At 69.8% G+C, this 57,671-nt stretch carries 45 protein-coding genes (2 of these 45 only partly in view); 22 read left to right on the top strand and 23 right to left on the bottom strand.

The window, feature by feature from the left end:
* From ACZ4Z2_RS10720 to ACZ4Z2_RS10700, 5 genes are all read right to left on the bottom strand, one after another.
* Positions 1-3,678, bottom strand: the 5' portion of a protein-coding gene (locus tag ACZ4Z2_RS10720) for a polymorphic toxin-type HINT domain-containing protein (RefSeq protein ID WP_468074456.1). It extends 3,165 nt beyond the left edge of the window; the window shows 3,678 of its 6,843 coding nt (coding positions 1-3,678); it begins with the start codon at positions 3,676-3,678; its stop codon lies off the left edge, out of view.
* Positions 3,679-3,704: 26 nt separating this feature from the next.
* Entirely contained in the window at positions 3,705-4,313 is a 609-nt protein-coding gene (locus tag ACZ4Z2_RS10715; RefSeq protein WP_468074454.1) for a hypothetical protein, read from the bottom strand.
* A 275-nt stretch (positions 4,314-4,588) separates the two neighbouring features.
* Positions 4,589-4,960: a hypothetical protein gene (locus ACZ4Z2_RS10710; protein ID WP_468074452.1), complete on the bottom strand. Its 372-nt coding sequence runs from the start codon at positions 4,958-4,960 to the stop codon at positions 4,589-4,591.
* Positions 4,957-11,808 (bottom strand): polymorphic toxin-type HINT domain-containing protein, encoded by a 6,852-nt coding sequence (locus ACZ4Z2_RS10705; protein ID WP_468074450.1) that lies wholly within the window; start codon positions 11,806-11,808, stop codon positions 4,957-4,959. The genes ACZ4Z2_RS10710 and ACZ4Z2_RS10705 overlap by 4 nt, the downstream gene beginning before the upstream one ends.
* A 130-nt stretch (positions 11,809-11,938) precedes the next feature.
* Positions 11,939-16,312 (bottom strand): LamG domain-containing protein, encoded by a 4,374-nt coding sequence (locus ACZ4Z2_RS10700; protein ID WP_468074448.1) that lies wholly within the window; start codon positions 16,310-16,312, stop codon positions 11,939-11,941.
* A 389-nt stretch (positions 16,313-16,701) separates the two neighbouring features.
* Here ACZ4Z2_RS10700 and ACZ4Z2_RS10695 point away from each other — a divergent pair, with 389 nt between their 5' ends.
* From ACZ4Z2_RS10695 to ACZ4Z2_RS10685, 3 genes are all read left to right on the top strand, one after another.
* Positions 16,702-17,337, top strand: coding sequence for a CPCC family cysteine-rich protein (locus tag ACZ4Z2_RS10695; RefSeq protein WP_468074446.1), 636 nt, complete (start codon positions 16,702-16,704; stop codon positions 17,335-17,337).
* Between the two features lie 195 nt (positions 17,338-17,532).
* Positions 17,533-17,802, top strand: coding sequence for a type II toxin-antitoxin system Phd/YefM family antitoxin (locus ACZ4Z2_RS10690; RefSeq protein ID WP_100828042.1), 270 nt, complete (start codon positions 17,533-17,535; stop codon positions 17,800-17,802).
* On the top strand, positions 17,795-18,058 hold the full coding sequence (locus tag ACZ4Z2_RS10685; RefSeq protein ID WP_468074444.1) for a type II toxin-antitoxin system RelE family toxin: 264 nt from the start codon (positions 17,795-17,797) through the stop codon (positions 18,056-18,058). Before ACZ4Z2_RS10690 ends, ACZ4Z2_RS10685 begins: the two co-directional genes overlap by 8 nt.
* Before the next feature lie 134 nt (positions 18,059-18,192).
* Here the strand turns inward: ACZ4Z2_RS10685 and ychF are convergent, their stop codons facing one another.
* Positions 18,193-19,281: a redox-regulated ATPase YchF gene (gene ychF / locus ACZ4Z2_RS10680; protein ID WP_468074442.1), complete on the bottom strand. Its 1,089-nt coding sequence runs from the start codon at positions 19,279-19,281 to the stop codon at positions 18,193-18,195.
* 384 nt (positions 19,282-19,665) lie between these two features.
* Between ychF and ACZ4Z2_RS10675 the strand changes: the two genes are divergently transcribed.
* Entirely contained in the window at positions 19,666-20,340 is a 675-nt protein-coding gene (locus tag ACZ4Z2_RS10675; protein ID WP_468074440.1) for a DUF6542 domain-containing protein, read from the top strand.
* 122 nt (positions 20,341-20,462) lie between these two features.
* On the opposite strand, the gene ppgK is transcribed toward ACZ4Z2_RS10675, so the two are convergent.
* Together ppgK and ACZ4Z2_RS10665 are read right to left on the bottom strand one after the other, a co-directional pair.
* A complete protein-coding gene (gene ppgK / locus ACZ4Z2_RS10670; protein ID WP_468074438.1) occupies positions 20,463-21,209 on the bottom strand; it encodes a polyphosphate--glucose phosphotransferase in 747 nt (248 codons plus the stop codon).
* Positions 21,210-21,351: 142 nt separating this feature from the next.
* Positions 21,352-22,362: a 4-hydroxy-3-methylbut-2-enyl diphosphate reductase gene (locus ACZ4Z2_RS10665; RefSeq protein WP_107463321.1), complete on the bottom strand. Its 1,011-nt coding sequence runs from the start codon at positions 22,360-22,362 to the stop codon at positions 21,352-21,354.
* A 332-nt stretch (positions 22,363-22,694) separates the two neighbouring features.
* Here ACZ4Z2_RS10665 and xseA point away from each other — a divergent pair, with 332 nt between their 5' ends.
* The 3 genes from xseA to ACZ4Z2_RS10650 all read left to right on the top strand — a co-directional run bounded on the left by xseA (position 22,695) and on the right by ACZ4Z2_RS10650 (position 24,948).
* The gene (gene xseA, locus ACZ4Z2_RS10660) at positions 22,695-23,933 is read left to right on the top strand and encodes an exodeoxyribonuclease VII large subunit (protein ID WP_468074436.1); all 1,239 of its coding nucleotides are present in this window, start codon (positions 22,695-22,697) and stop codon (positions 23,931-23,933) included.
* 10 nt (positions 23,934-23,943) lie between these two features.
* On the top strand, positions 23,944-24,237 hold the full coding sequence (locus ACZ4Z2_RS10655; RefSeq protein ID WP_468074434.1) for an exodeoxyribonuclease VII small subunit: 294 nt from the start codon (positions 23,944-23,946) through the stop codon (positions 24,235-24,237).
* Positions 24,238-24,357: 120 nt separating this feature from the next.
* Positions 24,358-24,948, top strand: a complete 591-nt coding sequence (locus ACZ4Z2_RS10650; protein WP_468074432.1) for a malonic semialdehyde reductase — start codon at positions 24,358-24,360, stop codon at positions 24,946-24,948.
* A 76-nt stretch (positions 24,949-25,024) separates the two neighbouring features.
* Here the strand turns inward: ACZ4Z2_RS10650 and ACZ4Z2_RS10645 are convergent, their stop codons facing one another.
* Positions 25,025-25,543 (bottom strand): DUF4245 domain-containing protein, encoded by a 519-nt coding sequence (locus tag ACZ4Z2_RS10645; protein ID WP_468074430.1) that lies wholly within the window; start codon positions 25,541-25,543, stop codon positions 25,025-25,027.
* Positions 25,544-25,668: 125 nt separating this feature from the next.
* Between ACZ4Z2_RS10645 and glpX the strand changes: the two genes are divergently transcribed.
* Positions 25,669-26,703 (top strand): class II fructose-bisphosphatase, encoded by a 1,035-nt coding sequence (gene glpX / locus ACZ4Z2_RS10640; RefSeq protein ID WP_099967290.1) that lies wholly within the window; start codon positions 25,669-25,671, stop codon positions 26,701-26,703.
* Positions 26,704-26,821: 118 nt separating this feature from the next.
* On the opposite strand, the gene ACZ4Z2_RS10635 is transcribed toward glpX, so the two are convergent.
* Together ACZ4Z2_RS10635 and ACZ4Z2_RS10630 are read right to left on the bottom strand one after the other, a co-directional pair.
* On the bottom strand, positions 26,822-27,199 hold the full coding sequence (locus ACZ4Z2_RS10635; RefSeq protein WP_468074428.1) for a WhiB family transcriptional regulator: 378 nt from the start codon (positions 27,197-27,199) through the stop codon (positions 26,822-26,824).
* Between the two features lie 173 nt (positions 27,200-27,372).
* A complete protein-coding gene (locus tag ACZ4Z2_RS10630; protein WP_468074426.1) occupies positions 27,373-28,077 on the bottom strand; it encodes a DUF1707 SHOCT-like domain-containing protein in 705 nt (234 codons plus the stop codon).
* Positions 28,078-28,282: 205 nt separating this feature from the next.
* On the opposite strand from ACZ4Z2_RS10630, the gene ACZ4Z2_RS10625 reads away from it, so the two are divergent.
* Entirely contained in the window at positions 28,283-29,950 is a 1,668-nt protein-coding gene (locus tag ACZ4Z2_RS10625; RefSeq protein ID WP_468074424.1) for a fumarate hydratase, read from the top strand.
* Between the two features lie 82 nt (positions 29,951-30,032).
* Here ACZ4Z2_RS10625 and ACZ4Z2_RS10620 read toward each other — a convergent pair whose 3' ends face one another.
* Positions 30,033-30,770: a hypothetical protein gene (locus tag ACZ4Z2_RS10620; protein WP_468074418.1), complete on the bottom strand. Its 738-nt coding sequence runs from the start codon at positions 30,768-30,770 to the stop codon at positions 30,033-30,035.
* A gap of 146 nt (positions 30,771-30,916) precedes the next feature.
* Between ACZ4Z2_RS10620 and ACZ4Z2_RS10615 the strand changes: the two genes are divergently transcribed.
* The 3 genes from ACZ4Z2_RS10615 to ACZ4Z2_RS10605 all read left to right on the top strand — a co-directional run bounded on the left by ACZ4Z2_RS10615 (position 30,917) and on the right by ACZ4Z2_RS10605 (position 35,582).
* Positions 30,917-32,302 carry a class II fumarate hydratase gene (locus ACZ4Z2_RS10615; RefSeq protein ID WP_468074413.1) on the top strand — a complete coding sequence of 462 codons (1,386 nt, stop codon included), beginning with the start codon at positions 30,917-30,919 and terminating at the stop codon, positions 32,300-32,302.
* A 114-nt stretch (positions 32,303-32,416) separates the two neighbouring features.
* Positions 32,417-33,109: a cytidylyl-2-hydroxypropylphosphonate hydrolase gene (fomD, locus tag ACZ4Z2_RS10610; protein ID WP_468074411.1), complete on the top strand. Its 693-nt coding sequence runs from the start codon at positions 32,417-32,419 to the stop codon at positions 33,107-33,109.
* Positions 33,110-33,455: 346 nt separating this feature from the next.
* Entirely contained in the window at positions 33,456-35,582 is a 2,127-nt protein-coding gene (locus ACZ4Z2_RS10605) for a SpoIIE family protein phosphatase (RefSeq protein ID WP_468074409.1), read from the top strand.
* Between the two features lie 148 nt (positions 35,583-35,730).
* Here the strand turns inward: ACZ4Z2_RS10605 and ACZ4Z2_RS10600 are convergent, their stop codons facing one another.
* On the bottom strand, positions 35,731-38,103 hold the full coding sequence (locus ACZ4Z2_RS10600) for a transglycosylase domain-containing protein (RefSeq protein WP_468074407.1): 2,373 nt from the start codon (positions 38,101-38,103) through the stop codon (positions 35,731-35,733).
* Positions 38,104-38,436: 333 nt separating this feature from the next.
* Here ACZ4Z2_RS10600 and ACZ4Z2_RS10595 point away from each other — a divergent pair, with 333 nt between their 5' ends.
* Genes ACZ4Z2_RS10595 through ACZ4Z2_RS10585 form a run of 3 tightly spaced genes read left to right on the top strand, consistent with a single transcriptional unit; the run spans position 38,437 to position 41,998 of the window.
* Positions 38,437-38,961, top strand: coding sequence for a PadR family transcriptional regulator (locus tag ACZ4Z2_RS10595; RefSeq protein WP_468074405.1), 525 nt, complete (start codon positions 38,437-38,439; stop codon positions 38,959-38,961).
* Positions 38,958-39,650: an ABC transporter ATP-binding protein gene (locus tag ACZ4Z2_RS10590; RefSeq protein ID WP_468074403.1), complete on the top strand. Its 693-nt coding sequence runs from the start codon at positions 38,958-38,960 to the stop codon at positions 39,648-39,650. Before ACZ4Z2_RS10595 ends, ACZ4Z2_RS10590 begins: the two co-directional genes overlap by 4 nt.
* Positions 39,647-41,998 (top strand): ABC transporter permease, encoded by a 2,352-nt coding sequence (locus ACZ4Z2_RS10585; protein ID WP_468074401.1) that lies wholly within the window; start codon positions 39,647-39,649, stop codon positions 41,996-41,998. The genes ACZ4Z2_RS10590 and ACZ4Z2_RS10585 overlap by 4 nt, the downstream gene beginning before the upstream one ends.
* 38 nt (positions 41,999-42,036) lie before the next feature.
* Here ACZ4Z2_RS10585 and ACZ4Z2_RS10580 read toward each other — a convergent pair whose 3' ends face one another.
* Complete coding sequence (locus ACZ4Z2_RS10580) at positions 42,037-42,972, bottom strand: LysR substrate-binding domain-containing protein (protein WP_468074399.1); 936 nt, start codon at positions 42,970-42,972, stop codon at positions 42,037-42,039.
* Positions 42,973-43,147: 175 nt separating this feature from the next.
* Here ACZ4Z2_RS10580 and ACZ4Z2_RS10575 point away from each other — a divergent pair, with 175 nt between their 5' ends.
* From ACZ4Z2_RS10575 to ACZ4Z2_RS10545, 7 genes are all read left to right on the top strand, one after another.
* On the top strand, positions 43,148-43,702 hold the full coding sequence (locus ACZ4Z2_RS10575) for a peroxiredoxin (RefSeq protein ID WP_468074397.1): 555 nt from the start codon (positions 43,148-43,150) through the stop codon (positions 43,700-43,702).
* 7 nt (positions 43,703-43,709) lie between these two features.
* Complete coding sequence (locus ACZ4Z2_RS10570; protein ID WP_468074395.1) at positions 43,710-44,243, top strand: alkyl hydroperoxide reductase; 534 nt, start codon at positions 43,710-43,712, stop codon at positions 44,241-44,243.
* 172 nt (positions 44,244-44,415) lie between these two features.
* Complete coding sequence (locus ACZ4Z2_RS10565; RefSeq protein ID WP_468074393.1) at positions 44,416-45,195, top strand: class I SAM-dependent methyltransferase; 780 nt, start codon at positions 44,416-44,418, stop codon at positions 45,193-45,195.
* A gap of 756 nt (positions 45,196-45,951) precedes the next feature.
* Positions 45,952-46,725 carry an isoprenyl transferase gene (locus ACZ4Z2_RS10560; RefSeq protein ID WP_099967277.1) on the top strand — a complete coding sequence of 258 codons (774 nt, stop codon included), beginning with the start codon at positions 45,952-45,954 and terminating at the stop codon, positions 46,723-46,725.
* Positions 46,726-47,062: 337 nt separating this feature from the next.
* Complete coding sequence (locus ACZ4Z2_RS10555) at positions 47,063-48,388, top strand: PhoH family protein (RefSeq protein WP_468074391.1); 1,326 nt, start codon at positions 47,063-47,065, stop codon at positions 48,386-48,388.
* Between the two features lie 427 nt (positions 48,389-48,815).
* Complete coding sequence (locus tag ACZ4Z2_RS10550; RefSeq protein ID WP_468074389.1) at positions 48,816-49,526, top strand: cell envelope integrity TolA family protein; 711 nt, start codon at positions 48,816-48,818, stop codon at positions 49,524-49,526.
* A 186-nt stretch (positions 49,527-49,712) separates the two neighbouring features.
* Positions 49,713-51,221, top strand: coding sequence for an AI-2E family transporter (locus tag ACZ4Z2_RS10545; protein ID WP_468074693.1), 1,509 nt, complete (start codon positions 49,713-49,715; stop codon positions 51,219-51,221).
* Here ACZ4Z2_RS10545 and ACZ4Z2_RS10540 read toward each other — a convergent pair.
* The 9 genes from ACZ4Z2_RS10540 to ACZ4Z2_RS10500 all read right to left on the bottom strand — a co-directional run.
* Positions 51,218-51,784: a dihydrofolate reductase family protein gene (locus tag ACZ4Z2_RS10540; RefSeq protein WP_468074387.1), complete on the bottom strand. Its 567-nt coding sequence runs from the start codon at positions 51,782-51,784 to the stop codon at positions 51,218-51,220. The two genes, ACZ4Z2_RS10545 and ACZ4Z2_RS10540, sit on opposite strands and share 4 nt — an antisense overlap.
* Positions 51,785-52,018: 234 nt before the next feature.
* Positions 52,019-52,648, bottom strand: a complete 630-nt coding sequence (locus ACZ4Z2_RS10535; protein ID WP_468074385.1) for an OmpA family protein — start codon at positions 52,646-52,648, stop codon at positions 52,019-52,021.
* 2 nt (positions 52,649-52,650) lie between these two features.
* Positions 52,651-53,244, bottom strand: a complete 594-nt coding sequence (locus ACZ4Z2_RS10530) for a hypothetical protein (RefSeq protein WP_468074383.1) — start codon at positions 53,242-53,244, stop codon at positions 52,651-52,653.
* A 15-nt stretch (positions 53,245-53,259) separates the two neighbouring features.
* Complete coding sequence (locus ACZ4Z2_RS10525) at positions 53,260-53,805, bottom strand: pilus assembly protein TadG-related protein (protein WP_468074691.1); 546 nt, start codon at positions 53,803-53,805, stop codon at positions 53,260-53,262.
* 68 nt (positions 53,806-53,873) lie between these two features.
* A complete protein-coding gene (locus tag ACZ4Z2_RS10520) occupies positions 53,874-54,083 on the bottom strand; it encodes a hypothetical protein (RefSeq protein WP_468074381.1) in 210 nt (69 codons plus the stop codon).
* Between the two features lie 105 nt (positions 54,084-54,188).
* Positions 54,189-54,995 (bottom strand): response regulator, encoded by an 807-nt coding sequence (locus tag ACZ4Z2_RS10515; RefSeq protein WP_468074379.1) that lies wholly within the window; start codon positions 54,993-54,995, stop codon positions 54,189-54,191.
* The gene (locus ACZ4Z2_RS10510; RefSeq protein WP_468074377.1) at positions 54,988-56,547 is read right to left on the bottom strand and encodes a sensor histidine kinase; all 1,560 of its coding nucleotides are present in this window, start codon (positions 56,545-56,547) and stop codon (positions 54,988-54,990) included. The genes ACZ4Z2_RS10515 and ACZ4Z2_RS10510 overlap by 8 nt, the downstream gene beginning before the upstream one ends.
* Positions 56,547-57,449, bottom strand: coding sequence for a DUF5936 domain-containing protein (locus ACZ4Z2_RS10505; RefSeq protein WP_468074375.1), 903 nt, complete (start codon positions 57,447-57,449; stop codon positions 56,547-56,549). The genes ACZ4Z2_RS10510 and ACZ4Z2_RS10505 overlap by 1 nt, the downstream gene beginning before the upstream one ends.
* A gap of 20 nt (positions 57,450-57,469) precedes the next feature.
* Positions 57,470-57,671 carry the end of a type II secretion system F family protein gene (locus tag ACZ4Z2_RS10500; RefSeq protein ID WP_468074373.1) on the bottom strand. 746 nt of this gene lie beyond the right edge of the window, so 202 of the gene's 948 nt are visible here — the last part of the coding sequence; its start codon lies beyond the right edge, outside the window — the gene reads right to left on this strand; its stop codon occupies positions 57,470-57,472.

The raw sequence follows: 57,671 nt of genomic DNA, 5'->3' as shown, positions 1-57,671 counted from the left end.
GCCGTCACCGTTGCCGGCGATCGCCTTCACCTCGGTCACCCGGCCGAGGCCGTCGTAGGTGTACCGGTTCTGGGTCTCCACGCTCAGCGCGTCGGCGGGCTTGAAGAGCGTCGTCGACGGCGCGGCGGTGATGTAGTAGGTGGCGAACTCCTTTGCCTTCAGGCCGCGTTCGTCATAGAAGGTGTCCGCGAGGAGTGTTCCGCCGTCCGGGCCGGGGGCCTGCGTCTGACGGGGGCGGAGGAAACCGTCGTACAGGGCGTACGAGGTGTCCTGCGCACCCGAGTTGCCGATGGTCTTCGTCCCCACCGCGACCGGCTTGCCGTCGGTGATGGTGTAGGTGAACTCGCTGCTCGGGGTCTGGCCCGTCGTCCGGTCCGGCAGCCACACCTTGGTGACACGACCCAGCGCGTCGTACGCGTAGGTGGTGACCTTGCTGTTGGTGTCGGTCTCGGTGAGCGGCAGCCCGCGCAGCGCCTCGTAGGTCGTGGTCGAGGTCTGGGCGGTGGTGCTGTCCCCGGCCGTGGCCGGCGGGGTGGTCACCGTGCTGCTCGTCGTGAAGCCCGTGGTGGGCGTGTACGCGGTGGTGGTGGTCCGGCCGCCGCTGCGGGCGGTGCGGGTGAGCACGCCGGAGGAGGTGACCGTGACGTCGGCGGTGAGGTCGGTGGTGGTCAGCGCCCGGCCGTAGCCGTCGAAGGTGGAGCTGGACTCCAGGTAGACCGCGGTGGTGCCGTTGTACGTCTTGAGCTTCGCCACCCTGGTGGCGTCGCCCTTGGTCGCGGCGGCGCCGTAGGCCCCGCCGTCGTAGGCGGTGCGGATGTCGGAGATGACGTCGGCGGGACGGCTGGGGGTGACGTCGCACGCCTTGGCGACGGTCTCGACCCGGGCCGGGGTGGCCAGCGGCACGCTGCCGGCGACGTAGGTGGTGCGGGTGCACTGGTTGTCGGCGGCGGTCGTCGTGTCGCCCAGGTCCTCGCTCTGCACGACCAGACCCGTGGCGGGGTCATGGGTGTCCGAACCCGAGGTGGTCCGCCACTTGGTGCCCGCGCCGTCGTCCAGCGAGGTCCAGGACTTTGTGGAGGCGGTGCCGGTGAAGTTGGCGGTGACGGTGCCCCAGTCGCGGACCTTCTTCGCGGTCTCCTTGTACCAGGGTCGGTTCACCGTCTTCCCCAGGACCTTGCCGCCCGGCCCGGAGTAGGTGACGGTCTTGTACGCGAACCCGGCCTGCGACTCGTGGTCGGTGATCGGGTCGCCCTCGCCGTCGCCCAGGGTGACGCTGACGGACTTGGTGCCGCCCGAGGGGTCCTTGCGGTCGCCGTCCATGCCGCGCAGGAAGTACGAGTCGGTCTGCGTCCTCATGGCCGTGGCGCCGCCCTGGCCTCCCGTGCGCACCCGTACGTGGCCGTAACCGCGCCACTGCGACCAGGTCCGCAGCTTCGCCTTGGACATGCCGTCGTCATCGTCGTAGTGCCAGGCGGCGCCGTCCAGGTAGTCGTACTGGGTGACCTGGTCGGGCGAGCCGCCGGTACGGTCGGTCGCGGTGACCGAGTGGACGACGTACTTGTTGAACCACTGCAGCTCGGGGTCGTCGCTCGAACTGCCGCCGATGTACTGCGGGAAGCAGCGGGTGGTGTTGGTCTGCGGAGTCGGCAGCGCGTCGAAGTCGCAGACGGGGGCCGAGTAGTTGACGTCGATCTGGCCGCCGGAGTCGTCGGCGATCGTGGACAGCCGGGACTTGATGTACGGGGCGTAGCCGTCACCGGTCCTGTCGAGCCGGTTGGCGAGCTGCTTGTAGGCGAAGGTCGTCTTCGGCAGGGTGATCGAGGACGTGCCGTCATGACCGGTGCGCTGCACGGAGTCGAGCAGCAGCTGGTAGTCGGTGTCGGCCATGCCCCAGCGGTGCGTCAGCTTCCACGAGTCGACGTTCTTGTAGCCGCTGCCGTCGTACACCTCGGTGGCGACCTCGGTGAGGCGCTTGCGGGTGAAGAACGCCGGGGAGTACCGGCCGTTGTCGCAGTCGGTGCCCGCCTCGCAGTTCAGGTCCCACGGTGTGTCGTACCAGTACTGGGAGCCCGTGGAGATGGACGAGCAGGTGGTGGAGCCGTCGGCGATGCACCGCTCACTGCTGGTCAGGTCGACCTTGGCCAGCGCCTTCGCGCTGTACATGGCGGAGGACTTCAGCCCGTACTCGACGCGGTCCAGGGTGCCGCCGCGTACGTACGGGGTGTCGTCGGCGGCCTTGAGGTTGCGGCCGTAGGAGTTGGTCTCCTTGTCGTAGTAGTACGCGACCGCGTTGCCGCGCCGGTCCACGACGTAGTCCAGGTTCCAGCGCCAGCCCTGCTGGCACCAGGACGCCGCGAACGTGGAGGCGTTGCAGGGCTCGTCGGCGTTGTTGCCGAAGACCGGCACCGTCCACGTCGAGTCCGTGGTCTCCTTGCCGTCGGCCCAGCCGGGCAGCCGGTTGTAGCCGAAGTAGTACCGGGTGCCGTCGGGGGTGGTGACGCGCCAGTACTCGTCGTTGCGGGCTCCGTTGGACCGCACGTTGTCGCTGGAGCCGTAGAGCCGGTCGACCTTCGTGCCGTCGTCGTTCTGCAGCTTCCAGGAGTTGGTGCCGTTCGGCACCAGCTCACCGCCGGAGCCGTTCAGCGACAGGGTGGCGTTGTCGTACGCCCAGCACAGGTCGCCCGGCTCCTTCCCGTCGGCGTTCTTCGCCCCGTCCTTCTCACAGCTCTTGTAGCTGCGCTCGATGAAACCGGGCGCCAGGTCGAAGCCGTCGCCGACCCAGGACGCCTGGTTGTTGCTGTTGCCGGTCCGGCCGTCGACACCGCCGGACGAGTACGACAACCCGACCTGCGGCGTCAGCCCGCCGGGCACCTTGGGCACCCCCATGTCGTACGCCCAGGCGAACGAGCCGCTGCTCAGGTCCGTGTTCCAGGTCGAGGAGGCCGACAGGGAGGTGGCCTTGTAGTCACCCTTGTCGCTGCTCGCCGAGGTGGTGGCCGCCAGCACGGTCGCCGAGCCGGAGCTGAGGGCGACCGACTTCGCGGTCAGCGTCTGCTTGTCGGCGTTGTTGACGGTCTCCACGGGCCGCGCGGTACGGCACTGCTTCTTCCGCGGTGTCGTCAGGGCGCAGGCGGGCAGCTGGACGAAGGTGAGGCGGGAGGCGTAGTTGCCGCCGTAGAGGCCGGCGAAGGAGGAGTAGTCGAGGGCGGCGCGGACCTCTCCCCCACGTGTCCCACCGTTCTGACGGGGTGCCAGGGTGACGACGGGGCCGTCCACGCCGGTCTCGCGCGCGGCCTTCCTGGACAGGACACGGACGGTGTAGCTGCCGTCCGCGGCGTCCTTGGCCCTGGTGCCGCGGGTGTCCAGGGTCAGAGGGGTGCCCTTGACGCGGGTGGTGTCCTCGCCCAGGGTCACCGTCGCCGCGGTGGCCTTCGGCCAGGCGGTGGCCGGGGCCTCGGCGGGGGTGCGGGGACCCTTCATGACCTTGCGCGGCACCGCCTTGCCCGCCGGGCCGCCGGCGACCGGCTTCTCCGCCTTCGGCAGCGCGGGCTTGTGCCATGCCTGGGCCACGGCGGGAGCACCCGCCGCCTGTATGAGGGTGCCGGTCAGCACGGCGGCGGTGGCCAGGGCCACCTGGCGCCATGGCCTGCCTGTTCTCCTGCGTTGCCTTGCCTGCATCGCTCTTGTTTCCTCCCGTTTATTGGTCACTTCTGGGCACCGAACTGACGGATTTTTTCCACTTGCGCGGTGACCAGCTCATCCGGAATATCGGCGGACTTCTTCCCCTCCGCTTTGCCCGGTCTGGTGAATTTATGGAACATCGCGACCGTAGTGCCTTCCCGTAGCACTACCACCGTGTGGGGAACCTGGATGTTGAAACCGTCCGGAGACGACACGACTTCGACCAAGCGCAACGAGACGGAACGGTCCCCGTATCCAGGGTCGGGCCGCACGTCGACATCCTCGAACGACCTCTCGCCTTCCTTGAAGTCGGTACATTCATCAGCCGCAGTTCTGAATTCCTGCACCACCGCTTTAGCGTCGCCGACCTTGTGCGATGCGAGAGTCATGACCGCACCGCCGCCCGCTCCCTTTCGACTGAACATCCGCTGGATCCGCGCATGAGCCGCGTAGGCGCTGGTACTCCGCCCCAGAGTCAGGGCAATCGCACTGCACTCGACGGGCTCTGCTCTTCTCTCGGAAGGGAGCGCACTCATCGGCACCCTGCCGAACCACTCGAACCCATCACCCTCACCCAACGCCACCCGATGCAGATCCGCCTCGGTCCACGGTGAGCGGGGCGTGCTGTTCACCGAGGACTTCTCGCCCTCGGAAGTCCCACTTGTCTTCCCGGTGCCCTCCCCGCACGCGCTGACAAGAATTGCGACAGTCGCCGCGGTCACCGTGCACATGATTCCTGATCTACGCAAAATCTTTCCTTGGTCCGAAGTTGGATCCTGAGTGCGTGAGCGAACCGGAGAAGGGGCCCTGGCAAGCGCGGGGACCAGCAGTCGGCGATGTCTGTCCTGCCGACTGCCGGTCCCTGTGGCTGTTCTATCCCTATCAGCGAGAAGAACCACCGCGTTCCTCAGTCATGGAGCTGAATAGACTGGTCGGAAGCGGTGACGGAAATTCGCCCGAAGTCGCCTGTCATGACATACAGGTTCCCTTCCACCTCAAGGGAGTCGATGGTCCCGTAGTCCAGCTCTCCAGTCGCGTCCTTTGCCGGCGGAGTCCCTTGCTCTGTCCAGTGCAGTTCCACTACCTGCGCGAACCGCAGAGTTCCTCGCTGGTAGCAGTGTCGTTCGCCAGGTGACGCGGGCTTGTGCTGCGGATGGTCGGCATGCAGGGCCAGATCCATCGTCAGGGTCAGGGCTCCTGGGCGTGCTTGGATGTCGAGCACATAACTCTCCTCCAAGTGGTAAACGGCCAGCCGGCTTACTTCCCTGTAGTCCTTCATGGCAGGTCCCATTCGATGGGCGTGTGGTTTCCGGGGCTCTTTCGCGTGACGGGATTTCCGAACGAGTCGATGCGCTCTCCGTCGGCGTTCCTCATCTCGACGTGCGGGTCACTGCTTCCTGGCGCTCTGCCAGTGCCCTTCTTGATGGTGAGCCGAAGGACGCCGTTCGCGTCACGGAACTTGATGGGGCCATTCGCCGTCTGACTGCGGACCCAACCGTTCGCATGCCCGAACTCCTCCAGTTGGGATGCCTTGGCGGCGCCATTTCTGGTGAGCTGCCCCATGGCGAAGTCCGCGTCATAAACGACACAGCCCGTGTTGTGGACGAGTACGGGTGTCTCACCGGCCAGCACATAGTACGTATGCAGGCCCGCCACCGTGAGGTTGTACGTCCGGGCCCGCTTCGTGAAGGAGCGGTTGGCCGTCACGATGACCGTGTCGCCGGTGTCGGTGAGCAGGGTCATGCCCGCGGTGAGGTCGCCCGCCTCGATCCAGTCCCGCTCGGACGGGGACCAGAACGGGTGTTCGTGGGTCGCCGTCAGCTTCTCGACGCCGTCCCCGGTGGCGATGGACAGCTCGTTGAAGTGCTTGTCGTCCTCGGTGACGATGAGGCGGGTCACCTTCCGGGGGCCGGACTCGCCGGTCTTGGGATCGGTGGCCATGACCTCGTCGCCGAGCTTGATGTCCTCGATGTCCTTGGTGGTGCCGTCGGCCATGAGGACGTCGGTGCCGGCCAGGAAGCACTTGCAGCCGCCCAGCGACCTGGTGACCCTTCCGCCCTTGCCGCCACCGAACGCCAGGGCGATCAGGCCCTCGATGACCTTGCCGCGCTCCCACGCCTCCGCGTCGTCGACGCACTTGGAGGCGTTGTCGAGGCAGTAGGTCGCGGCGATCCGCTTGGCCTTGGTGTAGTCGGCGTCGGTGAGCTTGCGGCCGCCACGGGTGGCCTGTGTCAGGAAGTTGTTGGCCTTGAGGCATGCCAGCCGGCCGAAGCAGGCCTGGCCGACGCTGCCATCGTTCTCGATGACCGGGGTGTTCCAGTAGTCACCGTCCGGTGCGCGGCCACTCGGCGAGTTCTCCTGGAACCACGCGTCGAGTTGATCCTGGTTCGTCGAAGCCGGCGCGTGCTGCGAGATCCACACGCTGTCGTTGTTGCTGCTCTTCTTCGAGGTGCTCTTCGGGGTGGTCTTGGACGCGCCCTCGTACCCGTCGGCCGTCGGCCAGCCCTTGCCGTCGTTGCAGCTGTCGCACCACAGGCCGGTCGGGTCGGAGAACGTCACCGGGTTGTTGTTGCTGTAGGTGTAGCCGTGCATCTGCTGCGCGTCGGTCAGGTCCATCACCGGGTCGACGCTGATGAAACGGCCGATCGACGGGTCGTACTCACGGGCACCGATGTGCGTGAGCCCGGTGACCTTGGTGTCGTCGGTGCCCCCGACGAAGCCCTTGGTGCCGGGCCAGTTCGCGGGCTGGGTGCCGCGGGGCCCGCCGAACGGCAGGGTGCGGCGCTGGGTGAGCTGCTGAGTGGCCGTGTCGACGGCCAGCTGGGACGTGCCGTGGTGGTCGGCCAGGGTGATCGAGACGCTGCCGTCGTCCTTCTGGACGCCCTGGTGGCCGCCGCCGAGGTCGAGGTAGCGGGTGGCCTTGGCGGTGGTGGAGCCCTTGGCCAGGGTGATCTCGGTCGCGCCGAGGTAGAGCGTGGTCTCGGTGGGGGTGCGGCCGATCAGACGGCTGCCGTCGGTGTCGTAGAGGTACTCCGTGACCTTGGCGCTGCCGCCCTCGACCGGTTCGGACACCTTGGAGAGGTGGCCTTCCGCGTCCCAGGTGAGGGTCTGGGTGTCACCGCTCAGGGTGCGTGTCCTGGTGTTGCCGGTCTCGTCGTAGCCGTAGCTCTCCTCCGCCGTGCCCGTCGCGTCGGTCGTGACGACCGAGGTCAGGGTGTGCGGCTGCGGGGTGCCCGCGTCCGGGTAGTCGTACGCGCGCTTGGTGTCCTTGGCCGGGTCGCCGGCGGGGTCGTGGATCGTCTCGTTCTGGCGGTTGCCCACCTTGTCGTAGGTGTAGGAGTGCCAGTACGGGGCCGGGCCGCCGAGGACACCCGCGCTGGGCGCGGTCGCGCAGCCGGTGGCGGACTGCGTCCACGCCTCGGTCATGCGGCGCAGGTAGTCGTAGGTGAAGCACTGGGTGTCGGTGCCGGAGCGGGAGACGTCCGACACGGACAGCACGTTGCCGGCCTCGTCGTAGCGGAAGGTGTTGTGCTGGTCGACGCCCGCGACGTCCTCGCGGTCCACCCGGGAGGTGGCCAGCCGCTGGGTGCCCCACTCGTAGGTGTTGGTCGCCCAGGTCTTCTTGCCCCCGCTGTTGGACAGTTCGTACTGCAGTGGCTTGCCCGTGAGGCTGTAGCTCGCGGTGGACTTCAGCCCCTGGCTGCTCGAGACGCCTGTCGGTCGCAGGGTCGCGTCCTCATAGGTGTAGGCCACCGTCGCCGCCGGCAGGGAGCCTGCCTTCGGGTAGCCGACGCCCTGGACCGTGCCCGATTCGTTGTACGTGGTCGCCGAGAGGTAGGTGCCCTGGAGGGCGCCCTCGGAGGACGGGATGGTGACGGAGGTGCGCAGCGGGCGGTACAGGCGGTCGTAGGCCACGACCTTGGAGCTGTAGGCGTTGCCTCCGCTGTAGCGGATGGACTCCGCGAGCTGCCCCTTGGCGCCGCTGACCGTGTCGTACACCCACTTGGCGCGCAGCGCGCCACCGGAGGAGCCCTCACGGATCTCGGTGCGGCGGCCGAGGTTGTCGTAGCCGTACCAGAGGACGGGGGACTCGGCGTCGGGACGGGCGTCGTCGGTCGTAATGAGCCGGCCCCGGTCGTCGTACGCGTTGAAGGTGGTGCCCTTGTCCGGGTCGACGGCCTTGGTCTGCCGGCCCAGCAGGTCGTACTGGTACTCCCAGGCGTTGCCCGCCGGGTCGGTGACCTTCTCCAGCTTGCCGCCCGCCGTGTAGTCGTACTTGGTGGTGTCGTACGCGGCGGTGGCGCTGCGGGCGTGGTGCCGGCGCAACTCCGTCAGTTGACCGCGGACGTCGGTGAGCTTGGTCGTGGCGATGCCTCCCACGGGCGGGACGACCGTGGTGCGGTCACCGCCGTAGAGGGTCTTCGTGACGCCGAGGACCGCTCCGCCGTCGCCGTTCCCGGCGAGCTGCCGCATCTCGGTCTGCCGTCCCAGACCGTCGTAGGAGTACCGGTTCTGCGTCTCGACGCTCAGCGCGTTCTCGGGCTTGAACAGGGTGGTGGACGGGGCGACGCTCGCGTAGTAGCTCGCGAACTCCTTCGAGACCAGACCGCGTTCGTCGTAGAAGGTGTCGGCCAGCAGGCTCCCGCCGTCCGGGCCGGGTTCCTGGGTCTGGCGTTGGCGCAGGAAGCCGTCGTACAGGACGTAGGAGGTGCGCTGCGCTCCGCCGTTGCCGAGCGTCCTGGTGCCGACCGCGGCCGGCTTGCCGTCGGCGATGGTGTACGTGAACTCGAAGGACGGGGTCTGGCCAGTGGTCCGGTCGGCCAGCCACACCTTGGACGAACGCCCCAGCGCGTCGTAGGTGAGGTTGGTGACCTTGGTGTTGGGGTCGGTCTGGGTCAGTGGCTGACCACGGAGGATGTCGTACGTGGTCGTCGAGGAGTGCGCCGTGGTCGCGTCACCCGCCGTGGCCGGCGGCGAGGTCACCTTCGTGCTGGTGGCGAACCCGGTGGCCGGCGAGTAGGCGGTGGTGGTCGTACGGCCGTCGCCGCGTGCCGTCCGGGTCAGTACCCCGGCGGCGGTGACCTTCACGTCGGCGGTCAGGTCGGTGCTCTGCAGGGGGCGGCCGTAGGAGTCGAAGGTGGCTCCGGCCTCCAGGTAGACCGCGGTGGTGCCGTCGTACTTCTTCAGCGTCGCGGTCGCGGTCAGATCGCCCTTCGTGGGCGCCGCGCCGTAGCCGCCGCCGTCATAGGCGGAGCGCACGTCGGAGATCACGTCCGCGGGACGGCTGGGGGTCGTCCCGCAGGACTTGGCGACCGTCTCCACGCGGGAGGCGTAGGTGAGGAGGTTGTCCGTGGTGTTGGTGGCGTAGGTGGTGCGGGTGCACTTGTTGTCGGTGGACTTGGCGTTGTCGCCCAGGTCGTCGACCTGGGTGACACGTCCGGCCACGGTGTCGTGCGTGTTGGCGAGCGAGGTGATCCGCCAGTCGGCACCTGCTCCGTCGTCCAGCGACGTCCAGGACTTGGTGTGCTCGGTGCCGGTGAGATTGGCCGTCACCGTGCCCCAGTCACGGGTCTTCTTCGCCGTCTCGTGGTGCCAGGGGCGGTTGACCGTCTTGGCCAGGACCTTGCCGCCCGGCCCCGAGAAGGCCACGGTCTTGTAGGCGAAGCCGGCCGCCGACTCGTGGTCGGTGATCGGGTCACCCTCGCCGTCGCCGAGGGAGACGCTCACGGACCTGGTGCCGCCGGAGCCGTCCTTGCGGTCGCCGTCCATACCGCGCAGGAAGTAGGTGTCCTCCTGCGTCCTCATGGCGGAGGCGCCGCCCTGGCCGCCGGTCTGCACGCGGACGTGCCCGTAACCGCGCCACTGCGACCAGGTCTTGTGCTTTTCCTTGGTCAGCCCGTCGTCATCGTCGAAGTGCCAGGCCGCGCCGTCCTTGTAGTCGTACGTGATGACCTGGTCGGGGGAGCCGCCCGTGCGGTCCGTCGCCGTGACCGAGTCGACGACGTACTTGTTGAACCACTGCAGTTCGGGATCGGCGGTGGAACTGCCGCCGATGTACTGCGGGAAGCAGCGGGTGGTGTTGGTCTGCGGGGTCGGCAGCGCGTCGAAGTCGCAGACGGGGGCCGAGTAGTTCACGTCGGTCTGGCCGCCGGAGTCGTCGGCGATCGTGGACAGCCGGGACTTGATGAAGGGGGCGTAGCCGTCGCCGGTCCTGTCGAGGCGGTTGGCGAGCTGCTTGTAGGCGAAGGTCGTCTTCGGCAGCGTGATCGCCGGGGTGGCGGTGTGACCCGTGCGCTGGACGGAGTCGAGCAGCAGCTGGTAGTCGGTGTCGGCCATGCCCCAGCGGTGGGTCAGCTTCCAGGAGTCGACGTCCTTGTAGGCGCTGCCGTCGTAGACCTGGGTGGCGACCTGCGTGAGCCGCTTGCGGGTGAAGTACACCGGCGAGAAACGGCCCTTGTCACAGTCCGTGCCCGCGTCGCAGTTCAGGTCCCAGGGGGTGTCGTACCAGTAGGCGGCGTCGTTGGCGATGGAGTCGCAGTCGGTCTGAGCGTCCGGGATGCAGCGCTCGCTGTTGGTGAAGTCGGCCTTGGCCAGCGCCTTCGCCGAGTACATGGCGTTGGACTTCAGTCCGTACTCGATGCGGTCGAGCGTGCCGCCACGGACGTAGCGGGTGTCGTCGGCTGCCTTCAGGTTACGGCCGTAGGAGTTGGTCTCCTTGTCGTAGTAGTAGGCGATGGCGTTGCCGCGCGCGTCGACGACGTAGTCGAGGTTCCAGCGCCAGCCCTGCTGGCACCATGACGCGGCGAACGTGGAGGCGTGGCAGGGCTCGTCGGCGTTGTTGCCGAAGACCGGCACCGTCCACGTGGAGTCGGTGGTCTCCTTGCCGTCCGCCCACCCCGGCAGACGGTTGTAGCCGAAGTAGTAGCGGGTGCCGTCCGGGGCGGTGACGCGCCAGTACTCGTCGTTGCGGGCTCCGTTGGACCGCACGTTGTCGCTGGAGCCGTAGATTCGGGCGACCCTCGTGCCGTCGTCCTTCTTCAGCTTCCAGGAGTTGGTGCCGTTCGGCACCAGCTCACCGGCCTTGCCGTTGAAGTTGAGGAAGGCGTTGTCGTAGGCCCAGCACAGATCGCCCGGCTTGCCGCCGTCGGCGTTCTCCACGCCCTCGTCGTCGCACTGCTTGTAGCGGCGCTCGATGTAGCCGGGCCACAGGTCGAAGCCGTCGCCGAGCCATGACGCCTGGTTGTTGGTGTTCCCGGTGCGCCCGTCGACGGAGGCGGAGGAGTACGTCATCCCGACGTTGGGCTTCAGGCCGCCGGGCACTTCGGGGACGGCCATCTCGTAGGACCAGGTGAAGTCACCGGTGTTGAGATTGGTGTTCCAGGCCGCGGAGGGGGAGAGCGGGCTGGCCTTGTAGTCGCTGCCGACGCTCTTGGTGTCCGCCACGGCGGCGAAGACGGTGGGGGCGCCGGAGCCGAGCGTGACCGACTTCGCGGTCAGCGTCTGCTTCTCGGTGTCGTTGACGGTCGTCATCGGCCGCGTGGTACGGCACTGCTTCTTCCGCGGTGTCGTCAGGGCGCAGGCGGGCAGTTCGACGAGGGTCAGGCGGGAGGCGTAGCCGCCGCCGTAGAGGCCGGCGAAGGAGGAGTAGTCGAGCCCGGCACGGACCTTGCCCGCGCGCCGGCTGCCGCCTTCACCGGGCGTCAGGGTGAAGACGGGGCCGTCCACGCCGGTCTCCCGCGCGGCCTTCCTGGACAGGACACTGACGGTGTAGCTGCCGTCCGCGGCGTCCTTGGCCCTGGTGCCGCGGGTGTCCAGGGTCAGAGGGGTGCCCTTGACGCGGGTGGTGTCCTCGCCCAGGGTCACCGTCGCGGCGGTGGCCTTCGGCCAGGCGGTGGCCGGGGCCTCGGCAGGCGTGCGGGGACCCTTCATCACCTTGCGCGGCACCGCCTTGCCCGCCGGGCCGCCGACGACCGGCTTCTCCGCCTTCGGCAGCGCGGGCTTGTGCCATGCCTGGGCCACGGCGGGAGCACCCGCCGCCTGTACGAGGGTGCCGGTCAGCACGGCGGCCGTGGCCAGGGCCACCTGCCGCCACGGCCTGCCTGTTCTCCTGCGTGGTCTGCTTGTCATGCGCGTCTGTTTCTCCCGTTGGGTGCTCCGCGGGCAGGACGGGGCCATGCGGGGCGGAGCGAGAAAAGTAGAGGGAGGAACGGGGCCGGCCGTGTGCGACGGCGGGCCCCGTTCCTGATGACCGAGCCGGTCAGTCGCCGCTGGGAACGGTGGTCTCCACACCCGGCATGCCGACGGCGAGGTGATCGATCTGGGTCTCGGTCAGCGCGCCCTGGAAGACCCAGACGTCGGAGAGCGAGCCGGGGAAGTACTGACCCGACGTGGTGCCCGTGGTGTCCCGGCCGAGCTGCAGCGTCCTGGACGCCTTGTACGTCAGTACGTCGTCGGCCCACGAGACGACGTCGGCGCAGCCGGCGTCGTCCTGCACCCCGTCGTCGTCGGCGTCGGCGCAGGCGGTCTCCTGGAGCTCGCCGTTGACATAGAGGCGCACCTCCTTGGAGAACCCGTCGTAGACCAGGGCCAGGTGGTTCCAGTCGGTGGGACTGTAGAACATGCCGTTGCCGACGTCGGAGACCGCGGCGGTGTCGCTGTCGGTCTCGGCCGTGGCGATCCGCCAACGGCCGGGATCGGTCGTCGGGTTGGCGCTGGGCTCATAGCGCACGGCGAACGCGCTCTTCTTGGCCCCTGGAGCGCTGACCACGGTGACGGGGCCGGTCGGCGTCGCCGCCGCCTGGACGTAGGCGCTGACGGTGAAGCTGGCACCGGTGTCGACCGGGACGACGGGCACCGCGGCGTAGTCGTTGGTGCCGTCGAGGGTGACGGCGCCGTCGACCCAGCCCGAGCCCGTCTGGGCACCGTTGTAGAGGGTCATGGCGTTGCCGGAGGCCGAGGCGTCCGGCGACGTCAGCGGCGTACCGGCGGCCGTCTCGAACTTCCAGCGGCCCTTGACCACCGCGCGCTGCTTGAACAGCTGCTGCACCTCACCGGCGGACACCGGACGGTCGAAGAGCCGTACGTCGTCGATCTGGCCGGGGAAGAACGAGGTGGGCGTGCGCTCGAACGCGCTGGCACCGATCTGCACCGAGCCCCCGGCGTACCAGGTGGTGGTCGTGGCGGTGGTGCCGGCCAGGGTGCCGTTGACGTACAGCGAGAGCTTGTCGGCCACGGTGTCCTGGACACCGACCAGGTGCGTCCACTCACCGCCGTGCGCGGTCGTGCCGGTGGGCTGCATCGCCCTCACCACCGTGGAGTCGGCGGTGTCGGCGCTGTGCTGGTTGAACACCCAGCGGTCGTAGGAGTTGGAGTAGTAGAGCTCCGGACCCGTCACCGTGGCGCCGATCTGCGAGGCGACCGTGGCGGCGTGGTTCGGCTTCGTCTTCGGCAGCTTCACCCAGGCAGAGATGGCGTAGCTGTACGACGTGTTGATGTGCGGGCCGCTGGTGATCGCGTAGTCGTCCGTGCCGTCCAGGGTGAGCGCGTTGCCGTCCACTCCTGCCCCGCCGGCGGTCGCCCCGCCCTTGAGGACCGCGGGGTTCACATCGGCACGGCCGCTGAGCACGGTGGCGTCGGCGGCGTCGTCCATGGTGAAGACCGCTCGGGCCGGGCGGCCCGCGCCGATCGAGTTCGTGCTGTAGAGGGTCGACACCTCGGCCGCCGACAGCGGCTTCTCGTAGGTCCTCAGTTCGTCGATGGAACCGGGGAAGAACGAGGTCGCCGCGCCGTTGAGGAAGCTGCCGCCGATCATCATTCCGCGGCGCGCGTTCCATCCGGTGCTGTAGGGGGTGCTCCCGGCCAGCGTTCCGTTGACGAACAGCCTCAGCTGCTGATCACCGGCTGCGTACACACCGACCAGGTGCGTCCACTCCCCCACCTTGGCGCCGCCCGCGGCGGGCTGCATGGCCCGGACGGGAGTGGCGCTGGTGCTGTCGGAGCTGTACTGGTTGAACACCCAGCGGTCGTACCCCTTGGAGTAGTACAGCTCGAAGCCCGGCGCGTTGTTGCCCCGCTGGGAGGCGACGACCGCTCCGCTGGACGGCAGCGACGACAGCTTCACCCACGCCGACACCGAGAAGCTGACATCGGTGTTGATGGTGGCGATGTCGGTGGCGGCGTAGTCGTCGACACCGTCGAACTGCACCGCCTTGCCGATCTTGCCGTCCACGTTCCGAGTCGGGCTGCCGAACAGCGTCGCGGGCTGCTCGGGCGCGCTGCCCGCCGCCTGGGTGGCACCGGCCGCCTCGTCCATGGACCAGTTGGCGCGCTCCAGCTGTCCCGCCTTGACGCGGAACTGGTAGGTGCGGATCTCGGAGCCGTTGCCGGCGGCGTCGAAGGATCGCGCGGTAAAGGTGTTCAGGCCGGGCTTGAGCGGCAGCACCGGGACGGTCCTGGCCGCGCCGCCCGAGGTGGTGACGGTGTTCGCGGAGACCGGGTCGCCGTTGATGCCGTACCAGTACTTCGTCACGTCGGAGACGGCGCCGGTGATCACGAAGTTGCCGTACTGGCCCACTCCGTCGTGCCAGGGGTCCTCGGGGTCCTCCGGGTTGGAGGCCGGGTAGATGGCGGAGGAGATGCCCGGCGCCTTCGGCACGCTGGTGTCGTACACGAAGTAGCAGGAGGTCGCGTCACCCGTGTACGACCAGGGCGAGTACTGGGCGCCGTCGTAGGACTGGACGTACCAGTTCACCGTCTTGTTGGCGGGGATCGATGTCGGCAGGTTGATCACGAAGTCCGAGCCGGACTTCTTCGCCTTCGTCAGCCCCGACCGCCAGCGGGTGATCGCGCCCTTGCCGTCCCCGGTGTCCCAGCTCGCCCGGAACTCCACCTTGATGTCGTCCCCGTCGGGGTCGGTGATGTCGTTCGCCCGGATCGTGCCCAGGGTGCGCACGCGCGGCGCGTTCTCGGGCTTCTTGCAGGTACCGCCGTACTCCATGACCAGCTGCGACATCTTCACCTGCGGCGGCGGCCGGTTGTACTGCACCCGCAGGAAGGCGTCGTCCGAGAACCGCTTCCAGCCGTAGGCGTCGGACTCGCTCGCCGCCTTCATGCCGAAGGTCATCGTCGACCACTTCTTGTCCGCCGCCAGCTGGATCGCGGACTTCACGTTGAACTCGGCGTCCTTCGCGGCACAGCCCGTGAACCCGTAGGCGAAGGACTCCGTCTTGAGGTGGTCGATCCAGAAGCCGGACGCGTTCTGGGAGTTCCAGGTCGTCGACGAGGAGATGTCCTTGGTGCGCCACAGCTCCACGCTCCGGTCGGAGCAGGACGCCGACCAGGTGTTGCGGACCACGAACTCCGCCTCCAGCACGCTCCGGCCCGCGAACTTCGAGGTCGGGATGCGGTAGAAGAGCCGCTTGGTGTCGTGCGGGGCGCAGTAGGCCCAGTTGCAGTATCCGAGGCCGGCGTCCGACTCGCCGTTGAACTTCCACTGCGGCGACGACGCCCAGTACTTGGAGGCCATCGTCCACGCGGTGGCCTTCGGGGAGTAGAACTGGGGGTCGATGAAGACGGGGTACACCGTGTCCTTGCCGCGGAGCACGTCCCGGTCGGGGGTCAGCACCAGGGCGTCCTGCGCGGTGGGCACGTCCACACCGACGGCGGCCACGTTCGCGGACTCGGCGGCAACGGCCTCCGGGGCGTCCCCGCCGTCGTCGGTGGCGACGGCGGTCGCGGGGCCGGTCGTGGTGGCCGTCGTGGTGGCCGCGACCGTGGACCGCGGCCCGGAGAAGGACGACACCTTCGAGGCGCCCCGGTCGGCGGAGCGCGTCGCGGGCTGCTCCCCGGCGTCGGGGGCCTTGCTACCGGACGACTTGTCGGCGGGTGCCTTGTCGCTGGAGTCCCACATCACCGGGCGAGGGGCCTCGAAGACCGCGCTTCCGGCCCCCTCGTCGATCGCGGCCAGGCCGCCGTTCTTGGTCTCCTCGACCCGCATGCCGTCGGCGTCGAGCTTGAGGCGGAGTTCGTTCAGGTCGCTGTTGGCGGCGGCCTCGGCCGACTTGACGACGAGAAGCTGGGTGAAACCGTCCTGCTGGGCCGTCATCCGCAGATCGACGTCGGGCAGCACGTCCGGATAGGTGACGGTGTTGCCGCTCAGCTCCGGGGCGGGCAGCTTCTCCGGCCAGGTCAACGCCAGTTCGCGGCCGTTCTTCGTCATCCGTACCAGCGGGTCGGAGCCACCGCCCGAGAACGTCAGCCCGACGGTGGTGGCCTTGGGCGCGACCGTTCCGTCCGTGCCGCGCGTCAGAGTGGTGTCGATGTCCCGCCACTCGCCGTCGACTCGCGTCCGCACGGGACGCAGATGTTCGCGGGCCTCCAGGTTGCCCTCGGGCGTCGCGAACACCTCGCTGCTCTCACCGCGCAGTGAGACGATCTCCACCGGCTTACCGGTACGCGCGGCCTTGGCCAGCGCCTTGGTGTCCTCGCCCGCCGCGGCCTCGTCGGCAGCACCGCCCGTGTCGGCGGCCTTGACCCCCTTGCCGGCCTTGCCCCCCTTGCCGGCCTTGCCCCCCTTGCCGGCCTTCGTGGCGTCGACGGCCGAGGCGCCGGTGCGCCCGTCGGCCACTGCCATGGCATCACCGACTGTGCTCGCCACCAGCGTCAAGGCTGCGGCGAGCACCACGCCGGCTGTGCGCAGCCGACGTCTTCCCCCGTACGTATTCATATGTGAGTTCCCCCGCCAAGCGGTGTTGAGCCGCGACTGGTCATGTGCGGACGATCGATCAGATCGCAACATACGAGCAGCGGCAGCCCACTTACCAGGGACTCACACGGGGGCAAATCCCACGAGTGGACCTAATCATCTGAAGGCGCAGAGTGAAGAACTTCACGTTTACTTCGCAACCTGTCCGCTATTGATCAGTTTTCTCCCTATCGCGCTCAAGACTCGCCCAACTCCTGCCCAGCTGATGGCCGCTGACTCCACATCAGCAGAAACCGAACCCGTGCTGCGGGCACCGCGTGCTCGACGAGATGCCCGGCTCCCACGAGATCTGTCCCGTCTGCTTCTGGGAGGACGACGGAGTCCAGTTCCGCTGGCCGACCATGGCCAGCGGGGCGAACAAGGTCTCCCTGATCGAGGCCCAGCGCAACCACCAGGACTTCGGCGCCTGCGACCAGCACGGCCGGCGGTACGTCCGCCCGCCGGCCGAGGACGAGCCGCTCGACCCCGCCTGGCGCCCCATCGACCTGACACGCGACCCCATCGAGGACTGGTCAGCCGAGAACCGCGCCCCGTGGCCCGCCGACCGCTCGGTGCTCTGCTGGTGGCTGCCCCACCTTCTGGCGCCGGGACCACCCATGACGACCCACGTCGAGAGACTCGTCCAGCAGCTCGACGACTCGGCCGACCCGTCGTACGAAGCCCGCACGGAACAAGGTGACCGATGCCGCCCCGGCACCCTAGGAAGTCGGCTACGGCCATGCGGTCGAGAGCTGCGTGACGAGGCTGTACGGCAGCCGCCCGCACGCGCCGACGCCGAGACCCTCACCGCCCACCTCGACCGGGAAGCCGACCTGTGGGTCAAGGCGAGTTCGCCGACGTTGGACCCGTACAGCCATGACGCTGAACATCTACACCCATACGAAGCGGCGTAGCCGCCGCCCCCCCGGCGCGCTGAACCAAAGTCAGCACACTGCGGACTCCGCGCGGGCCGCAAAAGGCCGCTCAACCCGCTCCGTCGCAGTTCAGGCGGCGTTTAGCCGGACGTATCGGACGCGCGACCGTGGCGAGGCGGCTCGCCCCGTCACCAATCGTTGTGTACACATCGGACACTCGGTACCCTTGGGCGCATGACGCAGCCACTGCCCATAGAGTCCATCCGCGATGTCCGTGCGCATCTGGCCGAGGTCGTGGAGCGAGCCGATCGGGACGACGTGCCCACCGTCATCACTCGCCGCGGCAAGCAGGTCGCCGCTGTCGTGTCCATCGAGGTGCTGCGCAAGTACCAGGAGTGGGAAGAGCGCGAGATCAACCGGATCATCGACGAGCGCATGGCCAACCCAGCACCCGGCATCCCGATCGAGGACATCATGAGGGAGACGCTGGCGCGCAGTGAGTGAGTACCGCACCGTCTTTCGACCAGAGGCTCAGGCCGAGCTCCGCAAGGTCCCGCGAGACATGGCCCTCCGCATTCTGGCCAAGCTGACCGAGTTGGAGACCGACCCGCTGGGGTTCAACACCACAGCCCTCGTCTCCCAGCCCGACCGCCGCCGCCTACGGGTCGGCGACTACCGCGTGATCTACTCGCTCGACAATGGCGAGCTGGTGGTGTGGGTGGTACACGTCGGGCATCGCTCCACCGTCTACGGCGCCTGAACACTCCTGATGCCAGGTCAGAATATCCAGCACCGATCCAGCACGGAATCGGCGAAGGGGTCGGACTCTCAACAGCCCGACCCCTTCTGACCTGCATGTTTGCCACGTCAGCGACGTGGTGTTACTTCATTCGCTCAGACGTTGAAGCGGAACTCCACCACGTCCCCGTCCTGCATCACGTAGTCCTTGCCCTCCATGCGGGCCTTGCCCTTGGCGCGGGCCTCGGCGACCGAGCCCGTTTCGACGAGGTCCTCGAAGGAGATGACCTCGGCCTTGATGAAGCCCTTCTGGAAGTCCGTGTGGATGACGCCGGCGGCCTCGGGGGCGGTGGCGCCCTTCTTGATCGTCCAGGCGCGGGACTCCTTGGGGCCGGCCGTCAGATAGGTCTGCAGGCCGAGGGTGTCGAAGCCGACGCGGGCGAGGGTGGCGAGGCCGGGCTCGTCGGCGCCGACGGACTGGAGGAGTTCGAGGGCGTCCTCCTCGTCCAGCTCGGCGAGGTCCGCCTCCAGCTTGGCGTTGAGGAAGATCGCCTCGGCGGGGGCGACCAGTGCGCGCTGCTCGTTCTTGAAGTCCTCGTCGACCAGCTCCTCCTCGTCGACGTTGAAGACGTAGAGGAAGGGCTTGGTGGTGAGCAGGTGCAGGTCGTGCAGCAGCTCGTTGCGCTCGCTGCCCTGGACGATGCCGTGCGCGAAGAGGGTGTCGCCCTTCTCCAGGATCTCCTTCGCCTCCTCGACGGCCTTGACCTTCGGCGCGATGTCCTTCTTGATGCGCGACTCCTTCTGGAGGCGCGGCAGGACCTTCTCGATGGTCTGGAGGTCGGCGAGAATCAGCTCGGTGTTGATCGTCTCGATGTCGTCCTTGGGCGAGACCTTGCCGTCGACGTGGACGACGTTCTCGTCCTTGAAGGCACGGATGACCTGGCAGATCGCGTCGGACTCACGGATGTTCGCCAGGAACTTGTTGCCGAGGCCCTCGCCCTCGCTGGCGCCGCGCACGATGCCCGCGATGTCGACGAAGTCGACGGTCGCCGGGAGGACGCGCTGCGACCCGAAGATCTCCGCCAGCTTCGTCAGGCGCTCGTCCGGGACGCCGACGACACCGACGTTCGGCTCGATCGTGGCGAACGGGTAGTTGGCCGCCAGCACGTCGTTCTTGGTCAGGGCGTTGAACAGGGTCGACTTGCCGACGTTGGGCAGACCGACGATTCCGATCGTGAGCGACACGTTTGCGACTTCCCGTACGTAGGAGGGCCAGGCGGCCGGTGGCCTGGGGCGGCGGGGCCTGGGGGTGCGGTCCCGCGGATCGCGCCCCAGGGGCCAGAGGGCTGGCCGGTCCCCCAGTTTACGGCGTGCCCGCGCCCCGCCCGGCGACGTATCGAACGCTTGGCCAAGGTCCCCTCGACGGCGTGTCTGTGAACCCATTCGGCACATTAACCGACCTAGGTTGGTCGAGTGGAGCAGCACAGGACGCATCCCCCTCGGACCGGACCGCAGCGTGGCACTCCCCTTCCGCCACAGATGGCCAGAGGCGGCCGGGAGCGCGGCGGCGCGGGGGCGGCGCGTCGTGCCCCGGTCGCGCGCGGGCCCGTCCCCGCCCCGGTCCGAGCCGTGCGACGCGTCGCCCGCGCCGTGCGCCGGATGCCGAACCCCCGGCTCACCGGGCTGGGCGGCGGACTGTTCTGCGCGGTGTCGATGTTCGCGCTCGCCTGTCTCGACCGACTGCTGTTCAGCGCGTCGCTCACCCTGTACGGGGTGCTGTTCCTGCCGGTCAGCGCCTTGACCGCGGTGTGGGTGCGGCGGGGTGACCTCGCGAGCGGGCCGGTGGTCGTGCCCATCGGCTTCGCTGCCGGGCTGCCGCCGATCGCCGGGGGCGACGGCGGACCCGCCGGGTATCTGATGGGCCTGGTCACCGCCCTCGCGATGGCGGCGGGCTGGCTCTACGGCGGCACGCTCGTCGCCGGCCTCATCGTGACCGTGCGCAAGCTGCGGCTGATGGCCCGGCGGGCGGCCGAGCGGGACGGGGACATGGCCCGGGAGCGGAGCAGAGGGCGGGGGGAAGGCAGGGAGGCCGAGGCGTCCCGAGGAGCGGCGGTGCCCGAAGGAGCTGCTGTGCCTCGGGGAGCGGCGCCGTACCGAGAAGCGGAGGCGTCCCGAGGGCACGGTCGGTCCGGGACAGCCGGTGCCGGCGATCGGCCTCGCCCCTCGTACGACCACGCCCCGGACCGATCCAGGTCCCCGAGGCCACCGGCCCAGCCCCGCCGCACGGCGCCCCGCGGCTCCTGAGGCCCCGACCCACCCTCTCGGACGGGACCACGCCCCCACCGGTCGAGCCCTCTCCGATGGCACCCGCCGAAGCGAGCCCTCCGTCGAGCCCTGCCTCGGGCCTCCCAAAGGGCCCCGCCCCGTCAGCCGGCCTTCGCCGCCCGCATCGCCGCGCCCACGATGCCCGCGTTGTTCTGGAGCTGGGCCGGGACGATCTCGGCCTGGATGCCCTCGATCAGGTGTAGGAACTTGTGGGACTTGCGGCTGACGCCGCCGCCGATGATGAAGAGCTCCGGGGAGAACAGCATCTCCACATGCGCGAGGTACTTGGTGACGCGCTTGGCCCAGTGCTCCCAGGTCAGATCGTGGTCCTCCTTCGCCTTCGTGGAGGCGCGGGTCTCCGCGTCGTGGCCGCCCAGCTCCAGGTGGCCCAGCTCAGTGTTGGGGACGAGGACGCCGTCGCAGAAGACGGCGCTGCCGATGCCCGTACCGAAGGTCAGCATGATGACGGTGCCCTGACGGTCGCGCCCGGCGCCGAACTGCACCTCGGCGACGCCCGCCGCGTCCGCGTCGTTCACCACGGTGACCGGCAGGCCGCCGAGCCGGTCGCCGAGCAGGGCCCGCGCGTCGACGTCGATCCAGCCCTTGTCCACATTGGCCGCCGTACGGATCATGGCGCCGCCCGTGACCACGCCGGGGAAGGTGATGCCGACCGGGCCGGTCCAGCCGAAGTGGTCGACGACCTCCTTCACCCCGTCGGCCACCGCGTCGGGCGTCGCCGGGTGCGGGGTCAGCACCTTGTACCGCTCGTCCGCCAGGTCGCCCAGGTCCAGGTCCACGGGAGCGCCCTTGATCCCGGATCCACCGATGTCCACGCCGAAGATGTGCATGGCCCTACGTTACGTCGTACGACTGACAGTCACGGCCGGGGGCCACCAGGCCGCCCCTCGGCCCCGGAACCCTCACCTCCTCGTACGCGTACGGCCCCGGAACCTTCACGTTCCGGGGCCGTACGCGCGGGACGAAGGGGGCTCAGGCGCCGGCGGCACCCTGTCCGGTGCGCTCGGCGACCAGGGCGGCCGCCTCCTCACGCAGGTCGCGGCGCAGTTCCTTCGGCAGCGAGAACGTGATCGACTCCTCGGCGGCCTTGACCAGCTCGACATCCTCGTAGCCCCGCTGGGAGAGCCACTCCAGGACCTCCTCGACGAGGACCTCCGGCACGGAGGCGCCCGAGGTGACGCCGACGGTCTCCACGCCCTCCAGCCAGGCCTCGTCGATCTCGCTCGCGAAGTCCACGAGGTACGCCTCGCGGGAGCCGGCGAGCTTGGCGACCTCGACGAGCCGCTTGGAGTTGGAGGAGTTGCGGGAGCCGACGACGATGACCAGTTCCGCCTCCGCGCCCATCTGCTTCACGGCGAGCTGACGGTTCTGCGTGGCGTAGCAGATGTCGTCGCTCGGCGGGGAGACGAGCAGCGGGAACTTCTCCTTGAGGGCGCCGACGGTCTCCATCGTCTCGTCGACGGACAGCGTGGTCTGGGACAGCCAGACGACCTTCGACGGGTCGCGGACCTCGACCTTCTCGACGTCACCGGGGCCGTCGACGAGCTGGATGTGGTCCGGGGCCTCGCCGGAGGTGCCGATGACCTCCTCGTGGCCCTCGTGGCCGATCAGCAGGATGTCGAAGTCCTCGCCCGCGTACCGGATCGCTTCCTTGTGGACCTTGGTGACCAGGGGGCAGGTCGCGTCGATGGTGGCGAGCCTGCCGCGCTGCGCCTCCTCGTGGACCGTGGGGGCCACGCCGTGCGCCGAGAACATCACGATGTTGCCCTCGGGGACCTCTTCGGTCTGCTCGACGAAGATGGCGCCCTTCTTCTCCAGGGTCTGCACGACGTACTTGTTGTGGACGATCTCGTGGCGGACGTAGATCGGGGCCCCGTACTGCTCAAGGGCCTTCTCCACGGCGATCACGGCACGGTCGACACCCGCGCAGTAGCCGCGCGGAGCGGCGAGGAGGACACGGCGGCGGCCAGGCGAAGCGGTCATGCACCCATCGTAGGGGGTCCCCTGCGGAGGGCTCCGCCGTGGAGCGGGGGAGAGCTCGGGGGTGCGTGTTCGTGGGTGCGTGCGCGTGGTGTGTGGTTTCTCGCGCAGTTCCCCGCGCCCCTGAAGGCCCGGGCCTGCGGCCCGGCCTTCAGCGGGATGGCGCCGTCGAAAAGCACGGGCGCAGCCCCGGGCGCCTTTCAGGGGCGCGGGGAACTGCGCGAACAACCCCCGCGCACCCGCACCCGCCAAGAACCACGCACCCGCACCCGCCAAGAACCACCCGCACCCCCGAGCCATAAGGCGCTGTCGGCACCCCCCGTTACGCTCCCCACATGGCTCTCCACACATCCGCCGACGCCCCCCTCCCCGTCGGCGAGGTCTCCCGGCTCATCGGCGGCTGGATCGACCGGCTCGGCACCGTGTGGGTCGAGGGGCAGATCACGCAGTTGTCGCGGCGTCCGGGCGCCGGCGTCGTCTTCCTCACGCTCCGGGACCCGTCGCACGACATCTCCGTGAGCGTCACCTGCTACCGGCAGGTGTTCGACGCGATCGCGGACGTCGTCAGCGAGGGCGCCCGGGTCGTCGTGCACGCGAAGCCCGAGTGGTACGCGCCGCGCGGGCAGCTGTCGCTGCGGGCCACCGAGATAAAGCCGGTCGGGGTGGGCGAGTTGCTCGCCCGGCTGGAGCAGCTGAAGAAGTCGCTGGCTGCGGAGGGGCTGTTCGCGCCGGAGCGGAAGAAGGCGCTGCCGTTCCTGCCGCAGCTGATCGGGCTGGTGTGCGGCCGGGCCTCCGCGGCCGAGCGGGACGTCCTGGAGAACGCCCGGCACCGCTGGCCGGCTGTCCGCTTCGAGGTGCGCAACGTCGCCGTGCAGGGTGTGCACGCCGTACCGCAGGTGGTGCAGGCGGTGAAGGAGCTGGACGCGATGGAGGGCGTGGACGTCATCGTCGTGGCCCGCGGCGGCGGCAGCGTGGAGGACCTGCTGCCGTTCTCCGACGAGCAGCTCGTCCGGGCGGTCGCGTCCTGTCGTACGCCGGTGGTGTCGGCGATCGGGCACGAGCCGGACACCCCGCTGCTGGACTATGTCGCGGACCTGCGGGCGTCCACGCCGACCGACGCGGCCAAGAAGGTCGTGCCGGACGTCGGCGAGGAGTACGAGCGGGTGCGGTGGCTGCGGGACCGGGCGCGGCGGTGCGTGGAGGCGTTGGTGGAGCGGGAGGAGCGGGGGCTCGCGCATGCCTTGGCGCGTCCCTCGATAGAGGATCCGCACCGCATGATCGACGAGCGGGCCGACCAGGTGGCGTCGCTGCTCGACCGGGGGCGGCGCTGCCTGGGCCACCATCTGGACCGGGCCGTCTCGGAGCTGACGCACACGCACGCGCGCGTGGTGGCGCTCTCCCCCGCCGCGACCCTGAAGCGGGGGTACGCGGTGCTCCAGCGGGCGGACGGGCACGTGGTGCGGGCGCCCGAGGAGGTCACGGCCGAGGAGCCGTTGCGCGCGCGGGTGGCGGAGGGCGAGTTCGCCGTCCGGGTCGAGGGCACTGTCGAGGGCACTGTCGGAGGGGACGCATAAGGTGGGCCGCATGACCAGCAACGTGAGCGAGGCCGAGGAGACGACCGTGGCGGGCGGGGCGGCCGGAGCGTCCGAGGCCGACCGTGCCCTCGGCTACGAGCAGGCGCGTGACGAGCTGATCGAGGTCGTCCGGCGGCTGGAGGCGGGCGGTACGACGCTGGAGGAGTCCCTCGCCCTGTGGGAGCGCGGGGAGGAACTGGCGAAGGTGTGCCGCCGCTGGCTGGACGGCGCCCGTGCCCGGCTGGACGCGGCCCTCGCGGAGGAAGAGGAGTCGGGCACCTCCGGCGACGACGGCCGGGGCTGACACCGCCCTTGTGACCTGGTTCTTGTGAAGCGGATCACTCAGGGGCTCTTTTTGGTTGAACCTTGAACTTCCATTGCGTACCTTCGAGGTCGTCAGCGCACGTCCTACGAAGGTTGTTCCATGTCTCTCGTTCTCGACCCCGCCGCCCAGGACCTGCTCTTCCGTGAGGCGCACACCGCCAACGCGTTCACCGACGAGCCGGTCACCGAGGAGCAGGTGCAGGCGATCTACGACCTGGTCAAGTACGGCCCCACCGCCTTCAACCAGACCCCGCTGCGCATCGTCCTGGTCCGCTCCGCCGAGGCCCGCGAGCGTCTGGTGGCGCACATGGCCGAGGGCAACCAGGCCAAGACCGCCGCCGCCCCGCTGGTCGCGATTCTCGCCGCGGACAACGAGTTCCACGAGGAGCTGCCGACCCTGTTCCCGGCGTTCCCGCAGGCCAAGGACCTCTTCTTCGCCGAGCGCCCGGCCCGTGAGGCCGCCGCCGGACTGAACGCCGCCCTGCAGGCCGCGTACTTCATCATCGGCGTCCGCGCCGCGGGGCTCGCCGCCGGCCCGATGACCGGCTTCGACGCCGCCGGCGTCCAGAAGGAGTTCCTGGACGACGACCACACCCCGCTGATGGTCGTCAACATCGGCAAGCCGGGCGAGGGCGCCTCCTACCCGCGCTCCCCGCGCCTTGCCTACGACGACGTCATCACGACCGTCTGAGTCCTCGGGCACGACACGGAGAGGGCCCCCGGCGCGACTGCCGGGGGCCCTCTTCGTGTGCCTGTGCGCAGGCGCGTCACTCCGTCCGCAGGGCCCGTGCCATCTTCGTCAGCTCCTCGAACGACGCGCTGCCCGCGACGACGGTGGTCGACCCCTCGCTCCGCAGGACGAGGGCGTCGTAGCGGTCGCCCTCGTAGCGGGTCCAGGTCTCGCCGCCGATCTCCTGGGTGGCGCCGGTCTTCTTCGCGTCCTGGGTGGCGTCCGGGATGAACCGGGACGGCTTCCCGGCGGACTGCTCGACGGCCACGTACTGGCCGTCGGGAGCGTGGAACCCGAGGTGCCAGTGGTCGGAGTCGGCGCCGCTGAAGCGGACGGAGGTCGCCTTCCAGGTCTCGGGCAGGCCTACGGGCGCGGCCACCGGGTAGGAGGCGGCGCGGCGTGCCGTGAGCAGCTCGACGCGGTAGTCGACACGCTTGAGCTCCTGCTCGGTCTCGTCGTGCGGGATGAAGAGATAGATGACCCAGGCCGCGAGCACGATGAGCCCCAGGGAGAGGACCATATCGCGAACGGTCTGCTTGCCTTTCGTACCTGCCACGTCCTCATCGTCGCAGGTGCACCGGTCCGCTCATCCGTGGGGTCCCCTGCTCAATTTGTCAGCCTGACGATAGAGTCGGCCCGAACCCTCATCCGGCCGTCGTCGTATCAGAAAGGTGCGCTCCGATGACCGAGAACCATCATTTGCCGTCCGAGCTCGAAGTCCCCTCCGAGGCTCCCGACCGGAACCTCGCCCTGGAGCTCGTACGGGTGACCGAGGCGGCCGCGATGGCCGCGGGCCGCTGGGTCGGCCGCGGGGACAAGAACGGCGCGGACGGCGCCGCCGTACGCGCCATGCGGACCCTCGTCTCCACCGTCTCGATGAACGGCGTCGTCGTCATCGGTGAGGGCGAGAAGGACGAGGCCCCGATGCTCTTCAACGGGGAGCGCGTCGGTGACGGGACCGGCCCGGAGTGCGACATCGCCGTGGACCCGATCGACGGCACCACGCTGACGGCCAAGGGCATGACCAACGCGATCGCCGTGCTCGCGGCGGCCGACCGGGGCACGATGTTCGACCCGTCGGCCGTCTTCTACATGGACAAGCTCGTGACCGGCCCCGAGGCCGCCGACTTCGTCGACATCAACGCGCCGATCTCGGTGAACATCCGCCGGGTGGCCAAGGCGAAGCGGTCCACGCCCGAGGACGTCACGGTCGTCATCCTCGACCGGCCGCGGCACGAGGGCATCATCAACGAGATCCGGGAGACCGGGGCGCGCATCAAGCTGATCTCGGACGGTGATGTCGCGGGCTCGATCCTGGCGCTGCGGGAGGGCACCGGGGTCGACATGCTGCTCGGCATCGGCGGAACGCCCGAGGGCATCATCTCGGCCTGCGCGGTGAAGTGCCTCGGCGGCACGATCCAGGGCAAGTTGTGGCCGAAGGACGACGAGGAGCGGCAGCGCGCGATCGACGCGGGGCACGACCTCGACCGGGTGCTGACGACGGACGACCTGGTGTCCGGGGAGAACGTGTTCTTCGTCGCCACGGGGATCACCGACGGCGAGCTGCTGCGGGGCGTGCGGTACCGGTCGGAGACCGCGACGACCGACTCGATCGTGATGCGGTCGAAGTCGGGGACGGTGCGGCGGATCGACTCGGTGCACCGGCTGAGCAAGCTGCGCGCGTACAGCTCCATCGACTTCGAGAAGGCGAAGTAGCCCCGCCGGTCGGAGGGTCGGGAGGTGAGGCGCCCTCGCTCGAAGCGCCCACCCCCGGCGGCACTGCGAAGGCGCCCTCTTGTGCGGAAGAGGGCGCCTTTCGCGCGTGTGGGGGGGGCTAGCCGGCCGCCGCTATCGTCCCCGCTGCCCGGGCCGCCTTCTTCAACTCCAGGTCCCGGCGGCGCCTTCGGGCGAGCACCACGCGGCGTTCCGCCGCGGTGAGGCCGCCCCAGACGCCGTACGGCTCCGGTTGCAGGAGTGCGTGTTCCCGGCACTCGACCATGACGGGACAGCGGGCGCAGACGCGCTTGGCGGCCTCCTCGCGGGAGAGCCGGGCCGCGGTGGGTTCCTTGGAGGGGGCGAAGAACAGCCCGGCCTCGTCACGCCGGCACACGGCCTCCGTATGCCACGGGGCGTCCTGATCCCTGTCTCGCACAGGCACCCGCTGGGGCGGAACGGCAGCGACCTGCAGGGACGAATGCGGCGGTTGCAGCACGGTCTACTCCTGACGACGGCTTCGCGAGCGAGAGACGATGCAGCAAGCCCTACCCGCTGTGCGCGGGCCTATGCACTGAGTCCCCAACCGCCGGACTTCCGGACCTCACCAAGCGGTCACAAGCGGACCGGACACCTTCGGGAACGCTCCGGGAGCGATCCACTTCACAAGCGTCAACGGTCCAGGTGTTTGCGCAAACTGCCGTCGACCTTGCGGGCGACATGATCGGTGACGCGGCCGAGGAGGTCGGCGATCATCTTGCCGCGCCTGGGCCTGGCCTCGACGCTGCCGAGCACGGCGAAGCCGTCCACGTAGACCACGGGCGCGTCCGGTTCGCCGGAGTCCAGGTTGTCGACCTCGAAGGAGCCGAGGACACCGCCGCCGCTGCCGCGCAGGGAGACGTTCTCCGGGACGCGGATCTCCACGCTGCCGAAGAGGGAGACGGCCCTGATCATCACCTGGCGGTGCTCGAAGAGGGCCTCGCTGAGGTCTATCTCCACGCTGCCGAACACGGCGTACGCGTGGATGCGGCGGCCCGCTCGCCAGCGGCCCTTGCGGACCGAGGAGCTGAAGACCGCCAGCAGACGCTCGTCCGCGTCGACGGGGATGGCGCCCGGGGTGGGGCGGTTGGGCACGGAGGACGGCGGCGCGTACGCCGACGGCTTGTGCGCGGCGGGCAGGTCCCGGATGAACACGTCCAGTTCGCCGACCGTCTTGGCGGCCAGCACGCCCTCGACCCGCTCGGCGTGCTCCTCGGCGGTCAGGCGCCCCTCGGCGAGGGCGTCCCGAAGGATGTCGGTGATGCGGTCACGGTCGGCGTCCGAGGCACGCAACTCGGCGGCGGCGACGCGCGCCCCGGTCTGCTTCTGAAGGTCCACGGCAGCAGCGTACCCACACACGATAGATCGCGATAGACCCCGTCGGGGTGGAACTGAGCCTTACCTCACAAGCCCGCCGCCGACGGCAGGTCCTACGCTGGTGGGCGCCGCCGATGGAGGCCGGCCGCCGGTGTGCCACAGGCTTGGGCGCCCCGGAGGCGAGCCGCGCCTGAGAGTCAGCCTGTCTAGTGAGGAATGGGCACCGATGCCTGAGTTCGAGTACACCGATCTGCTCCCCATGGGAGAGGACACCACTCCGTACCGGCTGGTGACCTCCGAGGGTGTCTCCACCTTCGAGGCCGACGGACGCACCTTCCTCAAGGTGGAGCCGGAGGCCCTGCGCAAGCTGGCCGCCGAGGCCATCCACGACATCCAGCACTATCTGCGCCCGGCCCACCTGGCGCAGCTGCGCCGGATCATCGACGACCCGGAGGCGTCGAGCAACGACAAGTTCGTCGCGCTGGACCTGCTGAAGAACGCGAACATCGCGGCGGCGGGCGTCCTGCCGATGTGCCAGGACACCGGCACGGCGATCGTCATGGGCAAGCGCGGGCAGAACGTCCTCACCGAGGGCGGCGACGAGAAGGCGCTGTCCCAGGGCATCTACGACGCGTACACCAAGCTGAACCTGCGCTACTCGCAGATGGCTCCCCTCACCATGTGGGAGGAGAAGAACACCGGCTCCAACCTCCCGGCCCAGATCGAGCTGTACGCGACGGACGGCGGCGCGTACAAGTTCCTGTTCATGGCCAAGGGCGGCGGCTCCGCCAACAAGTCGTTCCTCTACCAGGAGACGAAGGCCGTCCTGAACGAGGCCTCCATGATGAAGTTCCTGGAGGAGAAGATCCGTTCGCTGGGCACGGCCGCCTGCCCGCCGTACCACCTCGCGATCGTCGTGGGCGGCACGTCCGCCGAGTACGCGCTGAAGACCGCCAAGTACGCCTCCGCGCACTACCTGGACGAGATCCCCGCCGAGGGGTCGCCGCTCGGCCACGGCTTCCGCGACAAGGAGCTGGAGGAGAAGGTCTTCGAGCTGACGCAGAGGATCGGCATCGGCGCGCAGTTCGGCGGCAAGTACTTCTGCCACGACGTGCGCGTGGTGCGCCTGCCCCGGCACGGCGCGTCCTGCCCCGTCGCGATCGCCGTGTCCTGCTCCGCCGACCGCCAGGCGGTTGCGAAGATCACCGCCGAGGGCGTCTTCCTGGAGCAGCTGGAGACGGACCCGGCGCGGTTCCTGCCGGAAACCACCGACGAGCACCTCGACGAGGCCGGCGACGTGGTGAAGATCGACCTCAACCAGCCGATGGAGTCGATCCTCGCCGAGCTGACCAAGTACCCGGTGAAGACCCGGCTGTCGCTGTCCGGTCCGCTGGTCGTGGCCCGCGACATCGCGCACGCCAAGATCAAGGAGCGGCTGGACGCGGGCGAGGAGATGCCGCAGTACCTGAAGGACCACCCGGTGTACTACGCGGGCCCGGCGAAGACGCCCGAGGGGTACGCCTCCGGTTCCTTCGGCCCGACGACGGCCGGCCGCATGGACTCCTACGTGGAGCAGTTCCAGGCGGCGGGCGGTTCCAAGGTGATGCTGGCGAAGGGCAACCGCTCCCAGCAGGTCACCGACGCCTGCGGCACGCACGGCGGCTTCTACCTGGGCTCCATCGGCGGCCCGGCCGCCCGTCTCGCCCAGGACTGCATCAAGAAGGTCGAGGTCGTCGAGTACGAGGAACTCGGCATGGAGGCCGTCTGGAAGATCGAGGTCGAGGACTTCCCGGCGTTCATCGTCGTCGACGACAAGGGCAACGACTTCTTCAAGGACCCGGCGCCCGCCCCGACGTTCACCACCATCCCGGTCCGCGGTCCGGGCCTGGCCTAGGCCGGACAGCCCCGCGCCCCCGGAAGGCGAAGCCTCCGGGGGCGCGGGCATATCCGTACGAGCGTGGTCGCCCGGCGGGCCGTCAGGCCAGCTTGGCGATCTGCGCGTCGGCGATCTCGGCCGGGAAGTCGAAGTCCTTGCCCGTGGCGAGGGATCCGATGTTCAGCGCGGTGAAGTAGGCCACCGTGGCGCCCTTGCGGACCACGACGACCTTCATCGGGACCTTGGCCTCCTCGGCCTCGGAGACGATGTCGAGGGCCACCGCCTCGTCGGCGCCACCGGGGGCCTCGGTCTTCGTGACCTTGGTGACCTGCTGGTCCGTGCCGTCGGCGGTGACCTTGAAGCCCTTGGCGCAGGCGTCCGCCGACTTGGTCAGGGAGTCCAGCGCGGCCTCGGCGCCGTCGCCCTCGTAGGAGGACAGACGGATCAGGGTGCGGGTGACGTCGAGGCTCTTGGGGTCCGCGGCGTTCGGCACGCTCGCCGTCTCGCGCTGGACGGTGGCGGCGGGCCGGTCGACGACCGAGCCGATCGCCGCGTACGACAGCGGCGCGCACGCCTCGTCCTCGGCCTTGATGTCCTTCTGCTCGACGGTGACCGTGGGGGCGGTGACCTTGTGGCCCTTGACGTCACCGTCCTTCAGCACGACCTTCTCCAGGTCCGCGGCGGACAGGGCGGGCGCCTTCTTCTCCCCCGCGGAGCCCGAGCCGCCCTTGCCCGACTCGTTCCCGGTCCCGCCGGAGTCCGAGCAGCCGGCCAGCAGGGTCAGCGACAGGACGGCGACGCCGGCCGCGCAGGCCCGGCGTATGACAGCGCTTCTCAATGCACGTTCTTTCGTCGGAGTTCGTTCGACCGTTGGGTCAACGGGGCGACGCTACTGCACACCACCGACGAGGGCCCGCGTAATTCCCCGTCACTCGTCCGAGGGAAGCCGGGAACATCGTGACGGGCCCGGACGCTGTACCGGTCATGAGTGACTACCGCGTCGAACACGACTCCATGGGCGAGGTCCGGGTCCCCGCGGACGCCAAGTGGCGTGCGCAGACACAGCGGGCGGTGGAGAACTTCCCGATCTCGGGGCAGCGCATCGAGCGCGCCCACATCGAGGCGCTGGCACGGATCAAGGGCGCCGCGGCGAAGGTCAACGCCGAGCTGGGAGTGCTCGACAAGGACATCGCGCAGGCCGTCCAGGACGCGGCGGCGGAGGTCGCGGAGGGCCGTTGGGACGAGCACTTCCCGGTGGACGTGTTCCAGACCGGCTCCGGCACCTCGTCGAACATGAACACCAACGAGGTCATCGCCACCCTGGCGACCGAGCGCCTGGGCCGGCCCGTCCACCCCAACGACCACGTCAACGCCTCCCAGTCGTCCAACGACGTGTTCCCCTCCTCCCTCCACATCGCCGCCACCGCCGCCGTCACCCACGATCTGATCCCGGCGCTCGACCACCTCGCGGCGGCGCTCTCCCGCAAGGCGGAGGAGTTCGCGGACGTCGTGAAGTCCGGCCGTACACATCTGATGGACGCCACCCCGGTCACACTCGGCCAGGAGTTCGGCGGATACGCGGCCCAGGTCCGTCACGGCGTGGAGCGGTTGCGGGCGTCGCTGCCCCGCCTCGCCGAACTGCCCCTCGGCGGTACGGCCGTGGGGACCGGCATCAACACCCCGCCCGGGTTCTCCGCCGCCGTGATCGCCGAAATCGCGGCGGTCACCGGGCTGCCGCTGACCGAGGCGCGGGACCACTTCGAGGCGCAGGGCGCGCGGGACGGCGTCGTCGAGACCTCCGGACAGCTCCGTACGATCGCCGTGTCCCTCACCAAGATCGCCAACGATCTGCGGTGGATGGCGTCCGGGCCGCGCACCGGGCTCGCGGAGATCTCCCTGCCGGACCTCCAGCCAGGCTCCTCGATCATGCCCGGCAAGGTCAACCCGGTGATCCCGGAGGCCGTCCTCATGGTCGCCGCCCAGGTCACGGGGAACGACACGACGGTCGCCGTCGCGGGCGCCTCCGGCAACTTCGAACTGAACGTCATGCTTCCGGTCATCGCGAAGAACGTGCTGGAGTCGATCCGGTTGCTGGCGAACGTCTCCCGACTGCTCGCCGACCGGACGGTGGACGGGATCGTCGCCCATCGCGAGCGCGCCCGGGAGTACGCCGAGTCGTCACCGTCGGTGGTCACCCCGCTCAACAAGTACATCGGGTACGAGGAGGCGGCGAAGGTCGCCAAGAGGTCGCTGGCCGAGCGGAAGACGATCCGCGAGGTCGTCCTGGAGAGCGGCTACGTGGACCGCGGCGATCTGACGCTGGAGCAACTCGACGAGGCGCTCGATGTCCTGAGGATGACACGGCCGTGACCGGGTGGCGCGCGGCGGCCGTCCCGGATGACACCCGGGTAACCGATTCCCGCGCAGGCGTGAACCATCACCGGTACCGCGGCGTCATATGCGCATGACACCTAATATCTGTCCATGGCGGATGGTGGAGCGGTGAGACGAGTGGAAGCGGGCAACCCGACGGCGTTCTGGGAGCCGGGGGACCACATCCTGTGGCGCTACCGGGAGAACGCGGGCGAGCGCTTCCACATCGCGCGCCCCGTCACCGTGGTCCGTGACGACGAGGAACTGCTGGCCGTGTGGATGGCACCCGGCACCGAGTGCGTCAAGCCCGTCCTCGCCGACGGAACCCCCCTGCACGCGGAGCCGCTCGCCACCCGCTACAAGAAGCCCCGCGAGGTCCAGCGCGACCGGTGGTTCGGCACGGGCGTGCTGAAGCTGGCCCGGCCGGGCGAGCCGTGGTCGGTGTGGCTGTTCTGGGAGCCGGGTTGGCTTTTCAAGAACTGGTACGTCAACCTGGAGACGCCACTGGCCCGTTGGGACGGCGGTGTGGACTCCGTGGACCACTTCCTGGACATCTGTGTGTATCCGGACCGGTCCTGGGACTGGCGCGACGAGGACGAGTTCGCGCAGGCCCAGCAGGACGGACTGATGGACGGTCACGCGGCGGAACGGGTGCGGGAGGCGGGTCGGTCGGCGGTCGAGACGATCCGCTCCTGGGGCCCGCCGTTCTCGGACGGTTGGCAGCACTGGCGCCCGAATCCCGCATGGGGAGTACCGTCTCTCCCTGACGACTGGGACCGTACGCCTGCGCACTTGTCCTCATGAGACCCTTGATGCGCCCCCGGTCCACAACCGTAGGATCGTCCTCCGCGAGGATTCACCGGGGCAACTCCCGCAGTTCGCGCAGTGCTTGACCATACGTCACCGAGGGGCGGCAGGACGTGATCAAGGGGTACGAGGGCCACACCGGCAGAATCCGGAGAAGGCCAGACGGACGGTCAGTACTGTCGTTCCGCGGGTCCGCCGGTACCGTGTGCGGCACAGGAACTGCCTCTGACCACGCGGGAAATCCGTTCCTGGGGCACATGAACCGGGTATCGGCCTTTCTGCGGGACGAAGTATCGGGTTTGCTGCGGGACGAACTGCGCGTAGCTCGCGCAGTCCCGGACGGATGGATTCGACACGCGTGACGGAGCACCCCACCTCCCACGAGCGCCCTCAGAGCGGCGCCGGCCCCGCGGATGCCCGCGGGGCGGTCCTGCGTACCCAGGAGCCGCTGCGCGCGGCGCCCGCCGCGGCCTTACCCGCTCAGGCGCGCATGGGTGACGCGCAGGCCCGCAAGGGCGACGCCGCCGAGCCGGACACGGCGACCCCGTGCCCGACGAGCGACGAGGCCCCTTCGGAGCACGCCCAGCCGGCGCTCTCCGAGCACTCCCAGCCCGCGGCCACCGAGCCCGACCCGCACCGCCCGCGCCCGGCCCCGGAGACCATTCCGGCGCAGCCCGGCGGCGAGACGGAGCGGTCCGCCGGCGCGGTCGGCGGCCTGGAGCGGCGCAGCGGGCAGGGTGTCCCGCCGGGCGCCCCCATGCCGATGCGGCGGGACGGCGACCGGCTGCGGTTCGTCGGCGCCGCGACGCGGCGGATCGCCCGCGGTATCGACCTGGACGAGATCGTCATGGGTCTGTGCCGGGCGACCGTGCCGACGTTCTCCGACGCGATCCTCGTCTATCTGCGCGAGCCGCTGCCCGTCGGCGACGAACGGCCCACCGGGCCCATGGTGCTGCGGCTGCGCCGTACCGACCGGATCCCCGAGGAGCGGGACACCGAGGGCGGCTTCATGCCCGCGCTCCAGCCCGAGCCCGTCGATCTGGCGGTCGTCACCGCCGAGCAGTGCGAGGTGCGGCCCGGAGGGGCGCTCGCCGAGGTGCTGCGCGGGGTGCGGCCGGTCTTCGCGGACGCGCCCGCCGCGCACGACGCGCTGCCGGAACTGCTCGGCCCGGACGCCCAGCTGACGGTGCCGACGGGGCAGCGGGCGATCCTCGCGCCGCTGCGCGGCCGGCGTCGGGTGATCGGCGCGGCCGTGTTCCTGCGCCGCCCGGAGCGGATGGCGTTCGAGCAGGACGATCTGCTGGTCGCCGCCCAGCTCGCCACGCACAGCGCCCTCGGCATCGACAAGGCGGTGCTGTACGGGCGTGAGGCGTACATCGCCGACGAGTTGCAGCGCACGATGCTTCCTGAGGCACTGCCGAAGTGCACCGGTGTCCGGCTCGCCCACCGGTATCTGCCGGCGGCGGAGACGGCCCGGGTCGGCGGCGACTGGTACGACGCGATTCCCCTGCCGGGGAGCCGGGTCGCGCTGGTCGTGGGCGATGTCATGGGCCACTCGATGACATCCGCGGCGATCATGGGCCAGCTGCGGACGACCGCGCAGACGCTGGCGGGTCTCGACCTGCCTCCGCAGGAGGTGCTGCACCACCTCGACGAGCAGGCGCAGCGGCTGGGCACGGACCGGATGGCGACCTGCCTCTACGCCGTGTACGACCCGGTCTCGCACCGCATCACGATCGCCAACGCCGGGCATCCGCCGCCGGTCCTGCTGCATCTGGGCGGGCGCGCCGAGGTGCTGCGGGTGCCGCCGGGCGCGCCGATCGGCGTGGGCGGGGTGGACTTCGAGGCGGTGGAGCTGGACGCGCCGGCCGGGGGCACACTGCTGCTGTACACCGACGGGCTGGTGGAGTCCCGGCTCCGGGACGTGTGGACGGGGATAGAGCAGCTCCGCGAGAAGCTCGCCGCGACCGCCCAGTTGACCGGGCCGGACCATCCGCCGCCGCTGGAGGCCCTGTGCGACGAGGTGCTCGACATGCTCGGTCCGGGTGACCGGGACGACGACATCGCGCTGCTCGCCGCACGGTTCGACGGCATCGCTCCCAGTGACGTCGCCTACTGGTTCCTGGAACCGGAGGAGATGGCTCCGGGCCGGGCCCGCCGTCTCGCCCGTCATGCCCTGTCCCGCTGGGGGCTGGAGGAGCTGACCGACTCGGTCGAGTTGCTGATCAGTGAGGTCGTGACGAACGCGGTGCGGTACGCGACGCGGCCGGTGACGCTGCGGCTGCTGCGGACCGATGTGCTGCGGTGCGAGGTGACCGACGACGTGCCCCAGCTGCCGCGGTTGCGGCAGGCCCGGGCGACCGACGAGGGCGGGCGCGGGCTCTATCTCGTCAACCGGTTGGCGAAGCGGTGGGGGGCGACGCGGTTGAGCGCGGGGAAGGTGGTCTGGTTCGAGCTGAACCAGGCGTGAACGCTCCGCTGGGTCGGGCCGGTCATGGCTCGGGGCCGGCTGCGGGCTGCGGGTTTCGTGTGGTTGATCGCGCAGTTCCCCGCGCCCCTGACGACAGAGGGGGCGCCCGGTAAAAACCGGGCGCCCCCTCTTTCGTGTGCCTTCGCGGCTAGCCGCCTGCTTGGGGGTCGTTCGGGTCCGGGGGCAGGTCGATCTCGCCGTCGGTGGGGGTCTCCTCCGGGGTCGTCTCGGGGGTCTCCTCCGGGGTCGTCTCCGGGGACTTCGAGGGACTCGCCTCCGGGGACTTCGACGGGCTCGCCTCCGGGGACTTCGACGGGCTGGCCTCCGGGGACTTCGACGGGGTCGGGGTCGGGCTCGGGGACTCCGTGGGCGCGACCGCGGCGCCCTGGGTGGTCTCCAGATCGAACTTGGTCTTCTGGCCCATCACACCGAAGGTGTACGTGGCCCAGATCTGGGCCGGGAAGCCACCGCCGTTGACGCGTTCGACACCGGCCGCCCCGTACATCGGGACGTGCTTGCCGTTCTTGCTCATGTCCTCGCCGAAGAGGCCGACGGACGTCACCAGGTTCGGGGTGTAGCCGGTGAACCAGGCGGAGCGGTTCTCGTCCGAGGTACCCGTCTTGCCGGCGACCTGCTGGCCGCCCCGGGCGGGGTTGTCCCGGACGGAGATCTTGGCCGTACCGTCGTCCACCACGCCGGTGAGGACCGAGGTGACGGTGTCGGCCGCCTCGCGGGTGATGACCCGCTCGCCGATCGGGTCGGCGATCGTGACGGCGCCGTTGCGGTGCGTGGCCGAGGCGAGGATGGTCGGGGTGACCTTCCTGCCGTGGTTGTCGAGGGTGGCGTAGATGCCGGCCATCTCCAGCGGGCTCGCGCCCATGGAGCCGAGGGTCTGGGCGGGCACCGCCTGCATGCCCTCGGTGTCCATGCCCAGTTTCCCGGCGACCTCCATGACCTTCTCCATCCCGACGTCGACGCCCATCTGGGCGAAGACGGAGTTGATGGACTTGTTCATGGCGGTCTGCACGGTGACGTCGCCGTAGTTGACGTTGTCCTCGTTGGGCGGGGCGAAGCCGACCTTGGTGCCGTTGTCGACGACCTGGTGCCGGCTGTCGCCGTCGTAGATCGTGTTCGCGGCGATCGGGTCGCCGTCCTGGGTCTCGGCGCCCTCGTCCACGGCCGCGGCGAGGATCACCGGCTTGAAGGTGGAGGCGGGCTGGTAGTCCCGGCGCGTGGCGTTGTTCTGGTAGTGCTTCACGTAGTCGATGCCGCCGTACATGGCGAGGACCTTGCCGGACTTCGGGTCGACCGAGACGGCGCCTGCCTGGATGTGCGCGTCGACCTTGCGTTTCTTGGGGTCGAGCTTGCTGGTGAGGCGCTGCTTGACGGCCTTCTCCAGCGCCGCCTGCTTCTTCGGGTCGATGTTGAGCTTGATGGTCCAGCCGCCCTTGTCGATGAGCGCCATGGCCTGCTCACGGTCGGACGCGCGGCCGCTGGCGACGAGCTGGCGGGCCAGCTCGCTGTTGGCGGCCTCCACCAGATAGCCGGTCTGCCCGGCCATGTCGGGGGTGGCCTGCGGCGGCTTCAGCTTCGGGAACCTCATCGCCTTGCGCTCGGAGGCGTCCAGCTGCTTCATCTCGACCATGTTGTCCAGGACGTAGTTCCAGCGCGCCATGACCAGCTTCCGGCCGGTGGGGGTGGCGACGGCCAGGTCGTACTGGCTGGGGGCCTGGAGGAGGGCGGCGAGGTACGCGCCCTGGGCGACGCTGAGCTTGTTGGCGTCCTCGTGGTAGTACGCCTGGGCCGCCGCCTGGATACCGGAGGCGCCGCGACCGTAGTAGCTGGTGTTGATGTAGCCCGCGAGGATGTAGTCCTTGGACTTCTCGCGTTCCAGCTTCAGGGAGATGACCAGCTCCTGGAGCTTGCGGGTCACCGTCTGGTCCGGGGTCAGGTAGAAGTTCTTGACGTACTGCTGGGTGATCGTCGAGCCGCCCTGCTTGCCCTTGCCGGACAGCGTGTTGATCACGCCTCGGGTCATGCCCTTGAAGTCGACACCGGGGTCCGTGTAGAAGCTCTTGTTCTCGGCGGCGACGAAGGTCATCCGGACCTTCTCCGGAATCTGGTCCAGTCCGACGATCTCGCGGGCGGTCGTGCCCTTGCCCGTGCGCGCGAGGAGGTCGCCGTTCTCGAACTCGTAGACGTTGCTTTCCTTGGTCGCGTCCGGGTTCCCCTTGGGGATGTCGATCATCAGGTACAGCACGACGAACGCGCCCATGACGAGCAGGCACAGACCGAAGAACGTGCCGAGGATCTTCTTCCAGGTGAAGAGACGGCGTATGCCGGTCTTCTTCTTTTTACCGCCGCCCTTGGCGCCCTTGGCCGCGGCCCGGGCGGCCGCCCGTCCGCCGCCCGCGGGCGCCTCTATGACCGCGGTCGTCCCCGCCGCACCGCCGGACGAGCGCTTGGGCGCCGCGCGGCGACCGCCGCGTTGCCGCGCTCGTCTTTCTTCCGCTCGTCCCATGGCTCCGGTCCGCTCCGCCTCTGCTCGGTCTCGTACGTCACTCAGGTCAATGCCAGCTCAGCAAGCTAACACCGAGGACTGTGGCAAAGAGGAGTCGATACGGCCCCGTCCGGCGTGACAATGCGCACGCGCCGCGGACGGTCGCATACCTCGTCCCACCGGAACGGACGTTCCAGCAGGGGCGATGGTTGCCCCCGTGGCCTCATGTGTTGCGGACCGCAGCAGTGACAGAACCGTGACATTCGCGGGTGACCTGCGACGGATCCACCGCCCGTCGCGACCTATACACGGCATGTATACGTGGTGTGTATACGCGGTGTGTACAGTCGTGTCATGTCCATCGGTCACACACTCCTGGGACTCCTGGAGTCCGGGCCCCGACACGGTTACGACCTGAAGCGGGCCTTCGACGAGAAGTTCGGTCACGACCGGCCCCTGCACTACGGCCAGGTCTACTCGACGATGTCGCGGCTGCTGAAGAACGGCCTGGTCGAGGTCGACGGCATCGAGCCGGGCGGCGGCCCCGAGCGCAAGCGGTACGCGATCACCGAGGCGGGCGTCACCGATGTCCAGCGGTGGCTCGCGACCCCGGAGAAGCCGGAGCCGTACCTCCAGTCGACCCTCTACACGAAGGTCGTGCTCGCCCTGCTCACCCACCGGGACGCGGCGGACATCCTCGACACCCAGCGCTCCGAGCACCTGCGCATGATGCGCATCCTCACCGACCGCAAGCGCAAGGGTGATCTCGCCGACCAGCTGATCTGCGACCACGCCCTGTTCCATCTGGAGGCCGATCTGCGATGGCTGGAGCTGACCGCCGCCCGACTGGGCAAGCTGGCCGAGGTGGTGACCCGATGACCCCGCCGCCCGCCGGCTCCCTGCTCGTCGCGACCGATCTGCGCAAGGCGTACGGTCCGACCACCGCGCTGGACGGCGCCGAGTTCTCCATCCACCCCGGAGAGGTCGTCGCGGTGATGGGGCCCTCCGGCTCCGGCAAGTCGACCCTGCTGCACTGTCTCGCCGGGATCGTGACGCCCGACTCCGGGTCGATCACGTACAACGGCCGCGAGATGGCCACCATGAACGACGCGCAGCGCAGCGCCCTGCGGCGCAGCGAGTTCGGGTTCGTCTTCCAGTTCGGGCAGCTGGTGCCCGAACTGACCTGTGTGGAGAACGTGGCGCTGCCGCTGCGGCTGAACGGCACCTCCCGCAGGGAGGCCGAGCGGACCGCCCTGTCCTGGATGGCACGGCTGGAGGTCGACGACCTCGCCCGCAAGCGCCCCGGTGAGGTCTCCGGCGGTCAGGGCCAGCGGGTGGCGGTGTCCCGGGCCCTGGTCACCGGCCCGCGGGTGCTGTTCGCGGACGAACCAACCGGCGCCCTCGACTCCCTCAACGGCGAGCGGGTGATGGAGCTGCTCACGGAGGCGGCCCGGTCCACCAACGCGGCCGTCGTCCTGGTCACGCACGAGGCGCGGGTGGCCGCGTACTCCGACCGCGAGATCGTCGTGCGGGACGGGAAGTCGCGGGACATGGAGCGCGTCATATGAGCGCTGTCGTCGGCCAGTGGTACCGGGACCTCGCGATGGGCGTGCGGTTCACCTTCACCGGGGGCCGTGAGGGCTGGGTGCGCGCCGTGCTCACCGCGTTCGGCGTGGGCCTCGGGGTGGCGCTGCTGCTGCTCACCGCGGCCGTGCCGAACGTGCTGTCCGGGCGGGACGCCCGCCAGGAGGCCCGGCAGGACCGGGGGATCGGCTACCTCGAGAACAACGCCGAGTCCAAGCCGACCGACAGAACGCTGCTCATCGCCGACACGGACACCGAGTACCGGTACCTGGAGATCCGAGGCCGGCTCCTCGAACCCGAGGGCCCCGACGCGCCGCTGCCTCCGGGGGTCGCCGAGTTCCCCGCACCGGGCGAGATGGTCGTCTCCCCCTCGCTCTCCGAACTGCTGGGCTCCGACGCCGGGAAACTGCTGCGCGAGCGGCTGCCGTACAGGACGGTGGGGACCATCGGCCAGGCCGGGCTCATCGGCTCGGGCGACCTGACCTACTACGCCGGTGCCAAGGGGCTCGCCGAGCGACTCGACGGCTCGGTGGTGGCCCGCATCGACCGGTTCGGATCGTCGACGGACCAGCCCGAGGAGGAGGTCGACCCGATCCTGCTGCTGCTCACCCTGGTCGTCTTCGTCGTGCTGCTGATGCCGGTCGCCGTCTTCATCGCCACGGCCGTGAGGTTCGGCGGTGAACGGCGCGACCGTCGGCTCGCGGCGCTCCGGCTGATCGGCTCCGACAGCCGGATGACCCGCCGGATCGCGGCGGGCGAGGCGCTCGCCGGGTCCGTGCTGGGACTGCTCTTCGGGACCGGGTTCTTCCTGCTCGGCAGGGAGGTCGCCGGCTCGGTCGAGGTGTTCGGCATCAGTGTGTTCCCCAGCGACCTCAACCCCTCCCCCGGTCTGGCGCTGCTGGTCGCGCTCGCCGTGCCGGCCGCCGCCGTCCTCGTCACGCTGTTCGCGCTGCGCGGCGTCGTCATCGAACCCCTCGGTGTGGTGCGCACGGCCAAACCGGCCCGCCGCAGGCTCTGGTGGCGGCTGCTGCTGCCGCTCGGCGGTCTCGCTCTGCTCTACCCGATGCTCGGCCAGGGCTCGGAGAACGGCGAGTTCAACGAGTACCTGGTGATCGGCGGTGTCGTGCTGCTGCTGTTCGGCATCACGGCGCTGCTGCCCTGGGCCGTCGAGGCGTTCGTCGCCCGGCTCGGTGCCGGCGCGGTCTCCTGGCAGCTGGCGGTACGCCGACTCCAGCTGAGCAGCGGTTCGGCGGCCCGCATGGTCAACGGCATCGCGGTGGCGGTGGCCGGCGCGATCGCCCTGCAGATGCTGTTCGCCGGGGTCGAGGGCCGGTTCACGGCGTCGACCGGCAAGGACACCTCACGCGCCCGGCTGGAGCTGGCTCTCCCGCAGGACGGTTCGATGAGCGCCGTCGGGGAGAAACTGAGGCGGGCCAAGGGCGCGGCGGCCACCGCGGCGCTGTCCACGACGCAGGTGGCCGCCACGGCCAAGGACCCCGAGCGGTGGCTGGGGGTGACCGTCGGGGACTGCGCCGCGCTGCGCGAGCTCGCGAGGATCCCCTCGTGCCGCGACGGCGATGTCTTCGTGGCGCCCGACCCGGTCGACCCGACGGCGACGAACCTCGCCACCGCGGGCCGCACCGTGTACTTCGAGCCGTCCTACAGCGGCGAGGAACCGGGCGCCGAGATCGCCTGGAAGCTGCCGGCCGGGATGAGGAAGGTGCCCGTGCGCGCCGACTCGCTGCGGCCCGGGGCGGCGGGGCTGCTGGTGACCCCGGACGCCCTGCCCGCGAAGACCGGGTCGGACTTCACCAGCACCGTGTACGTACGGACGGACCCCGCGGTCCCGGACGCGCTCGACGAGGTGCGCAACGCGGCCGTGGCGATCGATCCGCTCATCCGGACCTGGGAGTGGGAGTCGACCCAGCAGGCGGAGCAGTTCACCGACATCCGCACCGGACTGCTGGTCGGCGCGACCGCCGTACTCGTCCTGATCGGCGCGAGCCTCCTCGTCTCCCAGTTGGAGCAGCTCCGGGAACGCAGGAAACTGCTGTCCGCGCTGGTCGCGTTCGGCACCCGCCGACGCACCCTCGGGCTGTCCGTGCTGTGGCAGACGGCGATCCCGATCACCTTCGGCCTGGTCCTCGCCCTGGCGGTCGGCCTGACCCTGGGCGCCGTCCTGCTGAAGATGACGAACGTCGGCGTGGTCGTCGACTGGGCGAGCGTGCTGTCGATGACCGGCATCGGCGCGGGTGTCGTCGTCCTGGTCACGGCCCTGAGCATGCCGCCGCTGCTGAGGATGATGCGGCCGGAGGGGCTCCGCACCGAGTAGTCCTCCGCACCGAATGGTCCGCCCGTCGCGGGCCCCGGCTACAGCACCCGGACCGGCAACGGCCGCAGCGCTTCCCTGAGCGCTGCGGCCAGTTGCTCGTACTCGGGCCCGCGCGCCGCCCCCGTCCGCATGGCCAGGGCGACGCGACGGCTCGGCGCCGGATGCGCGAAGCGTCCCGTCAGCAGCTGGGGGTTCCGGCTCGTCTCCACGGTGACGGCCGTACGCGGCAGCAGGGTCACCCCGAGCCCGCCGGCGACCAGCTGGACGAGGGTGGAGAGGCCGGCCGCGGTCGTGGTGACCGGGACGTCGTCGCGGCCGGCCTCCCGGCAGATGTCCAGGGCCTGGTCGCGCAGGCAGTGCCCCTCGTCCAGCAGCAGCAGGTTGAGCGCGCGCAGCACCTCGCGGGGGATGCCGTCCTGGCCGCCCAGTTCATGGCCGAGCGGGGTGACGAGCACGAAGTCCTCGTCGAACAGGGGCAGTTCCGTGACGCCGGGAACACCCAGCGGCACGGCGAGGAGCAGCAGGTCGAGACGGCCGGTGGTGAGGCCGTCCAGCAGGTTGGCGGTCTGCTCCTCATGGACCTGGAGGTCGAGGTCCGGGTACCGCTCGTGGACGAGGTTGAGGACGGTCGGCAGCAGATACGGCGCCACCGTGGGGATGACCCCCAGGCGCAGCGCCCCGGTGAAGGGCGCCCGCACCGCCTCGGCCTCCTCCATCAGGGCCGCCACCTCCGCCAGCACCGCCCGCGCCCGTACGGCCAGCCGCTCCCCGGCGGGCGACAGCAGCACCTTGCGGGTCGTCCGCTCCACCAGCGTCACGCCCAGCGTCTCCTCCAACGCCGAGACGGCACCCGAGAGGGCGGGCTGGCTCATCCCTATCGCGGTGGCGGCGTCACGGAAGTGGAGATGCTCGGCCACGGCAGCGAAGGCCCGCAGCTGCGAGAGGCTGGGCCGGCGACGCACGGCACCGTTCATGGGAGGCCGCACCTATGACCCCGCCTTTCACCGACAGTCACTGATAACTACATTCGATCAACCAGACCGAGTGTAGCTATTTCATTGATCAATGCACCCTGTGCCACCATCGTGATCGTCCAACCCGTCGGAAACCCCTGGTCCAAGGGGTGTTTTCGCGTTGCAAGGAGAGCCTGTGCTCACTGTCGGTGACAAGTTCCCCGAGTTCGATCTGATGGCCTGCGTCTCGCTGGAGAAGGGCAAGGAGTTCCAGCGGATCAACCACAAGACCTACGAGGGTCAGTGGAAGATCGTGTTCGCGTGGCCCAAGGACTTCACCTTCGTGTGTCCCACCGAGATCGCCGCGTTCGGCAAGCTGAACGACGAGTTCGCCGACCGCGACGCCCAGGTCCTCGGCTTCTCCGGCGACTCCGAGTTCGTGCACCACGCCTGGCGCAAGGACCACGACGACCTGCGCGACCTGCCGTTCCCGATGATGGCCGACTCCCGCCACGAGCTGATGCGGGACCTCGGCATCGAGGACGAGGAGGGCTTCGCCAAGCGCGCGGTGTTCATCGTGGACCAGAACAACGAGATCCAGTTCGCCATGGTGACCGCGGGGTCGGTGGGCCGTAACCCCAAGGAGGTCCTGCGGGTCCTGGACGCGCTGCAGACCGACGAGCTCTGCCCGTGCAACTGGACCAAGGGCGACGAGACACTGGACCCCGTCAAGCTGCTGGCCGGGGAGTGAGGCTGCCGTGTCCCTCGACGCTCTGAAGTCCGCCATACCGGACTACGCCAAGGACCTCCGTCTCAACCTGGGGTCCGTCATCGGCAACTCCGAGCTGCCGGCGCAGCAGCTGTGGGGCACCGTGCTCGCCACGGCGATCGCCTCGCGGTCGGCCGCGGTGCTGCGGGAGCTCGCGCCCGAGGCGAAGGCGAACCTGTCGCCCGAGGCGTACACGGCGGCGAAGTCCGCGGCCGCGGTGATGGCGATGAACAACGTCTTCTACCGGACGCGGCACCTGCTCTCGGACCACGAGTACGGCAATCTGCGGGCCGGGCTGCGGATGAACGTCCTCGGGAACCCCGGGGTCGACAAGGTCGACTTCGAGCTGTGGTCGTTCGCGGTGTCCGCGATCAACGGGTGCGGGCTGTGCCTCGACTCGCACGAGCAGGTCCTGCGGAAGGCCGGGGTCGACCGGGAGACCGTGCAGGAGGCGTTCAAGATCGCGTCGGTGATCCAGGCGGTGGGGGTCACGCTGGAGGCGGAGTCGATTCTCTGCGAGTAGGACGCCGGCCGCCCTGTGGGTGGGGGGTGGGGGGTGCGTCGGCGACCGCGGGTACGTCGTGGCTGGTCACGCAGTTCCCCGCGCCCCTGAAGGGCCTGCGGCCCCTTCAGGGGCGCGGGCCCACTGAAAAGCGCTCGCGTCCCGGGCAGTCCCCTCGGCAGAATCCCTGCCCATGACCGGTCTCCCCTCCCCCACGTTCGAAGAGCTCGTCGCCGAAGGTGATGCCGTGCCCACCGAGGGGTGGGACTTCTCGTGGTTCGAGGGGCGGGCCACCGAGGCGCGGCCCTCGTGGGGGTACGCGCGGGGGATGGCCGAGCGGCTGGGGCGGGCGTCGGCCGCGCTGGACGTGCAGACGGGGGGCGGAGAGGTGCTGGACGCCGCTCCCCGGTTGCCCCGGCTGGCCGTCGCCACGGAAGGGTGGCCGCCGAACGTCGCCAAGGCCACCGCCCGGCTGCACCCGCGCGGAGTGGTGGTCGTCGCCAGCCCGGAGGACGCCCCGCTGCCCTTCACGGACGGGGCCTTCGACCTGGTCACCAGCCGGCACCCGGTCCAGGCGCACTGGACGGAGATCGCCCGCGTCCTCAGGCCCGGCGGTACGTACTACGCCCAGCATGTCGGGCCGGCCAGCGCCTTCGAGCTCGTCGAGCACTTCACCGGGCCCCTGCCGGACGAGGTCCGCCAGGGCCGGCACCCGGACCGCGAGCGCGCCGACGCCGAGGCGGCGGGGCTGGAGATCGTGGACCTGCGGGCCGAGCGGCTGCGGATGGAGTTCTACGACATCGCCGCCGTCGTGCACTTCCTGAAGAAGGTCGTCTGGATGGTGCCCGGCTTCACCGTCGACGCGTACCTGCCACAGCTGCGGTCCCTGCACGAGCGGATCGGGAGCGAGGGGTGTTTCGTCGCCCACAGCGCCCGCCATCTCTTCGAGGCCCGCAAGCCGACCGAGGCATGATCCTTCCCGCGCCCCGGAGGCACCGCCCCCGCTCTTCCCTTTCGCCAACTGGGGCCGCGGACAAAGCACTTCGAGGCGGACTCGGGTGAGCCGTTCGGGTGAGGGGGCGGTGCCCGGTCCCGGGCGGCGGCATCCCGCACTCGCCCCTGGTTTCCACATCGTTATCGCCCGCGACTTGGCCGGGGCGGCCCCCGTCGCGTAGGTTCAGACCAAGGTAATTCGCGTGAGCAAAGCTGCGCGGGCGGCACCGCGCAGTGGAGGGGGCTGCGCGGTGCCGTGAACCGGCCACCGCGTCAAGCGGGCGTTCCGACGCCACTTCACCCACACGAGGGCGCTCCACCCTCTCTCCCCGAGAGTCGCACAAGAATGCGCGAACCCCACGGTTCCGCCAGGATTCCCCCTTTTCCCCTTGGAATCCGTCGCGATCCGGCCATGATCCCCCCTCGATCACACCCTGAACGAACCCTTCCGCGCTCACCCTCGCGCTGTCGTCCGACTCCGCAGAGTAGTTGTGGCACGCCGATGCACGCAGCATCACTCACGAAGGGTTATGGTGGAAACCCCCCCTCGGGCCGGTCCGTCTCCCCCCCACGGACCGGCCCGTTTTTTCTGCCCGCCCACGGACACCTTTCCGCGGCCCGGGCGACGGGTCCTCCGAGGGCCCCCACCCCCGAACACCCCTTGGCGGACTTGGCCTCCACCACCGGTAGGCTCTGCCAACCAAGGGGACTGCCGCGACACCGGAGGGGCTTTCACGTGAACCTGCGCGACACACTGCGCGGCCTGTTGGTCAAGGTCTACGCACGCAGGGTCGAGGGGCACCTCGACCACGCCCAGGTGCCCAAGCACATCGGCGTCATCATGGACGGCAACCGGCGCTGGGCGAAGGCCGCGGGTTCCACCACCGCGCAGGGACACCGGGCCGGGGCCGACAAGATCGAGGAGTTCCTCGGCTGGTGCACCGAGACGGACGTGAAGGTCGTCACCCTCTGGCTGTTCTCCACCGACAACTTCGGCCGCCCCCAGGAGGAGCTGGTCCCGCTCTTCGGCATCATCGAGGACGTCGTGCGCTCCCTCGCCGCCGACGGCCGCTGGCGGGTGCACCACGTGGGCACGCTCGACCAGCTCCCCGGGCAGCTCCAGACGGCCCTGAAGGAGTCCGAGGAGGCCACCGCGCACGTCGACGGGATACTGGTCAACGTCGCCATCGGGTACGGCGGCCGCCAGGAGATCGCCGACGCCGTACGGTCCATGCTCCTCGACGCCCAGGACAAGGGCACCTCGATGGAGGAGCTCGCCGAGAGCGTCGACGTCGACATGATCGGCCGCCATCTCTACACCGGGGACCAGCCCGACCCGGATCTGGTGATCCGTACGAGCGGCGAGCAGCGGTTGTCCGGATTCATGCTCTGGCAGACCGCGCACTCCGAGTACTACTTCTGCGACGTCTTCTGGCCGGCCTTCCGGAAGGTCGACTTCCTGCGCGCCCTGCGCGACTACGCCGTGCGCCACCGGCGTTACGGAGGCTGAAACTCCGCGTTTCCGCCGCGCCGGCGATGAGGTGTCCGCCACCGGCTCGGCGGCAGACGTAACGAGGTGTTCACCGGGGCGCCCCCGTAGGGCGTGGCATGGCGGCGCATGTTCGAGGGCATAAGCCAGTCAGGTCGACACCCGAACCACGGGTGTCGGATCTCAGCGGACGGCTCGGGGCCGTCCGCCCGGGAGGCCCTTTGCACCAGCCCGATCGTGCGGTCACAGCACGGACGAAGCAGCGGAGGGCCGGTCACCGGCCCGTGCAACGGCGCCGTCGACCGGCCCAGTTCCAACCCGTCGCTCCCCGACCTCATCCGAGGGGGTACGTCCTTCCGTGGTGACCAGCACAAAGCGCCACAAGCCAGACCGGCGCACCTACGTCCTCGACACCAGCGTCCTGCTGGCCGACCCGAACGCTTTGAGCCGCTTCGACGAGCACGAGGTCGTGCTTCCGATCGTCGTGGTGACGGAGCTGGAGGCGAAGAGGCACCATCCCGAACTCGGCTACTTCGCCCGGCAGGCCCTGCGCCTGCTCGACGAGTTCCGGGTGCGGCGCGGCCGCCTCGACGCCCCCATTCCGATCGGGGACCTCGGCGGGACCGTACGCGTCGAGCTCAACCACTCGGACCCCAGCGTCCTGCCGACCGGCTACCGCCTGGGGGACAACGACTCCCGCATCCTGGCGGTCGCCCGCAATCTGCAGGCCGAGGGCTACGACGTGACCGTCGTGTCGAAGGACCTGCCCCTGAGGATCAAGGCGTCCTCCGTGGGCCTCCTCGCCGAGGAGTACCGCGCGGAACTCGCCATCACGGACGCCTCCGGCTGGACCGGGATGTCCGAGGTGACCCTGCCGGCCGAACAGGTCGACATCCTCTTCGAGGAGGGGACGGTTTACGTCCCCGAGGTCAGCGACCTGCCCGTGCACACGGGTCTGACGATCCAGTCGGAGCGCGGCAAGGCACTGGGCCGGGTGACGGCGGACGGCAACATCCGGCTCGTCCGCGGCGACCGTGAGGCGTTCGGCATCCACGGCCGCAGCGCCGAGCAGCGCATCGCGCTGGATCTGCTGCTCGACCCGGACGTCGGGATCGTGTCGATGGGCGGCCGGGCCGGCACCGGCAAGTCCGCGCTCGCGCTCTGCGCGGGCCTGGAGGCCGTGCTCGAACGGCGCCAGCACCAGAAGGTGATGGTCTTCCGTCCGCTGTACGCGGTGGGCGGGCAGGAGCTCGGCTATCTGCCCGGCAGCGAGGCCGAGAAGATGAGTCCCTGGGCTCAGGCGGTCTTCGACACGCTCTCCGCGGTCACCTCGCGTGAGGTGATCGAGGAGGTCACCGCGCGCGGCATGCTGGAGGTCCTTCCGCTCACGCACATCCGCGGCCGTTCGCTCCACGACGCGTTCGTCATCGTGGACGAGGCACAGTCGCTGGAGCGGAACGTCCTGCTGACCGTTCTGTCCCGGATCGGGGCGAATTCGCGGGTGGTGCTGACCCATGACGTGGCCCAGCGCGACAATCTGCGCGTGGGCCGCTACGACGGCGTCGTCGCCGTGGTGGAGAAGCTGAAGGGCCATCCGCTCTTCGCGCACGTCACGCTGACACGGTCCGAGCGCTCCCAGATCGCGGCCCTGGTGACCGAAATGCTGGAGGACGGGCAGATTTAACGGTTCTTCCGGTTCCGGGCGATCTGACCATTTGTGGTCATCTCCGGTCACCGATGGACCTCTTGGCGCCGTCCGGCAAAGGCGATGAGCCTAGCCGGGCGGCGCCTCGGCGTGTGGGCGTTTCCGTGAATCCCTGGGGACAAACGAGGTGTGAGCTTTCACACGCACCTACGAATTGCCTTGCGGTGCCGGGTTACGGCAGAGTCTCACTCCTGTCAGGCCCCGCATACGACACAGCCGTACCCCCAGCGGTACGGAACCACAGCAGTGCCACGGTCAACTCCATAACGTGGTCGTATGCCGCCCGAGCACCACGCGGCGCTCCCCGCAAGGGAGTTGCCCACCGGGCCCGCGCCTCCGTGACCCCGCAGTTGGGAGGCCAGCGCCAGGGGCACGATTGCGTCCGCCAGGGTCACCGAGGCGGGCGATGCTGGAAGGAAACCGTGTGAGCCGGATTTCGGTCCGGGGATTCGCAGTGGCCTCGGCCACCGCGGTCACCGCAGTCGGAAGTGTCGTCGGAGTTGCCTCGGGCAGCACCGCCCAGACCACGGACGACGCCGAGGCGGTCGCGAACGACACCACGTTGCTCGCCGACATACCTGTTGGTCAGCAGGCGCAGGTGCAGACCGCATCCCTGACTGCACAGGCCGACGCCCAGGCCATCGCCGCCGACGCGACCGCCCGCAAGGACGCCGAGGAGACCGCCCGCAAGAAGGCGGCCGAGGACGCGATCGCGAAGCAGAAGCAGGCGGAGAAGGCCGAGCAGGAGCGCAAGGCGAAGGAAGAGGCCGAGACGAAGGCCCAGGCGGCCAGCTCGCTCGGTGACGCCCCGACGCAGAGCTCCTACTCCATCGCCGAGATCCAGGCGATGGCGAAGGCGGTCGTGGCGAGCGACCAGTGGACCTGCTTCAGCAACATCGTGAACCACGAGTCCAGCTGGAACTACAAGGCCGTCAACCCGTCCTCGGGTGCCTACGGTCTCTTCCAGGCGCTCCCCGGCTCCAAGATGTCGTCCGCCGGCTCCGACTGGCAGACCAACCCGGCCACGCAGATCAAGTGGGGCCTCAACTACATGGAATCGCGCTACGGCAGCCCCTGCGAGGCGTGGTCCTTCTGGCAGGCCAACAACTGGTACTAGGCCCGCCACCGCCGATGACCCGCCGTACCCCGCGTCGGTGAGGTCTCGTCGGCCGCTCGCACTCCGGAAGCCCTCCACCGTCCTTCGGTGGGGGGTTTCCGCCGTGTACGGTCGGAGACCCGGGAGGAAGCGCGGCCTCCGGGAGGAACGGTGGACAGCAGGGGCGACGGGGGAAGAGGACACATGATGTCGCGGGTGCCAGGGTGGCTCGGCCGGATCGGCTCCGGCCTGAGCGGTTGGGGCGAGCGGTTGGAGCGCCGCCGCGCGGAGATCGAGTCCGAGTCGTCGGACTCTTCCGGGGCTGCGGGGGGTTCCAGACCCGCGGAAGGTGCAGCCGGGGGCTCCGGGTCGGTGGAGGGTCACGGGCCGGCGAAGGGTTCTGGGCCCGCGAAGGGTTCCGGGTCCGCGAAGGGCTCCGGGTCCGCGCAGGATTCCGGGCGTACGGCCGGAGGAGACGACCCCGAGAGCGTCGCGGCGGAGTCCGAGGGCTCGCACGGCCACGGCCCGGCCGATGCGCCCGCCGTCGTCCTGCGCCCCCGCCCCGACCCGGCGACCGCGGTGCCCTGGGGCATGCGGGTCGCGGCCGAGGCCGGCTGGCGGCTGCTCGTCCTCGCGGGCACCGTCTGGGTGCTGATGCGGATCATCAGCTCCGTACAGCTCCTGGTGCTCTCCTTCACCAGCGCCCTGCTCATCACGGCGCTGCTCCAGCCGACGGTGGCCCGGCTCACCCGGCACGGCGTACCGCGCGGTCTCGCCACGGCCCTGACCGCCGCGCTGGGCTTCGTCATCATGGGGCTCATCGGCTGGTTCGTCACCTGGCAGGTCATGGAGAACATCGACGACCTCTCCGACCAGGTCCAGGACGGCATCGACGAGTTGCGGCGCTGGCTTCTCGCCAGCCCGTTCCACGTCACCGAGAACCAGATCAACGACATCGCCCAGAACCTCCGCGAGGCCATCAGCGACAACACGGACACGATCACCTCGGCCGGTCTGGAGGGCGTGACCGTCATCGTCGAGGCGCTCACCGGCATCCTGTTGACGATCTTCTCCACGCTGTTCCTGCTCTACGACGGCAAGCGGATCTGGCAGTGGTCCCTGAAGCTGGTGCCGGCGGCGGCCCGCCCCGGAGTCTCGGCGGCCGGGCCGCGTGCCTGGCGGACGCTGACGGCGTATGTGCGGGGCACGGTGATAGTGGCCCTGATCGACGCCATCTTCATCGGCCTCGGCATCTACTTCCTCGATGTGCCGATGGCGGTCCCGCTCGCCGTGTTCATCTTCCTGTTCGCCTTCATCCCCCTGGTCGGCGCGGTCGTCTCGGGCGCCCTGGCGGTGGTCGTGGCACTGGTGACGCAGGGCGTGTTCACCGCCGTCATGACCCTCGTGGTGGTCCTCGCGGTCCAGCAGATCGAGGGGCACATCCTCCAGCCGTTCATCCTCGGCCGCGCCGTACGCGTCCACCCGCTGGCCGTCGTCCTGGCGGTCGCGGCGGGCGGGATGGTCGCGGGCATCGGGGGCGCGGTGGTGGCGGTGCCGCTGGTCGCCGTCACGAACACGGTGGTGGGGTCCCTGCGGGCGTACTCGCAGGACCAGCCGTACGGGGACGAGGAGGCGGCGCCCGGCCGTGCGGCGGTGCGGGCGGGTGGGGGACGGCGGTCCGGCGACGGGTCGGCGTCCGGCGGGGGCGCCGGTTAGCTCCGTGCGTGGCGGAGCAGGACGACTCCGTTGCCGAAGGTGCGGGTCTCGATCAGGCGCAGGTCGGCCTTCGGCCGGTCCTCAGCCTGGGAGAACAACGGTCTGCCCCGGCCGAGGATGACCGGGTGGACGTAGAGCCAGTACTCGTCGATCAGGTCGTGCCGCATGAACTCGGCGGCGAGGGTGGCGCCGCCGAGGGCCAGGTCGCCGCCGTCCTGCGCCTTCAGCGCCATGATGTCCTCGACGACGACGTCCCGGACGATCGTGGTGTGCCACTCGGCGTGGTGCAGGGTCCGGGAGAACACGAGCTTCGGCATGTTCCGCCAGATCGACGCGAAGTCGGCGATGGGGCGGGGGGCGTCCGGGTCGCGGTCGGCGGCGGGCCAGTAGTCGGCCATCAGCTCGTAGGAGACGCGGCCGTCCAGGAAGGCGCCCATGTCCCTGAGCACGTCGTTGAAGTGGGTGTGCAGCTCGTCGTCGACCAGCTGCCAGTCGAGTTCGCGGTTCGGGCCCTCCATGAAGCCGTCGAGGGACAGGGACATCATCAGGACGATCTTTCGCATGTGTAGGGGCTCCCGCGCTTGTCTCGGTGTCGATGGCCGCAGCGGCCGTGGGCCGATGGTGGACGGCCGAGGGCCTGGGACGAGGATGACGCGGAAAGGGGCGCACGCGGGTGACGACGCGCCTGAGCCCCACCGCCCGCCGGGCAGCAGCAAGCCGGTGCGGTCATGCATCGGCCGGGAGTCGGTCCGCCTCGGCTCGGACTCCCGGCGGCCCCCTGGTGCTCGTGGACGAGGTCAGCCCTGTTCGCCCGTGGCGCCCGTCCTCGGGAAGGAGACCTCCACTCGGCGGTTCTTCTTGCGGCCCTCCTCCGAGGAGTTGTCGGCGATGGGGTAGTCCTCGCTGTAGCCGCGCACCTCGAAGGTGACGTCGCCGTCGAGGTCGCCGGCGAGGATGTCGTGGACGGCTTCGGCGCGTTTCTTGGAGAGCGTCAGGCCGTGCGCGTACGAGCCGAGGTCGTCGGTGAAGCCGAACACGCGGACCTTGGTGGCGTTCTGTGCCTTGATCTCCGCGGCGATCGCCTCGATGCGGGAGCGGGCCTGGGGGTTCAGTTTCGCGCTGTCCTTCGGGAAGAGGACCTCCGCCTGGAGGGCGAACGTGACGTTCTCGTTCGTGTCCTCGCGGCGCTCCTCGCCGCCGAGGTCCTCCACGACGGACTTGATGTCCAGCACCTTGGCGGGCGCGAGCGTAGCCCCGGCGGCCAGCTTCAGCCCCGGGCTGTTCGCGTCCACCTCGGGGGGCGGGGACGTGGTGACGGAGCCCGGGGGTTCGCTGGGGTCGTCGTCGGCGTGGGCCGCCGGGGTGACGAGGGCGAGCGCGACCACGACCGCGAGGGCGGTGGTGACCCGTGGGGTGAGAGCGGCCATGGTCACTCGCCCTCGGAGAGCTCGATGGTGGCGGGGGGCATGGAGCCGACCTGGAAGTCTACGGAGGTGGTGCCTTCGGGGGGGGCGGGGAATTGGGCGAACCAGTCCGTGGTCGCGCCGGTCTGAACGCCGCCAGTGAACCTCGTGCACAGGCAGCGCCCTTCGGTGTCGCGCAGAACGAGGTACTTCTTCTTCCCGTTCGGGTCGACGAGATTGGCACCCGCGATGGACCCGCCGTTCTTGACCAGTTCGCTTTCGTCGCCTCGCCACTCCGCGCCGACCCACGGCTTGCCGGTGCCATTCGTCACGGTTCCCTCGACCGTGACAAAACCGCCGCCGTCGCGGGCGGCCGACGTGACCTTGAGAGTCAGGCCACCGGCCTTGACCTCGGCGAGGATGGGCTGCGTGGCAGGGGCTTCGGATTCCTCCTTGTCCTCATCCTTGTTGTCCTGGGAGGGCTTTGCCGAGGACTCCTTCTTCGACGGGCTGTCGTCGCCCCCTCCCCCGCCGCAGCCGGCCACCGTGAGGACCAGCCCGGTGGCGATCGTCACCGCGGTCAGAGCCGCGCGGCCCCTTGTGGTGTACCGGAACTTCATGGACACAGCTTCCTCTCACTCGGCCAGACGCACAGAGAACATCACGGACGCGTCGGGAAGGTCGTCCGGATCGAAATCGTCGGGGTCGATATCCACGGCCTCACCGTCGCAGTCCAGTGTCACGGGCTTGGCGGGGTCCGCGTCCAGGTCGACATCACAACGAGGTTGGACGACCGCGGTCGCCTGAGCCGTGGCGGGCAGGCTTTCGGTGCCGGGGATGATCGAGTCGCCGACCGTGTAGTCCGTCTGGACCTCGACGCGAAAGCCGGGGAATCCGCCCACCTCAGTGGGCTGGGCGCCGCCCAGCACCGTTGAGTCGTTGGCGGCGGCCAGTTCCTGTGCGGCAGCCGTCGCGCCGTCGGCGGGCAGTCCGTCAAGGAGATCCAGCCAGTCCAGCCAGGCGTCGTCACCCGCTTCGATGGCATCTCCGAAATCCAGCAACAGGTCTTCACGCGCCTGCTGTGCCGCCGCCAACGCCGCAGCGTCCGCCGCGGACTGGGCTCCACTGCGAGCGGACGCTGCTTGCGCGAAGGCGAAGAAGGCCAACGCTACGAAGAGCAGAATCGCCGTCAGCCATATGTAGATGGGGAGGGTGGACCCTCGGTCGTCGAACGGAAGCCGAGAGCCCCTCAGCCTCCGACGACGTTGCTCACGGCCGCAAGAATCGCCCCCGAGATCAACCCGTCCAGACCCAACCCGTCGATCATCACGAAGATGCCCGCGACGATGATCATGATGCCGGCGTATTCCACGAAACCCGCGCCCGCGTCGCGGTTCTTGCCTCGCATGCGGGACTTGACCGTGGTTTTCCAGGTGGTGAAGCGGTGCTTGAGGTTCATGGCTGTTGCCCTCTCGCGCGGCCGGGACGTCTATCGGATCACCGTACGTGAAAGAGCCCGTACGGGGGGTGGGTCCAGGGGCCCAACTTGGGGGGGTGGGCGTGGTCATCGCCTCCACCCCCCGGGGGCCGTGCCGAGCCAGTGGGCGATCGCTTCGCTGCGCGTCGCGGCGTGCAGTTTCGCGAAGATGCGGTTGATGTGGTTCTTGACCGTCTTCTCGCTGATGAAGCAGGCGGCGGCGATCTGACGGTTGTTCATGCCGGACGCGATGAGGTCCATCACCTCCACCTCCCTTGTGCTCAGGCCGAAAGACGGGTGATCGGGCGGGTCGGGGACCCGGCGGTGCGGCGACACGTACCGTCGCACCGCACGCGTGACGCGAGCCCGCGACGACTGTCGCACATATGGTTGCATGTGCGAAGTGCGGTCATGGCTTTCGTGTGAAGGTTTGTAGGAAACGCCGAGGGAAGTTGAGACATCCGCGACCGTCATGGAGACGGACGCGGAGACCGTCCGGCGGCCCTCCCGCAACTGCCGTACCGCCCGCAACAGTTCCGCCGCCGTGAACTCGCCGTGGACCAGGTAGCCGGACGCGCCCCGGCGTACGGCCTCCGCCACCACCTCCGGTTCCGTGCTGTACGTCAGCATCATCACCGGTGCCAGCAGGGCCAGTTCGGGGAGCGCCGTGAGGCCGTCCGTGCCGGGCATGCGGACGTCGAGGAGGACGACGTCGGGGTGGTGCAGCCGTGCGTCCCGTACCGCCTCCTCGCCGTTGGTCGCCTGGGCCACCACCTCGATGTCCGGGTGGGTGCCGAGGAGTGCGGCGAGGCCGGCGCGGACGACCGGGTTGTCGTCGGCCACCAGTACACGCAGGCGGGGCTCGGTGGGGAGTGCCTGGTCCCGGTCATGCATGGGCGGACTCCTGGTGGGGGGAGGGAGGGGGTGGGGAGGGTTCCGGGGCGGGGCCGGGGAGCGGGAGGGTCACGGTTACTTCCGTGCCCCGTGTGCACGGGGTCAACAGGAGCCGCGCCCCGAGCTGTTCGGCCCGTTCCCGCATGCCGACGACACCGAAGTGGCCGGAAACCTGCGCCTCGGACAGGGCGGCCGCGGGCGGGAGGCCCACTCCGTCGTCCTTGACCGTGAGGCGCAGGGCGGCCGGGGTGACCGTCAGGGCGACGTCCACCCTCGTCGCGTCGGCGTGGCGGTGGGTGTTCTCCAGGGCCTCGGTGACGATCGCCAGGAGGTGGTGGACCGTCTCGGGTGGGAGGGGCGGGGGTTCCGGGCCCGTGCGGGTCAGGTGGGTGGGGAGGGCGGTGCGGGACGTGAAGGTCTCGGCTGTCGCGGTCAGCTGTGCCGTCAGGGTCGCGGACGCGGGCGGTTCCGTAAGGTCCGTGTGGCGGCGTAGGTCCGTGAGGAGGTCCCGGGACTCGGCGGCCGCTCGGCGGGCCGCCGCGGCCACCAGGGTCGCCTGCCGGCGCAGTACGGCCGGGTCGGGCGCGGGGCGGTCCGCGGAGGCCGCCAGCGCGTCCGCGGCGAGGGCCAGGCCGTGCAGCGTCTTGGTCACCGAGTCGTGCAGTTCGCGGGCCAGGCGGGCGCGTTCCGACTCGACGGCCTCCGCAACGGCGAGACGGGACGTGGCCTCCGCGAGGGCCTGGGTGGCCGTACCGAAGCGGAACATCAGATTGCGCAGGGTCACGCCGATGATCCCGGCCGCCACGCAGAAGCCGGCGATGAGCAGGGTCCCCGCGCCCGCGCCCGGGCTGTGCTCCCAGGCTCGGTGGACGGTCAGCAGGACGGCGAGCTGGAGGCCGGTGAAGAGGCCGGCGCCACGCCAGCCGTAGAGCAGGCCGGAGAGGAGCGGGGTGCAGACGGTGGCGTAGGCGAGGGGCGAGACAGGGGAGGCCGTGAGGAGGAGGACCGCGCCGAGGAGGAGGTCCAGCGCCATCAGGGAGGGGTGGGCGAGGAGGCGGGGGGCGAAGCGGTCCCAGTCCCGGAGCATGGCGTACGAGATCGTGATGCCGAGGGCGGCGACGACGAGTACGGCTTGGGTGGGGGCGCCGTCGGAGGTGTTGGCCATGGCGAAGGGGGTGCCGATGGCCAGCATCGTGAGGCGGACCGCGATCGTCTGGCGGGAGAGGGCCTGGAGGGCGTTCAGCTGGAGGCGGAGGGTCGCGGGGGGTGCCGCGTCGTCCTGGAGGTAGCCGGTGGTCGGCCCGCCGGGTGGGGCCGGGGCGCGCCCTTCGCCCGTCGGCCGCCGCCGGGTCGCCGTGGGGACGGACGATGCCGGTGGTGCCGGGGACGCCGGGGGTACGGGTGGTGTCGGCGACTCGGTTGAGGGGGGCGAGGCCGTCGTCGAGGGCTTCGGGAGGGGCGGCGAGGGCGGCGCGGAACGCAGCCGGGGCGGGCGCAGGGCGCTCCGCAGCCGGGCGGTTCCGGGGGGCAGGTGACGACCGCGTGTCCTCATCAGCGGCCCAGGATCTCGCCGAAGTTCGTGCCCGAGCCGAGGAACATGCCCGTCGCGATGAGGATCATCGTCGCCGGCAGCATGAAGACCAGGGTCACCAGCGTGGCCTTGGGGATCGTCCTCGCGGCCCTGCGCCGCGCGTTCTGGGCGTCCGTGCGGCGCATGTCGGCGGCCAGCTGGATCAGGGTCTCCGCGATGGGGCTGCCCAGCTCCTCGCCCTGCTGCAACGCCGAGACGAACTGCGCCACCTGCTCGGAGGAGTTGCGCTTGCGGAGTTCGTCGAACGCCTGGCGGCGGCTGACACCCATGTCCATCTGGCGGAGGGTGATGCGGAGTTCGTCGGCCCACGGGCCCTCGTACTTCTCCGCCACCCGGTCCAGTGCCTGGCGGAAGCCGAGGCCCGCCGAGACGACGACGGCGAGGACGTCCAGGAAGTCGGGGAGCGTGCGGTCGATGACGTCCTTGCGTTCACGCACGGCCTGCCAGATCGCGACATCGGCGGCGAAGAAGCCGAAGGCGAAGGTGGCGGCGGCGAACAAGGGGCGGTCGCTGGTGAGGAAGACCAGGCCCATGAAGGCGCCGAAGAAGCCGTAGACGGCCCGGCGGGCGGCGTAGCGGTTGAGGGTGAGGCCGCCGGGGTTGCCGGCCATGTCGATACGGCGGCGCTTGGCCTCGACCCGGCGGGGGCCCATGAGGCGCAGGACGAGCGGGGCGAAGCGCATGCCGAGGCGGTCCACCGCCGAGCCCGTCTTGGAGACGCGGGTGGCTCCCACCTCCAGGGCCAGGGCCAGGTCACTGGGGAGCTTCGCCTCGGCGCGGATCATCCGGATGCCGAGGAGGGCGCCCGCGACGGCGACGGCCGTCAGCAGGGCGAGGAGGAGCGGGAGCGTCGATGTCGTCATGGCGGGTCACGGCTCCCTTCTCATACTTCGATCTTGCCGAGGCGGCGGATGACGAAGAAGCCGATGGTGTACAGGCCGATGGAGACCAGGACGAGGACCTGGCCGAGGGGCGAGCCGGTCACGCGGGCCAGAGCGCCGTCGTTCGAGGAGTTGATCAGGAGGAGGGAGCCCAGGCCCAGGAACGGGACCGTGAACGCCGTCGCGTTGACCTCGGAGAGCATC

This window comes from Streptomyces sp. NPDC030183 (assembly GCF_055573455.1).
The sequence above is the reverse complement of the archived record's forward strand: the minus strand, read 5'-3'. Positions and strand labels throughout refer to the sequence as shown.

Excerpts from the sequence above, each read along its gene's own strand:
- ACZ4Z2_RS10710 (WP_468074452.1), bottom strand. The coding sequence starts at position 4,960 with ATGAAGGACTACAGGGAAGTAAGCCGGCTGGCCGTTTACCACTTGGAG.
- ACZ4Z2_RS10705 (WP_468074450.1), bottom strand. The coding sequence starts at position 11,808 with ATGACAAGCAGACCACGCAGGAGAACAGGCAGGCCGTGGCGGCAGGTG.
- ACZ4Z2_RS10700 (WP_468074448.1), bottom strand. The coding sequence starts at position 16,312 with ATGGCAGTGGCCGACGGGCGCACCGGCGCCTCGGCCGTCGACGCCACG.
- ACZ4Z2_RS10690 (WP_100828042.1), top strand. The coding sequence starts at position 17,533 with ATGACGCAGCCACTGCCCATAGAGTCCATCCGCGATGTCCGTGCGCAT.
- ppgK (WP_468074438.1), bottom strand. The coding sequence starts at position 21,209 with ATGCACATCTTCGGCGTGGACATCGGTGGATCCGGGATCAAGGGCGCT.
- ACZ4Z2_RS10665 (WP_107463321.1), bottom strand. The coding sequence starts at position 22,362 with ATGACCGCTTCGCCTGGCCGCCGCCGTGTCCTCCTCGCCGCTCCGCGC.
- xseA (WP_468074436.1), top strand. The coding sequence starts at position 22,695 with ATGGCTCTCCACACATCCGCCGACGCCCCCCTCCCCGTCGGCGAGGTC.
- ACZ4Z2_RS10655 (WP_468074434.1), top strand. The coding sequence starts at position 23,944 with ATGACCAGCAACGTGAGCGAGGCCGAGGAGACGACCGTGGCGGGCGGG.
- ACZ4Z2_RS10650 (WP_468074432.1), top strand. The coding sequence starts at position 24,358 with ATGTCTCTCGTTCTCGACCCCGCCGCCCAGGACCTGCTCTTCCGTGAG.
- glpX (WP_099967290.1), top strand. The coding sequence starts at position 25,669 with ATGACCGAGAACCATCATTTGCCGTCCGAGCTCGAAGTCCCCTCCGAG.
- ACZ4Z2_RS10625 (WP_468074424.1), top strand. The coding sequence starts at position 28,283 with ATGCCTGAGTTCGAGTACACCGATCTGCTCCCCATGGGAGAGGACACC.
- ACZ4Z2_RS10615 (WP_468074413.1), top strand. The coding sequence starts at position 30,917 with ATGAGTGACTACCGCGTCGAACACGACTCCATGGGCGAGGTCCGGGTC.
- fomD (WP_468074411.1), top strand. The coding sequence starts at position 32,417 with ATGGCGGATGGTGGAGCGGTGAGACGAGTGGAAGCGGGCAACCCGACG.
- ACZ4Z2_RS10605 (WP_468074409.1), top strand. The coding sequence starts at position 33,456 with ATGGATTCGACACGCGTGACGGAGCACCCCACCTCCCACGAGCGCCCT.
- ACZ4Z2_RS10600 (WP_468074407.1), bottom strand. The coding sequence starts at position 38,103 with ATGGGACGAGCGGAAGAAAGACGAGCGCGGCAACGCGGCGGTCGCCGC.
- ACZ4Z2_RS10595 (WP_468074405.1), top strand. The coding sequence starts at position 38,437 with ATGTCCATCGGTCACACACTCCTGGGACTCCTGGAGTCCGGGCCCCGA.
- ACZ4Z2_RS10590 (WP_468074403.1), top strand. The coding sequence starts at position 38,958 with ATGACCCCGCCGCCCGCCGGCTCCCTGCTCGTCGCGACCGATCTGCGC.
- ACZ4Z2_RS10585 (WP_468074401.1), top strand. The coding sequence starts at position 39,647 with ATGAGCGCTGTCGTCGGCCAGTGGTACCGGGACCTCGCGATGGGCGTG.
- ACZ4Z2_RS10580 (WP_468074399.1), bottom strand. The coding sequence starts at position 42,972 with ATGAACGGTGCCGTGCGTCGCCGGCCCAGCCTCTCGCAGCTGCGGGCC.
- ACZ4Z2_RS10565 (WP_468074393.1), top strand. The coding sequence starts at position 44,416 with ATGACCGGTCTCCCCTCCCCCACGTTCGAAGAGCTCGTCGCCGAAGGT.
- ACZ4Z2_RS10550 (WP_468074389.1), top strand. The coding sequence starts at position 48,816 with ATGCTGGAAGGAAACCGTGTGAGCCGGATTTCGGTCCGGGGATTCGCA.
- ACZ4Z2_RS10545 (WP_468074693.1), top strand. The coding sequence starts at position 49,713 with ATGTCGCGGGTGCCAGGGTGGCTCGGCCGGATCGGCTCCGGCCTGAGC.
- ACZ4Z2_RS10540 (WP_468074387.1), bottom strand. The coding sequence starts at position 51,784 with ATGCGAAAGATCGTCCTGATGATGTCCCTGTCCCTCGACGGCTTCATG.
- ACZ4Z2_RS10535 (WP_468074385.1), bottom strand. The coding sequence starts at position 52,648 with ATGGCCGCTCTCACCCCACGGGTCACCACCGCCCTCGCGGTCGTGGTC.
- ACZ4Z2_RS10530 (WP_468074383.1), bottom strand. The coding sequence starts at position 53,244 with ATGAAGTTCCGGTACACCACAAGGGGCCGCGCGGCTCTGACCGCGGTG.
- ACZ4Z2_RS10520 (WP_468074381.1), bottom strand. The coding sequence starts at position 54,083 with ATGAACCTCAAGCACCGCTTCACCACCTGGAAAACCACGGTCAAGTCC.
- ACZ4Z2_RS10515 (WP_468074379.1), bottom strand. The coding sequence starts at position 54,995 with ATGCATGACCGGGACCAGGCACTCCCCACCGAGCCCCGCCTGCGTGTA.
- ACZ4Z2_RS10510 (WP_468074377.1), bottom strand. The coding sequence starts at position 56,547 with ATGAGGACACGCGGTCGTCACCTGCCCCCCGGAACCGCCCGGCTGCGG.
- ACZ4Z2_RS10505 (WP_468074375.1), bottom strand. The coding sequence starts at position 57,449 with ATGACGACATCGACGCTCCCGCTCCTCCTCGCCCTGCTGACGGCCGTC.